At 74.8% G+C, this 56468-nt stretch carries 50 protein-coding genes and 1 pseudogene; 28 read left to right on the top strand and 23 right to left on the bottom strand.

Features of this window, described 5'->3' with window-relative positions; genetic code table 11:
• The first annotated feature begins 771 nt into the window (after positions 1-771).
• From speD to E0L36_RS06775, 3 genes are all read left to right on the top strand, one after another.
• Positions 772-1149 (top strand): adenosylmethionine decarboxylase, encoded by a 378-nt coding sequence (gene speD / locus E0L36_RS06785; RefSeq protein ID WP_180927902.1) that lies wholly within the window; start codon positions 772-774, stop codon positions 1147-1149.
• 316 nt (positions 1150-1465) lie between these two features.
• On the top strand, positions 1466-1672 hold the full coding sequence (locus E0L36_RS06780) for a DUF3073 domain-containing protein (protein ID WP_180927901.1): 207 nt from the start codon (positions 1466-1468) through the stop codon (positions 1670-1672).
• Between the two features lie 39 nt (positions 1673-1711).
• Positions 1712-2575, top strand: coding sequence for a 4'-phosphopantetheinyl transferase superfamily protein (locus tag E0L36_RS06775; protein WP_180927900.1), 864 nt, complete (start codon positions 1712-1714; stop codon positions 2573-2575).
• Positions 2576-2723: 148 nt separating this feature from the next.
• On the opposite strand, the gene E0L36_RS06770 is transcribed toward E0L36_RS06775, so the two are convergent.
• The 3 genes from E0L36_RS06770 to E0L36_RS06760 all read right to left on the bottom strand — a co-directional run bounded on the left by E0L36_RS06770 (position 2724) and on the right by E0L36_RS06760 (position 3996).
• Complete coding sequence (locus E0L36_RS06770; protein ID WP_180927899.1) at positions 2724-3251, bottom strand: hypothetical protein; 528 nt, start codon at positions 3249-3251, stop codon at positions 2724-2726.
• Between the two features lie 248 nt (positions 3252-3499).
• Positions 3500-3838, bottom strand: a complete 339-nt coding sequence (locus E0L36_RS06765; protein ID WP_180927898.1) for a DUF4190 domain-containing protein — start codon at positions 3836-3838, stop codon at positions 3500-3502.
• Positions 3835-3996: a hypothetical protein gene (locus tag E0L36_RS06760; RefSeq protein ID WP_180927897.1), complete on the bottom strand. Its 162-nt coding sequence runs from the start codon at positions 3994-3996 to the stop codon at positions 3835-3837. Before E0L36_RS06760 ends, E0L36_RS06765 begins: the two co-directional genes overlap by 4 nt.
• Before the next feature lie 96 nt (positions 3997-4092).
• On the opposite strand from E0L36_RS06760, the gene E0L36_RS06755 reads away from it, so the two are divergent.
• On the top strand, positions 4093-4722 hold the full coding sequence (locus tag E0L36_RS06755) for a TetR family transcriptional regulator (protein WP_180927896.1): 630 nt from the start codon (positions 4093-4095) through the stop codon (positions 4720-4722).
• 28 nt (positions 4723-4750) lie between these two features.
• On the opposite strand, the gene E0L36_RS28210 is transcribed toward E0L36_RS06755, so the two are convergent.
• The gene (locus tag E0L36_RS28210) at positions 4751-5719 is read right to left on the bottom strand and encodes a CopD family protein (protein ID WP_180927895.1); all 969 of its coding nucleotides are present in this window, start codon (positions 5717-5719) and stop codon (positions 4751-4753) included.
• 254 nt (positions 5720-5973) lie between these two features.
• Entirely contained in the window at positions 5974-6783 is an 810-nt protein-coding gene (locus E0L36_RS06745) for a thioesterase II family protein (protein WP_180927894.1), read from the bottom strand.
• Positions 6784-6909: 126 nt separating this feature from the next.
• Here E0L36_RS06745 and E0L36_RS06740 point away from each other — a divergent pair, with 126 nt between their 5' ends.
• Positions 6910-7530 carry a disulfide bond formation protein DsbA gene (locus E0L36_RS06740; RefSeq protein ID WP_180927893.1) on the top strand — a complete coding sequence of 207 codons (621 nt, stop codon included), beginning with the start codon at positions 6910-6912 and terminating at the stop codon, positions 7528-7530.
• 22 nt (positions 7531-7552) lie between these two features.
• A complete protein-coding gene (locus E0L36_RS06735) occupies positions 7553-8608 on the top strand; it encodes a sulfotransferase (protein WP_180927892.1) in 1056 nt (351 codons plus the stop codon).
• A 79-nt stretch (positions 8609-8687) separates the two neighbouring features.
• On the opposite strand, the gene E0L36_RS06730 is transcribed toward E0L36_RS06735, so the two are convergent.
• On the bottom strand, positions 8688-9647 hold the full coding sequence (locus tag E0L36_RS06730; RefSeq protein ID WP_180927891.1) for a carbon-nitrogen hydrolase family protein: 960 nt from the start codon (positions 9645-9647) through the stop codon (positions 8688-8690).
• A gap of 111 nt (positions 9648-9758) precedes the next feature.
• Positions 9759-11414: an FAD-binding dehydrogenase gene (locus E0L36_RS06725; RefSeq protein WP_180927890.1), complete on the bottom strand. Its 1656-nt coding sequence runs from the start codon at positions 11412-11414 to the stop codon at positions 9759-9761.
• A gap of 210 nt (positions 11415-11624) precedes the next feature.
• On the opposite strand from E0L36_RS06725, the gene E0L36_RS06720 reads away from it, so the two are divergent.
• From E0L36_RS06720 to E0L36_RS06705, 4 genes are all read left to right on the top strand, one after another.
• Positions 11625-12275, top strand: a complete 651-nt coding sequence (locus E0L36_RS06720; RefSeq protein WP_374705493.1) for an NUDIX domain-containing protein — start codon at positions 11625-11627, stop codon at positions 12273-12275.
• Positions 12276-12415: 140 nt separating this feature from the next.
• Positions 12416-12814 (top strand): YidH family protein, encoded by a 399-nt coding sequence (locus E0L36_RS06715; RefSeq protein WP_180927889.1) that lies wholly within the window; start codon positions 12416-12418, stop codon positions 12812-12814.
• Positions 12811-13149 (top strand): DUF202 domain-containing protein, encoded by a 339-nt coding sequence (locus E0L36_RS06710; RefSeq protein WP_180927888.1) that lies wholly within the window; start codon positions 12811-12813, stop codon positions 13147-13149. The genes E0L36_RS06715 and E0L36_RS06710 overlap by 4 nt, the downstream gene beginning before the upstream one ends.
• 26 nt (positions 13150-13175) lie before the next feature.
• Complete coding sequence (locus tag E0L36_RS06705; RefSeq protein ID WP_180928652.1) at positions 13176-13670, top strand: gluconokinase; 495 nt, start codon at positions 13176-13178, stop codon at positions 13668-13670.
• 139 nt (positions 13671-13809) lie between these two features.
• Here the strand turns inward: E0L36_RS06705 and E0L36_RS06700 are convergent, their stop codons facing one another.
• Positions 13810-14736 (bottom strand): hypothetical protein, encoded by a 927-nt coding sequence (locus tag E0L36_RS06700; RefSeq protein ID WP_219636116.1) that lies wholly within the window; start codon positions 14734-14736, stop codon positions 13810-13812.
• 178 nt (positions 14737-14914) lie between these two features.
• Here E0L36_RS06700 and E0L36_RS06695 point away from each other — a divergent pair, with 178 nt between their 5' ends.
• Together E0L36_RS06695 and E0L36_RS06690 are read left to right on the top strand one after the other, a co-directional pair.
• Positions 14915-15934: a phosphotransferase family protein gene (locus E0L36_RS06695; protein ID WP_180927887.1), complete on the top strand. Its 1020-nt coding sequence runs from the start codon at positions 14915-14917 to the stop codon at positions 15932-15934.
• Positions 15935-15938: 4 nt separating this feature from the next.
• Positions 15939-17165, top strand: a complete 1227-nt coding sequence (locus E0L36_RS06690; protein ID WP_180927886.1) for an acyl-CoA dehydrogenase family protein — start codon at positions 15939-15941, stop codon at positions 17163-17165.
• Positions 17166-17264: 99 nt separating this feature from the next.
• Here E0L36_RS06690 and E0L36_RS06685 read toward each other — a convergent pair whose 3' ends face one another.
• From E0L36_RS06685 to E0L36_RS06675, 3 genes are all read right to left on the bottom strand, one after another.
• On the bottom strand, positions 17265-18251 hold the full coding sequence (locus tag E0L36_RS06685) for an NADPH:quinone oxidoreductase family protein (protein WP_180927885.1): 987 nt from the start codon (positions 18249-18251) through the stop codon (positions 17265-17267).
• Between the two features lie 70 nt (positions 18252-18321).
• Positions 18322-18939, bottom strand: a complete 618-nt coding sequence (locus E0L36_RS06680; protein ID WP_180927884.1) for a TetR/AcrR family transcriptional regulator — start codon at positions 18937-18939, stop codon at positions 18322-18324.
• A gap of 275 nt (positions 18940-19214) precedes the next feature.
• Positions 19215-20093 (bottom strand): SDR family oxidoreductase, encoded by an 879-nt coding sequence (locus tag E0L36_RS06675; RefSeq protein ID WP_180927883.1) that lies wholly within the window; start codon positions 20091-20093, stop codon positions 19215-19217.
• 235 nt (positions 20094-20328) lie between these two features.
• Between E0L36_RS06675 and E0L36_RS06670 the strand changes: the two genes are divergently transcribed.
• The gene (locus E0L36_RS06670; protein ID WP_258015922.1) at positions 20329-20841 is read left to right on the top strand and encodes a hypothetical protein; all 513 of its coding nucleotides are present in this window, start codon (positions 20329-20331) and stop codon (positions 20839-20841) included.
• 431 nt (positions 20842-21272) lie between these two features.
• Complete coding sequence (locus E0L36_RS06665) at positions 21273-21734, top strand: MaoC family dehydratase (RefSeq protein WP_180927882.1); 462 nt, start codon at positions 21273-21275, stop codon at positions 21732-21734.
• A gap of 46 nt (positions 21735-21780) precedes the next feature.
• Here the strand turns inward: E0L36_RS06665 and E0L36_RS06660 are convergent, their stop codons facing one another.
• The 3 genes from E0L36_RS06660 to E0L36_RS06650 all read right to left on the bottom strand — a co-directional run bounded on the left by E0L36_RS06660 (position 21781) and on the right by E0L36_RS06650 (position 25390).
• Positions 21781-22497 carry a TetR/AcrR family transcriptional regulator gene (locus E0L36_RS06660; protein ID WP_180927881.1) on the bottom strand — a complete coding sequence of 239 codons (717 nt, stop codon included), beginning with the start codon at positions 22495-22497 and terminating at the stop codon, positions 21781-21783.
• Positions 22498-22749: 252 nt separating this feature from the next.
• Complete coding sequence (locus E0L36_RS06655) at positions 22750-23832, bottom strand: alcohol dehydrogenase catalytic domain-containing protein (protein WP_180927880.1); 1083 nt, start codon at positions 23830-23832, stop codon at positions 22750-22752.
• 139 nt (positions 23833-23971) lie between these two features.
• Complete coding sequence (locus tag E0L36_RS06650; protein WP_180927879.1) at positions 23972-25390, bottom strand: aldehyde dehydrogenase family protein; 1419 nt, start codon at positions 25388-25390, stop codon at positions 23972-23974.
• A 489-nt stretch (positions 25391-25879) separates the two neighbouring features.
• On the opposite strand from E0L36_RS06650, the gene hmgA reads away from it, so the two are divergent.
• Positions 25880-27250, top strand: coding sequence for a homogentisate 1,2-dioxygenase (gene hmgA, locus E0L36_RS06645; RefSeq protein ID WP_180927878.1), 1371 nt, complete (start codon positions 25880-25882; stop codon positions 27248-27250).
• Between the two features lie 26 nt (positions 27251-27276).
• Complete coding sequence (locus tag E0L36_RS06640; protein ID WP_180927877.1) at positions 27277-28044, top strand: GntR family transcriptional regulator; 768 nt, start codon at positions 27277-27279, stop codon at positions 28042-28044.
• 140 nt (positions 28045-28184) lie between these two features.
• On the opposite strand, the gene E0L36_RS06635 is transcribed toward E0L36_RS06640, so the two are convergent.
• A complete protein-coding gene (locus E0L36_RS06635) occupies positions 28185-28448 on the bottom strand; it encodes a hypothetical protein (protein ID WP_180927876.1) in 264 nt (87 codons plus the stop codon).
• A 300-nt stretch (positions 28449-28748) separates the two neighbouring features.
• Here E0L36_RS06635 and E0L36_RS06630 point away from each other — a divergent pair, with 300 nt between their 5' ends.
• From E0L36_RS06630 to E0L36_RS06605, 6 genes and pseudogenes are all read left to right on the top strand, one after another.
• On the top strand, positions 28749-29444 hold the full coding sequence (locus E0L36_RS06630; RefSeq protein ID WP_180927875.1) for a hypothetical protein: 696 nt from the start codon (positions 28749-28751) through the stop codon (positions 29442-29444).
• 1 nt (position 29445) lies between these two features.
• Positions 29446-30564 carry a GNAT family N-acetyltransferase gene (locus tag E0L36_RS06625; protein ID WP_180927874.1) on the top strand — a complete coding sequence of 373 codons (1119 nt, stop codon included), beginning with the start codon at positions 29446-29448 and terminating at the stop codon, positions 30562-30564.
• A 697-nt stretch (positions 30565-31261) separates the two neighbouring features.
• A complete protein-coding gene (locus E0L36_RS06620) occupies positions 31262-32185 on the top strand; it encodes a glycosyltransferase family 2 protein (RefSeq protein ID WP_180927873.1) in 924 nt (307 codons plus the stop codon).
• Positions 32182-32760: pseudogene (locus tag E0L36_RS28455) on the top strand (glycosyltransferase family 2 protein); the annotation flags it as partial. The gene E0L36_RS06620 and the pseudogene E0L36_RS28455, both read left to right, overlap by 4 nt.
• Positions 32761-33411: 651 nt before the next feature.
• Positions 33412-34224, top strand: a complete 813-nt coding sequence (locus E0L36_RS06610) for a polysaccharide deacetylase family protein (protein ID WP_180928650.1) — start codon at positions 33412-33414, stop codon at positions 34222-34224.
• Between the two features lie 149 nt (positions 34225-34373).
• Positions 34374-38492: a polysaccharide biosynthesis C-terminal domain-containing protein gene (locus tag E0L36_RS06605; RefSeq protein ID WP_180928649.1), complete on the top strand. Its 4119-nt coding sequence runs from the start codon at positions 34374-34376 to the stop codon at positions 38490-38492.
• Positions 38493-38591: 99 nt separating this feature from the next.
• Here the strand turns inward: E0L36_RS06605 and E0L36_RS06600 are convergent, their stop codons facing one another.
• Positions 38592-39938, bottom strand: coding sequence for a xylan 1,4-beta-xylosidase (locus E0L36_RS06600; RefSeq protein ID WP_180928648.1), 1347 nt, complete (start codon positions 39936-39938; stop codon positions 38592-38594).
• Positions 39939-40268: 330 nt separating this feature from the next.
• Here E0L36_RS06600 and E0L36_RS06595 point away from each other — a divergent pair, with 330 nt between their 5' ends.
• Positions 40269-41396 (top strand): DUF5925 domain-containing protein, encoded by a 1128-nt coding sequence (locus E0L36_RS06595; protein WP_180927872.1) that lies wholly within the window; start codon positions 40269-40271, stop codon positions 41394-41396.
• Positions 41397-41641: 245 nt separating this feature from the next.
• Here E0L36_RS06595 and E0L36_RS06590 read toward each other — a convergent pair whose 3' ends face one another.
• From E0L36_RS06590 to E0L36_RS06580, 3 genes are all read right to left on the bottom strand, one after another.
• Positions 41642-42016, bottom strand: coding sequence for a GntR family transcriptional regulator (locus tag E0L36_RS06590; RefSeq protein ID WP_180927871.1), 375 nt, complete (start codon positions 42014-42016; stop codon positions 41642-41644).
• A gap of 202 nt (positions 42017-42218) precedes the next feature.
• Complete coding sequence (locus E0L36_RS06585) at positions 42219-43415, bottom strand: MarP family serine protease (protein ID WP_180927870.1); 1197 nt, start codon at positions 43413-43415, stop codon at positions 42219-42221.
• A 603-nt stretch (positions 43416-44018) separates the two neighbouring features.
• Positions 44019-44498: a MarR family winged helix-turn-helix transcriptional regulator gene (locus tag E0L36_RS06580; RefSeq protein ID WP_180927869.1), complete on the bottom strand. Its 480-nt coding sequence runs from the start codon at positions 44496-44498 to the stop codon at positions 44019-44021.
• Positions 44499-44828: 330 nt separating this feature from the next.
• On the opposite strand from E0L36_RS06580, the gene E0L36_RS06575 reads away from it, so the two are divergent.
• Positions 44829-45392, top strand: a complete 564-nt coding sequence (locus E0L36_RS06575) for a DoxX family protein (RefSeq protein ID WP_180927868.1) — start codon at positions 44829-44831, stop codon at positions 45390-45392.
• Positions 45393-46071: 679 nt separating this feature from the next.
• Complete coding sequence (locus tag E0L36_RS06570) at positions 46072-46746, top strand: pyridoxamine 5'-phosphate oxidase family protein (protein WP_180927867.1); 675 nt, start codon at positions 46072-46074, stop codon at positions 46744-46746.
• A gap of 263 nt (positions 46747-47009) precedes the next feature.
• Here E0L36_RS06570 and E0L36_RS06565 read toward each other — a convergent pair whose 3' ends face one another.
• Positions 47010-47261: a hypothetical protein gene (locus tag E0L36_RS06565; RefSeq protein ID WP_180927866.1), complete on the bottom strand. Its 252-nt coding sequence runs from the start codon at positions 47259-47261 to the stop codon at positions 47010-47012.
• A 187-nt stretch (positions 47262-47448) separates the two neighbouring features.
• On the opposite strand from E0L36_RS06565, the gene E0L36_RS06560 reads away from it, so the two are divergent.
• Positions 47449-47748: a heavy-metal-associated domain-containing protein gene (locus E0L36_RS06560; RefSeq protein WP_180927865.1), complete on the top strand. Its 300-nt coding sequence runs from the start codon at positions 47449-47451 to the stop codon at positions 47746-47748.
• Positions 47749-47835: 87 nt separating this feature from the next.
• Entirely contained in the window at positions 47836-50127 is a 2292-nt protein-coding gene (locus E0L36_RS06555; protein ID WP_180927864.1) for a cation-translocating P-type ATPase, read from the top strand.
• A 151-nt stretch (positions 50128-50278) separates the two neighbouring features.
• Here E0L36_RS06555 and E0L36_RS06550 read toward each other — a convergent pair whose 3' ends face one another.
• From E0L36_RS06550 to E0L36_RS06540, 3 genes are all read right to left on the bottom strand, one after another.
• Positions 50279-50446, bottom strand: coding sequence for a hypothetical protein (locus E0L36_RS06550; protein WP_180927863.1), 168 nt, complete (start codon positions 50444-50446; stop codon positions 50279-50281).
• A gap of 70 nt (positions 50447-50516) precedes the next feature.
• Positions 50517-51611 (bottom strand): hypothetical protein, encoded by a 1095-nt coding sequence (locus E0L36_RS06545; protein WP_180927862.1) that lies wholly within the window; start codon positions 51609-51611, stop codon positions 50517-50519.
• Entirely contained in the window at positions 51608-55132 is a 3525-nt protein-coding gene (locus tag E0L36_RS06540) for a DNA polymerase III subunit alpha (protein ID WP_180927861.1), read from the bottom strand. Before E0L36_RS06540 ends, E0L36_RS06545 begins: the two co-directional genes overlap by 4 nt.
• Positions 55133-55412: 280 nt before the next feature.
• Between E0L36_RS06540 and E0L36_RS06535 the strand changes: the two genes are divergently transcribed.
• A complete protein-coding gene (locus tag E0L36_RS06535) occupies positions 55413-55976 on the top strand; it encodes a sugar O-acetyltransferase (protein WP_180927860.1) in 564 nt (187 codons plus the stop codon).
• The last annotated feature ends 492 nt before the right edge of the window (positions 55977-56468 follow it).

Below are 56468 nucleotides of genomic sequence, written 5' to 3'. Positions count from 1 at the left end.
GTGACGACACGGTGCCGGAGGAACACGTTCGGAAACTCCGGACCCGCCGCAACTCTCCGCGGTATTCCGTTGTGGCGCCCGGCCGTCCTGGATTCCACCGCCGCACTCCCTTTGACGAGTGAGGCGCCGCGCGCCTCAACGACCGGAAATACGGAGGAAATACGAGTTCCAGGTCGGCATTCCGCTATCGTACCCCAACCACACACACCCCCGGCAGCCCGCCGATCCCCGCCGGGAGACCTCTCCGGGGCGCCCCACACCCCCCGCCCTCCCCTTGCCCCGCGCCTCCCCCGCACCCCCGTCACGCTCCCGGGGCGCTCCCCCGGCAGCACCCCGAACGGGCGGAACGCGGGGGCCGCTCCCCGGGCGGACCACTCGTACGGGGGAGCGAGAGCGGGGCAGACACACGACCCGGCCCCGGCCCGCGACCCCGGCCGCGCCCCGCCCCCGTCCGGCGGTGACCCCCGGCCCGCGCCGCCGCGAGCGCCAGGACCCACACCCGGTGAGCCCTGGCATCCACGGCGCCGCCTCCCACGCCGGAACCGCGCCTCCCGGCGCGGACGGACGGGCCGTCCTCCCCTCCGGTCCGCGACCGGCTCCGTGGACCCACAAGCGACCCACAAGAAGCCAAAGAGATCGCCGATGTTAAAATTAGGACCGCCCGATACGTCGTGGTGTCACCGCCGACGGAACACCGGTCCACGTCTCGGAAATCACGTGTTGCGAGAGGAGACGGGGAACGGAGCACCAGTCCGACCCCTCCAGAAATCCATGGCGAACGAACTCGGCAGCCCCGAAGAAATAAACGTCGACGAACTGTGTTCTTACGCGGTCGACGTCTGGGTAAGCGACCACAGCATACTCACCGACGAGCAGCGGCTTATGGCCCTGCTCCGCGAGGCGGCGGAAAAGGGAAACGCCAAGGTACTGGGCGAGGCCTCGCATGTTTTCCCGAACGGCGCGGTGACGGCGATTCTCCTGCTGTCCGCCTCGCACCTGAGCATCCACACCTGGCCCGAATACAGCCTGGCCAACGTCGATCTGCTCGCCTACGGACGGCTGAACGGCGAGCGCATGATGCAGAGCGTGGAGAACGGGCTCTCGCCCACCCGCATCAACATCTCGCGACTCCTGCGAGCCGTGCACTGAAGTACCCCGCCGGGGCGTGCGCGGCGCCGCGTCGGGCCCCGTGCGGGGCGACGGCGCGGCGGGTGACGTGGGGACGGCGTGCGCGGTCCGGGGCGAGCCGACCCCGTCCGCGCCCTGACCGAAGCGGCGGCCGAACTCCGGCCGCACCGGGGCTCCGCCTCGGGTTTTTCCATCATCGAGCGGGCGTCCGGAGCCCGCGACCCGACTTGGGGTGCTAGCACACCTGTGGTAGCATCCGAGGGGTGACGTGAGAGATGAGCGGGCCCGCCATTGGACCGGTCGCACCGCTCCTATCGGAACCAGGAGGCGTGCGGCGATGGGACGTGGCCGTGCACGGGCCAAGCAGGCCAAGGTTGCCCGAGAGCTCAAGTACTCCACCCCTGCGACGGATTTCAAGGCGCTCGAACGCGAGTTGAGCGGCCAGCAATCCGATTCCCCGGGGTACGAATTCGAGTACGACCGTGAGTCGCGCGAGGCTCCCGACACCAGAGACGTGTCAGAGCGCGACTATCTCGTTGACTGAGTACGGCACTCCGGGCGGGGTGCCACCCCTTCCGCCACGATGAGTGAGCGGTTTCTCCCCCGGCACACCGTGCGGATCTGGTGGGCCGATCTTGATGACGCGGACGAGTCGCTCGTCTCCCTGCTGAACCCTGTGGAGAGCGAGCGGCTCTCCCGAACGGGAGACCCCGACAACCGGCGGCGCTTTCTGCTGGGCTGCGCCATCAGCCGCGTCGCGCTGGGCGGTTACCTCGGCATCGCACCCGCCGAGGTGCCGCTCCACCGGCGCTGCGCGCGGTGCGGCGGTCCGCACGGCAAGGTCGGCCTGGGCTCGGCGCCCACCCCACCGGGGTCGCCCGGCGGCGATCCGGGGTCGGTGGCGCCCGGGCAGATCTGTCTCTCGGTGACCCACGGCGGACGCCGCGTGGGCGTCGCCTTCCACCGGGGTGCCGCCGTCGGTCTCGACGTCGAACCGTTCAGCACCGCCTGGAGCGTTCCGCTGCTGGCCCGTCGGGTGCTCACCGCCCGCGAGCGAGCGCGGCTGGACGCGCTGCCCGCCGAGCGGCGGCACACCGGGTTCCTCCGCTACTGGACGCGCAAGGAGGCGGTGGTGAAGGCGCTGGGGGTCGGCCTGTTCCCCGGGGTGAGCGGCCTGGAGGTCAGCGGGCCGGAGGAGGGTCCGGCCGTCCTCTCCTGGGAGCGGCATCCGGAGTGGGCGCCGCGCACCCGGCTGACCGACCTCGACGTCGGGGGCGCTGGTGCGGACGGCGGCGGCCCGGCCGGGGAGGCCGGGCCCGGGGCCGGGTATCTGGCGAGCGTGGCCGTGCTGGCCCCCACTCCGCACCGGGTCTCGGCGCGGGACGCGGGGGCCGCGCTACGTGCCTGGGCCGCCGCGCGCCCGGAGGCGGGAGCGACCGGGTGCTGAGGCCGGAGACCGGCGCGGCACCCGCGTCCGCGTCCGCGTCCGGCGATGTTCTCAGCCCGGCGATGTGCCCCAACCGCCTTTTTCCGGCGGCACGTTCGGTCCGGGCCCGGTGGGTTCCGATGGGGGCGGGTTCGAGTGGGGGCGGGGCTCAGCCCAGCCACTCGCGCAGCAGCCGCTCCCGCTCGGTCTTCCGGGGCGAGCCCGTTCGCTGAGCGCGGCCCCACTCCGCCATGGTCGCGAGTGTCGTGGCCGCTGTCCCGGCGTCCTCCGTGAGGCGGGTCAGGAGGGTGTGCGAGAGGCTGGTCTCCGTACGGGAGTAGCCGTTGGCCGCGGCCACGTGGACCGCGAGCGCGTACTCGGCGTCGGCGACGCCCACTCGGACGGTCATCCGCGCCGGGGCCTGCTCCACGTGGCCCGGGCCCATGGGCAGGACGAGGTTCACGACCGTGCTCGCGACCGCGTCGCGGACCGCCCCGGCCCTGCGCGTCAGCGAGGCCACGGGGACCTCCGTCACCGTCAGCGACCGCACCTTCTCCCAGGGGTGGACGCCGGACTGGGCGTCCCCGAGGGCGATCACGCCCTCGGCGGTCAGGCGCGCCCCGGGAGCCGTACCGGCCGGCTTGGCGCCCACGAAGACCTCGCCCCCGGCGATCCAGAACAGGCCGACCATAGCCATGAGCCGCTCCCTTCTCTCGGGGCGGCCGCGCCGCCGATTCCGTGTTCACCTGATCATTTCACTGTCCGTAGCACGCGAGGGGAGCGGGGGGTTCCACTTGCCGTCCGCGCACCCATCCACACGGTGGGCGGCGGACGACGGTCCGCGCGGGGGACTCTCGCACCCAGGCCCGCGGAGCGTGACCGGCGGGACGCGGGTCCGGGTCCGGCTGTCCGGGTCCCGGCCGTCCGGGCGCGCTCCGCGGGGCCCTAAAGGGCCCAGGAGAGCGTGCCGTTGGCGACGGCGAGGGTGACCAGCACCAGCAGGTCGGCCGCCCCCAGGACCAGGCCGAGCAGGGCGCGGCCTCGGCGCCCGGTGCCGCGCGCCAGGGCGCCCAGGGCCAGCGCGCAGGGCCCCAGGACCAGGTTGCCGACGAGCAGCCCGGCCAGCCCCGAGACGAAGGACCAGACGGCCAGGTCGTCGGCGTGCGCGCGGCCCGCGCGGGCTTCCGCGCCGCGTGGGGAGGGACCGGCGCCGGACGCGCCGCTACCGGAGGGTCCGTGCCGGGACGGGCCGCTCCGGCGCCGGAGGGGGGCGAGGGCCGTCATACCGCGCTCCTCCGGCGACGCGTCCGCTCGCGTACCGCGAAGAGCAGCAGCCAGCAGGTGATCACGGTGCCCGCGAGCAGCGTGACGGTCGGCGGCAGCTGTGCCGCGGCGCCTATCAGGGCGCCCAGCAGGTACAGCGCGACGGCCAGGAAGAGCATCGCTCCCTCTCGGTAAACGACTGTAGAAACACTTGTTCACTGAACATCAGTCTAGGGAGCCTGGCCGGACCCGGCAAACGGTTGTTTACTGAAACGGTGAGCCGCACGAGCACCGGGCGCCGCGACGCCCAGAAGCAGAGAACCCGGCAGGCGCTGCTGGACGAGGGGCTGCGCCTGCTGGACGGGCAGAGCCTCAGCAGCCTCGGGCTGCGCGAGGTCACCCGCGCGGTGGGGGTGACCCCGGCCGCCTTCTACCGGCACTTCCGGGACACCGGCGACCTCGGCGTCGCGCTCGTCGACGAGGCGCTGGGCAGCCTGCACGCGCTGGTCCGCGCCGTCTTCGCCGAGCGCCGCGACCCCGGGGAGCGCATCGACCGGACCGTCGAGCTGATCAAGGAGCACGTACGCGCGTACCCGGCGCACGTCCGCTTCATCGCGTGCGAGCGGAACGGCGGGGTGCGCCCGGTACGTGCCGCCATCGCGGCCCAACTGGAGCGCTTCACCCGTGAGGTGGCCGGGCTGCTCGCGGCGGGGCCGGACGCGGACGCCTGGAGCGACGAGGAACGCCACATGCTGGCGGGCCTGTTCGTCGACCAGATGGTGCTGACCGCCTCCGCCTTCCTCAGCGCCGCCCAGGGCGAGGGGCCGGACGCGGAGGAGGTGGCCAGGACGGCGCGCAGCAGGCTCCGGCTGATCCAGCTCGGCCGGGTCCACTGGCCGGGCTGAGCCGGAGCGGGGGCGGGTGGGGCGCCGGTCAGTCCCAGACCGGGAGCGGGGCCACGGTCAGCAGCGCGGAGACCACGAGCACCGCGGCGAGGGTGACCAACTCGGCGTGGACCGCGCGCGTTCGGGCCAGCCGGTCGCGGAGCAGCGCGCGGCGGGCGGCCAGCGCGCAGCAGCTCACCAGGGCCACCAGGACGAGCTTGATCAGCAGGGTGCGCCCGTACGCGGAACTCAGCAGCTGGTCGAGCGGGAGCCGCCGCAGGGTGCTGACGGTTCCGGTGACGGCGAGGGCCGCGAGGAGCAGCGCGGCGTACCGGGCGTAGACCGCCAACAGCCCGCGGGCGGCGTCGCGGTGGCCGCCTCCGTGCCAGATACGCATGGTGCGCAGCACCTGGACGAGCCCGCCCGCCCAGAGCACGGTCGCGGACAGGTGGACGAGGGTGAGCGCGACGCCGATCGGCAGCGTCTCCTGCTCGGGGTGGGCCCGCAGCGCCTCCCCGAGGATGACCCCGGCGAGCGGGACGGCTGCCCAGCCGGGGCGGCCGAGCCAGGCGCAGAGCGCGGCGAGCAGGAAGGCGTTGGCCTCCAGCAGCGCCAGTTTGCCCTCGCGGGTGGCGGACATCTCGTGGAGCGCGGGCAGCCCAGCCGTCAGCGAGGCGTCCCCGGCGGCGAACACCACGGCGAGGCCGAGCGAGGCCAGCACCCCGGCGAGGGCCGCGGGGGCCGCCCACGCGCGGGGGGTGGTCCCGGGGGCGTCCGGGATGGTGCGGGCGAGGCGCTCTCCGGCGAACTCGCCGAGTTGCAGGCAGAGCGCCGTGAACAGCAGGGAGCGGAGCAGGGCGGTCGTGCCGCCCCAGGGTATGTGCAGCTCGTGGGTGCTCTCGGTGAGGGCGGAGGCGCCGAACAGCGCGAGCAGCCCCAGGAGTACGGCGCAGGTGGTGACGGCGAGCGCGGTGCGCGCGCGGCTCCGGCGCGGGGAGGCGGGTTCTGGTCGGGTCACATCGTGGATTCTCGCCCAGGGCGCCCGGGGGCCTCGGGGCGGGTCGTACCGGGTGGTTCGGGACGGCGGGCGACGCTCCGCGACAACCGGAGACATCCCGGCCGACCGCCACCGATACCACCACGGCGGGGTCCACCGGCCAGCCGGAGGGCGCCCACGAGACGGCTCCGGCCAGGTCCGCCACTACCTCGGCGGCGGGGGTGCCCGCTGGCGGGCCACGGGCACCGATGAGGCGGGCCCCGTCCGCTGACGGCTCACCCGGAGCGCCCCGTCCCGGGGTGGGCGAGCGCGCCCAGCTCCGTCAGGGTCTCCCGGAGGGCCCGGGGGACGGCGCCCTCCGGGTCCCCCACGGCCGTCAGGTAGAAGTGGCCGCCGGGGAAGGTCCGTTGGCGGAAGGGGCCGCGCGTGGTGTGCCGCCACTCCCCCATCCGCCCGGGCGTCACGGCGGGGTCGTCGGCGCCCGCGCAGGCCAGCACGGGGATGGTGAGCGGCTCGCCGGGCAGTTCCCGGTAGGTCTCGTGGAGTTCGAAGTCGGCGCGGAGTCCGGGCAGCAGCAGCCGCCACAGCCGGGCCTCCACCGAGGGCTCACCGCCGGGTCCGTCCGGCTCGCCCACGCCGTCCAGCCCGCCCAGGTGGCGCAGCGCCGCCACGAACTCGGCGTCGGGCAGCAGGTGGTGGGCGGTGTCGGCGGGCAGCGCGGGCGGGCGGCGTCCGGAGACGGCCAGGCAGACCGGCGGGCCGCAGTCCCGCGCGGCGAGCGCCCGCGCCACCTCGTAGCCGACGGCCGCGCCGGTGCTGTGCCCGAAGATCGCGTAGGGCCGGTCGGCGTGGGCGGCCACCGCCTCGACGAGCGGGGGCAGCAGCTCCTCGATCCGGCGGTGGGGCCGCTCCCGTACCCGGCTCTCCCGGCCGGGCGGGACCACGGCGCAGACCTGTATCCCGGGGGCGAGCGCCGCGCCCCAGGGACGGTAGGTGGCGGCCCCGGCGCCCGCGTGCGGGAAGCAGAACAGCCGGAGCCGGGCCGACGGGGCGTCGCTCAGCCGGATCCAGGACGTGTGCGGCACCGGGGGCTCCTCGTCTGCGGGGTCGGGGTCTGGTGATTCTCCCGTGCCACGCGCGTCTCCTGTGCGGTGTCGGGCGGATGTTCGGGCTGTCCCACTTTCACGGGGGTAGCCCGTTATGCTCATGCCATGCCGTCGCAGCGCAGGACCGTTGACTTCTGGTTCGATCCGGCCTGCCCCTACACCTGGCTCACCTCCCGCTGGATGCGTGAGGTCGCGGCCGTGCGCGACGTCACCGTGCGCTGGCGGGTGATGAGCCTGTCCGTGCTCAACGAGGGCCGTGCGGTCGACCCGGAGGGCGACACCGAGGGCTACCTGTGGATCCCGGTGCGGATCTGCGCCGCCGTCGAGCGGGCGCACGGCGCCGAGGCGCTCGGCCGGTTCCACACCGCGCTGGGCACGGCGCTGCACGAGCCGGAGGAGCGCGACTGGCGGCGGCTGTTCCCCGACGCGCTGCGCGCCGCGGACCTCCCGGAGGAACTGGCCGAGGCGGGCGGCTCCACCGCGTACGACGCCGAGGTGCGCGCCTCGCACGCGGAGGCGACGCGGCTCGTCGGCACCGACGTGGGCACCCCGGTGCTCGCGGTCTCGGGCGGCGGCGAGCCGCGCCGCGCGTTCTTCGGCCCCTGCCTCACGACCGTCCCGCGCGGGGAGGCCGCCGGGCGGCTGTGGGACGGCGTCCTGCTGATGGCGGGTGTTCCCGGATTCTGGGAGTTGCGGAGGGCGGCGGTGGACAGGGACGTCGGATGACGAGGATCCGAGGGGTGACACGGTGCGCAGTCTGACGTTCGTCGTTGGAACCGGACGCAGCGGTTCGACGGCGCTCTCCCGGGTGCTGTCCACCCATCCCGACGTGCTCAGCCTCAACGAGTTGTTCGCCAGCGTCAGTCACCCGCTGGCCGCCTCCGGCGAGGTGCTGACGGGAGCGGAGTTCTGGGGGCTGCTCTCCGCGCCGAACCCGGTCTTCGACGCCATGACCCGCAGCGGGGTACCGCTCCCCGAGTTCCTCTACACCCGCCGTCCCGGCCGCTACGCGGCGGACACCACCGGAATCCCCGCGCTCAGCCTGATGGTGCTGCCGCACCTCGCCGACGATCCGGACGCCCTGCTCGACGCCCTGGCCACCGAGGTCACGGGCTGGCCCGCGCGGCCGGTGCCCGCGCAGTGGCGCGCCCTCTTCGACGCGCTCGCGGCGCGCACCGGCGGCGCGCACGCGGCGGTCGAGCGCTCCGGGTACTCCACCGGTGCCATCCCCTGGCTGCGCCGCGGCTTCCCCGAGGCCCGGTTCGTGCACCTGGTACGGGACGGCCCGGACTGCGCCCTGTCCATGAGCCGCCACCCCGGCTACCGCATGATCACGCAGATGCGGGAGATCACCGAACGGTGCGGGGTGGCCACGCCCGCCGAGCTGACCCCCCAGCAGGTGGCCGGGCTGCCCCCGCATCTGGCGGGCCTGCTGGAGGACCCCTTCGACCCCGCGCTGGTCCTGCGGCGGCGGTTGCCCGTCACCCGGTTCGGGGCGCTCTGGTCCGAGCTGGTCGTCGAGGCGGAGGAACACCTCGCGGCCGTGCCGGAGGAGGACCGGACCACCCTCGGCTACGAGGGGCTGCTGGACGCGCCCCGGGAGGAACTGGCCCGGCTGGCACGGTTCGTGGGCGTCGACCCGCTGCCCGGCTGGCTGACCGTGGGCGCGGCGCTGCTCGACGGCACCGGCCGCCGGGGCTCGTCCCTCGCGCTGCCCCCGTCCGAACTGCGCGCGCTGCGCGAGAGCTGCGCCGCGGGCACCCGCGCGGTGGGCGGGGTGGACGGGGTGCGGCGGCCCGGCTGACCCCGCGCCCGGCCCGCGGGTTCGGGGTCCTGGGCCGCACGCGGGTTCCCTGGGTCCGCGTCCGGGTTCCCGGGTCCGGTCAGTGGGGAGGGTCGCCGGGTGCCGGGCCGTCGGGCGGGCCCTCGAAGGTCACCGGGGTCTTCGGGCGGCTGTCCACCGTCAGTTGGAAGACGTCCGGCCGCGCGTAGTGCCCGACCGGGTCGAAGTCCAGGTGGGAACGGGTCTTCTGGGTCAGGTCGAGGTCGGCGTAGAGGATGGTCTCCTCGTCGAAGACGGGACCGGCGAGCACCGTGCCCAGCGGGTCGACGATGACGCTGCCCCCGCGCATCAGGACGTCGCCTGGCTGCTGACCGAAGGCGGGGGCGTAGTCGTCCGGGTAGGCGGAGCGGGTGATGTACTGGCAGGCCGAGAGTACGAAGCAGCGGCCCTCCAGGGCGATGTGGGAGACGGTGTGCTGCCAGGAGTCCCGGTCGTCCGCCGTCGGGGCGCAGTACACCTCGACACCCCGCGCGTACATCGCCTGCCGCAGCAGCGGCATGTAGTTCTCCCAGCAGATGACGGTGCCGATCCGCCCGGCGGGCGAGTCGACCACCGGCAGCGTCGAGCCGTCCCCGAAACCCCAGATCAGCCGTTCGCTCCCGGTGGGCATCAACTTCCGGTGGTGGCCGACGAGCCCCCGCGCCGGGTCGATCAGGACGGCGGTGCAGTACAGGGTGCGCCCGAGCCGCTCGACGATGCCGAGCACCACGAAGACGCCGTGCTCCCGGGCGGCTTCGGCGACCCGCGCCAGCTCCGGCCCGTCGAGCGAGACCGCGCCCTCCGCGTACCGCTGGTACTCGCGGCGCCCCCGCTCGGTGCGCCTGCCGACGGGACTTGAGAAGGTCAGCCCCTTGGGGTAGGTGCCGAGGAACGCCTCGGGGAAGACGGCGACCCGCGCCCCCTCCGCCGCGCTCTCGGCGGTGAGCCGGACGACCCGGTCGGTCGTCGCCCCGGCGTCGAACGGCACGGAGCCGGACTGGATCACGGCCACTCTCGTCATGCCAGGTCCCTTCTGGTCGCCCGCTGATCACTCGCCGCCGCCGTTCCCCGCCGCCCGCCGTGGGCGGTGCGGGCGGCGCGGCGGAGGTGCTGGGAGGTGCTGGACGCGCCGTCAGCTGACCGCCTGGGCGGCGGCCCGGCCCGCCGTGCGCCCGGAGAAGACGCACCCGCCCAGGAAGGTGCCCTCCAGCGAACGGTAGCCGTGCACGCCACCACCGCCGAACCCGGCCGCCTCGCCCGCCGCGTACACGCCGGGGAGCGGATCGCCGTCCCCGGTCAGCACCCGCGCCGAGAGGTCCGTCTCCAGGCCGCCCAGCGACTTGCGGGTCAGGATGCTCAGCCGCACCGCGATCAGCGGTCCGGACCTGGGGTCGAGCAGCCGGTGCGGGGCGGCGACCCGCACCAGCCGGTCACCGAGGAAGGAGCGCGCCCCGCGCACCGCCATCACCTGGAGGTCCTTGGTGAAGGGGTTGCTGATCTCCCGGTCGCGCGCGGTGATCTCGCGGCGCAGCGCCTCCTCGTCGATCAGCGCGTCACCGGTGAGCGCGTTCATCCGGCGGACCAGCGCGCCCAGGTCGCGCTCCACCACGAAGTCGGCGCCGTGGTCGAGGAACGCCTGGACGGGGCCGGGCGCCCCGCCGCGCGCGCGGCCCAGCACCTCGCGGACGGAGCGGCCGGTGAGGTCGGGGTTCTGCTCGGAGCCGGAGAGGGTGAACTCCTTCTCCACGATCTTCTGGCTCAGGACGAACCAGGTGTGGCCGTACCCGGTGCGCATGATGTGCTCCAGGGTGCCGAGGGTGTCGAACCCGGGGAAGAGCGGCACCGGCAGCCGCTTTCCGGTGGCGTCCAGCCACAGCGAGGAGGGGCCCGGGAGGATCCGGATGCCGTGCCGGGACCAGATCGGGTCCCAGTTCGCTATCCCCTCGGTGTAGTGCCACATCCGGTCCCGGTTGATGAGCCGCGCCCCGGCCCGCGCGGCCACGTCCAGCATCAGCCCGTCCACGTGCGCGGGCACCCCGGAGAGCAGCTCGCTGGGTGGGGTGCCGAGCCGCTCCGGCCAGTGGGCGCGCACCAGGTCGTGGTTCCCGCCGATCCCGCCCGAGGTGACGATGACCGCCTGGGCCCGCAGTTCGAAGGAGCCCACCACCTCGCGTCCGCTGGCGGTGCCGCGCTCCGCGTCGCTGTCGGCCAGGACCTCCCCGCTGACGGTGTCCACCGCGCCGCCGGAGCGGGAGAGTCCGGTGACCCGGTGGCGGAAGCGCAACTCCACCCGGCCACACTCGACTCCGGCCCGGACCCGGCGCTCGAACGGCTCGACCACCCCGGGGCCGGTGCCCCAGGTGATGTGGAAGCGGGGCACCGAGTTGCCGTGGCCGGTGGCCTCGTACCCGCCGCGTTCGGCCCAGCCGACCACCGGGAAGATCCGCAGGCCCTGGGCGCGCAGCCAGGACCGCTTCTCCCCCGCCGCGAAGTCGACGTACGCCTCCGCCCACCGGCGGGGCCAGTGGTCCTCCGCCCGGTCGAAACCGGCCGTGCCCAGCCAGTCCTGCCAGGCGAGTTCCCGGCTGTCCCGGATGCGCAGCCGCCGCTGCTCCGGGGAGTCGACGAGGAAGAGCCCGCCGAACGACCAGTGCGCCTGCCCGCCCAGCGACTGTTCCGGCTCCTGGTCGAGGAGGATCACCCGGCGGCCCGCCTCGGCGAGTTCGGCGGTGGCCGCCAGTCCCGCGAGTCCGGCTCCGATCACGATCACATCGGCGTCGTACGCCATGCTCCCCACCTGCTCCCTCGCCGGTACGCCTGGTGTACCGGAGGGTAACCGCCGGCGGATCAACGCAATAGCCCCGGGACGCGCCCGCGCCGGGCCCCGGGCCCGCACCGGGCCCCGCCCGCACCGCGGCGGGGTGGCTACGCTGGGCGGGTGCGCACCCCGCCCCACGATCCGGCAGACCCCGCGGGTCCTCCGGATCCTCCGGGTCCCGTGGATCCTCCGGGGCTGGCGGAACCCTCAACTCCCCCTCGCCCCACGGCCCCCGGGAGCCCAGCGGGCCCCGGGAACCTCGACGATCCCGCCGACACCACACCCCCCGCCGATCCCGCCGATCCCGCCGATCCCGCCGAGGAGACGCTGGACGTGGTGGACGAGCGGGACCGGGTCCTCGGCCAGCGCTCCCGGGGCGCGGTGTACGCGCGGGGGCTCCGGCACCGGTGCGCCGCGATCCAGGTCCGCGACCCGGAGGGCCGGATCTTCACGCACCGGCGCACCCCCGGCAAGCTGATCTTCCCGGGGATGTACGACCCGGTGGTCGGCGGCGTGCTCGGCGCGGGCGAGACCTACGACGAGGCGGCGCTGCGGGAGGCCGAGGAGGAGCTGGGCGTTCACGGACTGCCGCGCCCCGTCCACCGGTTCACCTACCTGTTCGACGGGGCGGGCACCGCCGGGCAGGGCTGGTTCGTCGCCGTGTACGAGGTGGTGTGCGCCCTGCCCGTCCGTCCGCAGCCGGAGGAGGTCGACTGGCACGCCTTCCTCCCGGAGGCGGAGCTGGAGCGACGGCTCACGGAGTGGGACGTGGTGCCGGACGGGCTGGAGACCCACCGGCGGCTGCGCGACTGGCGCCACGCCGCCCGCTGACCCGCCCACGCCGCTCCCGGCCCTTCCGGGGGCCGGACCCACGCCCGCCGGAACCGACCGCCCCGGCCACCCCGCGTCGGCGCGGGGCGGCGGCTCCCCGCCGTGACCGGGCGGGGCGGCGCATTGCATAGGCTCCCGGCATGATCCACCGGACTCTGGCGACGATCCGGCTGTGGTTCGCCCCACAGCGCCTGCGGGACGAGGGCAGCACACCCGACTACCGCTTCTCCCTCGCTAACGAGCGCACCTTCCTGGCCTGGATCCGCACCGCGCTGGCGCTGGTCGCGGGCGGTATCGCGGTCGACCAGTTCCTGACCCAGCTGCGCTGGGGCGTGCGCACCGGCGTCGCCGTCACGCTGCTGGTGGGCGCCGCGTTCTGCGCGGTGCGGGCGATCAACCACTGGGTGCGCTGCGAGCGGGCGATGCGCCGGGGGGAGGACCTGCCGATGTCGCGGTTCCCCGCGCTGCTGGCGGTGGCGACCGGCGTCGCGGCGCTCGTGGTGATCGCGGTGCTGGCGCTGGGGTGGGCGGGGCGGTGAGCGGGGCGCAGGGTCCTCCGGCTCCCCGGTGGCCCGCGCGGGATCCGGGCGCCCAGCCGGAGCGCACCAGGCTGGCCTGGCGGCGCACCACCCTGACATTCTTCGTCTCGGTGGCGCTCGCCCTGCGCCTCGTGGTGGTGGAGGGCGGCGGCGCGGCGGCGGCGCTCGCGCTGAGCGTCGCGGTGCTGGCCTGGCTGGTGCTGCTGGTCGTCGCGCACCGCAGGATCCGGGCGATGGCGTCGGCCCGGCCGGCGGCGATGGACCAGCGGCTGGTGTGGGTCACCGCGCTGTGCGTCCTGGCACTGATCGTCGTGGGAGGAGTCGCGCTGTGGTGAGTACCGGCGTGCCGCTGGTCGTGGTGATGGGGGTCTCGGGGTCCGGCAAGAGCACGGTCGGCGCGCTGCTGGCCGGGTGGCTTCAGGTGGCGTACGCGGACGCGGACGATCTGCATCCGTCGGAGAACGTGGCGAAGATGGCGGCGGGCACCCCGCTGGACGACGCGGACCGCGGCCCCTGGCTGGACACCGTCGCGCGGTGGCTGGACGACCACGCCCCGGTGGGAGGGGTGGTCACCTGCTCGGCGCTGAAGCGGCGCTACCGGGACCGGCTGCGGCGCTCGGGGTCCGCCCCGCGCTTCCTGCACCTGCACGGCCCGGAGGAGCTGATCGCGGCCCGGCTGGCCGGGCGGAGCGGGCACTTCATGCCCGCCGCGCTGCTGCGTTCGCAGTTCGCGGCGCTGGAGCCGCTGGCGGAGGACGAGCCGGGCACGGTGCTGCCGATCACGGGCACCCCCGAGGAGATCCTGGACCTGGCCCGGGCGGCGCTGCCCCTCCCGCGCCCCGGCCGGGGCGGCTGAGCCTCCGCCGGACCGGCGCCCACGAGGGCCGGGGCCGGGCGGGCACCCACCACGCCGGGCGGGCGCCAACGACCGGGCGGGCAGGGGAAGTCGGGGGCGCTGTCGCGGAAGGGTGGTCAGCGGGGGCCGCCGGTGGCCGTCAACGGGAGCGGCGGGCGGGGCGGCGGCCACCCCGGCCGTGCCGCAGGGCGTGCGCCAGTTCGCGGACCGGGCGTTCGGCGAAGGCGGGCTCCCGGCCCAGCACCCGGACCAGCTCGTCGCGCACGGCGCGGCTCCGCCCCGCCTCGACGAGCGCCAGCGCGTCGCTGAGCGCGTCGGGAAGTTCGGGGTGCCGGACGGGGCCGTCGCACTCCTCGTCGAACCAGCGGTCCCGGGCGAACGAGGGGGCGGTCTTCGGCTGCCAGTTGCCGAGCCAGCCCCACACCTCGAACTCCAGCGACACGTTGACCACATGGCCCGCGGGCAGGGTGCGGACCCAGGGGGCCGAACCCGCGCTCTGTTGCCAACGCCGGTGGTTCGGGCTGGTCTTGCCCCGGACGGTGACGCCGACGTACCGCAGCTTCCGCCGGATCACCGGCCATGGCTCGCCGCTCTCCCCGATCCACCGGGCGAGTTCGCGGTGCAGCACGTCGAAGGTGGTGCCGCTGGACACCACGTCGGTCAGGGCCACCTGGCGGCTCCGCCGGGCCAGCGCGGACGGGCTGAGCCCCGCGGCGTCCAGATGTTCCCGCAGCCGGGAGCGCTCTCTCGGGGAGGGCTCGGCGTACAGCCCGCGCAGGGAGATCGGGAGTCGGCGCAGGCTCCGCCCGCCCTCCCGGGGTGTGCCCGCGTAGGCGCCGGTGAGCAGGTCGTGCATGCTGTCCAGCGACCGGCCGACGAAGACCAGGTCGGCCGCGTGGGAGCGGGCCAGCACCCGGGCCGCGCACTCCACCAGCCGGGACAGGTACCAGAGGTCGGCGGGTTCGCCGCCCTCGGCTCGGGCTCCGATCCGGTCGGCCGGGCGCCCGTCCGCCGGGGCGAGCGCCCAGCGGTAGGGGCGGGGTGGGCCCGGGTGTCGTGCTGTCATGGTTCCAGTGCAGCACCGGCGGCCGGCGCTGTCACCCGGTTTCGGGACGGCGGGAGCGGTCCGTTGGGCGGGACCGCGTCGTGCTCCCCGCTCGTGCGCTCACACCTCTGGACGCCATACCGACTAGTCGGCATGATCGAGCCGTTCGAACATCCCCCGCCCCGGAGGAGCGCGCACGATGAGCAGAGAGAATCCGCCCGGTCTCGACCTGGCGCGGCTCGGTGAGTACCTGGCGCGCGAGCGTCCCGGGCTGCTGGCCGGCCCGTTGGGGGCGGAGGTCGTCCAGGGCGGGCGGTCGAACCTCACGTACCGGCTGGGGGACGGCGCCTCCCGCTGGGTGCTGCGCCGTCCGCCGCTGGGCCATGTGCTGGCCACGGCACACGACATGGCGCGGGAGTACCGGGTCATCAGCGCCCTGCGGGACACGGGGGTTCCCGTGCCCGGGACGCTCCTGCTCTGCCAGGACGACGAGGTGATCGGGGCTCCGTTCTACGTCATGGAGCACATGGCGGGCACGCCGTACCGTACCTCCGCCGAGCTGGCGGCGCTGGGCCCCGAGCGGACCCGCCGGGTGGTGCTCTCGCTGGTGGACACGCTCGTGGCGCTGCACGCGGTGCGCCCGGAGGAGGTCGGGCTCGGGGACTTCGGTCGCCCGGAGGGCTTCCTGGAGCGGCAGTTGCGCCGCTGGAGCACGCAGTGGGAGGCGTCGCACGGCCGCCCGCTGCCGGGGATCGACGCGCTGCGCGACGGGCTGGCCGGGCGGCTGCCCGCCTCCCCCGCGGCGACGGTGGTGCACGGTGACTTCCGGCTGGACAACGTGCTGGTGGACGCCGAGGACCGGATCAGCGCGGTGCTCGACTGGGAGATGTCGACGCTCGGCGACCCACTGACCGACCTGGGGCTGCTGGTGATGTACAGCGAACAGGACCTTCCCGGGCTGCCGCTCGCCACCGCCAGCGGGGCGCCGGGCCACCCCGGCACGCGCGAGCTGGTCGAGCGGTACGCCGCCGCGTCGGGCCGGGACGTCTCGGGTGTCGGCTGGTACACCGCGTTCGCCTACTTCAAGCTCGCGGTGATCCTGGAGGGCATCCACTACCGCTACACGCTCGGTCAGACCGTGGGCGCGGGCTTCGACCAGATCGGGGAGATCGTCCCCGTCCTCATCGACAACGGACTCGCCACGCTGCGGAAGGGCTGAGGGCATGGAATTCGCGTACGACGGACGCACCAGGGAACTGCGGGAACAGCTCCTGCACTTCATGCGCGACCACGTCTACCCGGCGGAGGCGGTGGCCGAACAGCAGCGCGCCGAGCAGGAGTCGCCCTGGCAGACCCCGCCGATAGTGGGCGAACTCAAAGCGACAGCACGGCGGTTGGGGCTGTGGAACCTCTTCCTGCCAGACCGGATCTACGGCGCTGGGCTGACCAACCTCCAGTACGCCCCGCTGGCCGAGATCACCGGCCGTAGCCCGCAGTTGGCGCCGACGGCGCTCAACTGCGCCGCGCCGGACACCGGGAACATGGAGGTGCTGACCGAGTTCGGCAGCGCCGAACAGCGGCGGATGTGGCTGGAACCGCTGCTCAGCGGGGAGTTCAGGTCGGCGTTCGCGATGACCGAGCCGGACGTCGCCTCCTCGGACGCCACCAACATCGCGACCCGTATCCGGCGCGAGGGCGACGACTACGTCATCTCGGGCCGCAAGTGGTTCATCTCCGGCGCGATGAACCCCGACTGCAAGATCCTCATCGTGATGGGCAAGACCGATCCGGACGCCGAGGACGTGCGCCGCCAGCAGTCCATGGTGCTGGTGCCACGGGACACCCCCGGGCTCACGGTGCGCCGCGCCATGACCGTCTACGGCTACGAGGACCACTACCACGGCGGCCACGCCGAGATCGTCCTGGACGGGGTGCGGGTGCCCCGACACCACCTCATCGGCGAGGAGGGCGGCGGCTTCGCGATCGCCCAGGCCCGGCTGGGGCCGGGCCGGATCCACCACTGCATGCGGCTGATCGGGATGGCGGAGCGCGCGGTGGAGCTGATGTGCCAACGAGCCCAGGAGCGGACGGCGTTCGGGCGGCGGCTGGCGGACCAGGGGGCGGTCCACCAGTGGATCGCGGACGCGCGGGTGCGGATCGAGCAGCTGCGGCTGCTGACCCTCAAGACCGCCTGGCTGATGGACACCGTCGGCAACCAGGGCGCGCACACCGAGATCCAGGCCATCAAGATCGAGACACCCCGGGCCGTGACGGACATCCTCGACCGCGCGGTACAGCTGCACGGCGCGGCGGGCGTCAGCCAGGACACCCCGCTGGCCGCGCTGTGGGCGGCGGCGCGGACCCTGCGGCTGGCCGACGGCCCGGACGAGGTACACCAACGCTCCCTGGCCCGCCGCGAGTTGGCCCGGCACGCACCGGAAGGCGACTGACCGGCCGCGCGGGGCCCGGCTGCCGGGCCCGGCCCCGCGCGCGCCGCCCGAACGGCCGGGCCGGGCAGGCCCGTTCGCGGAGCCCTTTCCGCCCGGCCGTCAGAGCTGGACGACGACGCGGCCGGTGGTGACCCCGTCGAAGACGCGCTGCACCGCGTCCGCGGCGCCCTCCAGCGGGACCCGCTCGCTGATCAGCGGGCTGATCGCCCCCTCCTCGGCGAGCCGGGTCAGCTCCCGGTGGCAGTCGGCGACCAGCCCGGGCTCGCGGGTGTTGTACAGCCCCCAGTGCAGCCCGAGCACCGCGTAGTTCTTGATCAGGATGTGGTTGAGGCCCGGGGCCGGCACCGCGCCGCTGGCGAAGCCCACCGTGACGATCCGGCCCTCGAAGGCCACGCACTTGACGGACTTCGCGTAAGCGTCGCCGCCCACCGGGTCGAAGACCACGTCCGCGCCGCGACCGCCGGTGGCCTCCTTGACGGCGGCGATGACGTTGTCCGTTCGGCGGTCCACCACCACCTCACAGCCCAGCTCCCGGGCGGTAGCCGCCTTCGCGGCGCCGCCCACCACCCCGATGACGCGCGCCCCGGCGGCCCGGCCGAGCTGTACGGCGGCGCTGCCCACGCCCCCGGCCGCCGCGTGCACCAACAGTGTCTCGCCCGGCTGGATCCGGGCCCGGCGGTGCAGCGCGAACCACCCGGTCTGGTAGCCGATGTGCAGCGCCGCCGCCCCCGCGTCGTCCAGCGCGGGCGGCGCCGGGCGCGCCATCGCCACGGGGACGACCGCCAGCTCCCCGAACCCCCCGTGCGGAAAGGCCGGTTGGCCGATCACCCGGCTGCCGGGGGCGGGCGCTCCCTCCGTGTCCGGGCCCACCGCCACCGGTTCTCCGCACACCTCGATCCCCGGGGTGAACGGCAGCGGCGGCACGATCTGGTACTCCCCCCGGCACATCATCGCGTCCGGGAAGTTGACGTTGGCGGCGCGCACCCGCACCAGCAACTCCCCCGCGCCGGGCTTCGGTTCGGGTATCTCGTCGAGCCGCATCACCTCGCGGGGCTCGCCGTTCGCGTGGACGCGCCATGCCTGCACGGGCCTCATCCTGTCCGGTCGGTCGTCGGTGGTCGTCTCCCGGCCGTCCGGCCGGGGTCCGCGGGCGCGCTCAGGGACGCAGCGCCCGCATCAGGAGGTCGGCGAGGTGGTCGGCGACCTCCCGGGGCGTGAGTTCACCATCACGGCTGTACCAGCTGCTGAGGTGGTGGACGGAGCCGAAGTGGTAGCCGACGACGATGTCGGCCGGGGTGCGGTCGCTGAAGACGCCGTCCCGCTGGCCCTCCTCGATCAGCGCGCGGAACCGCTCGTGGTAGCGACGGCGTTCGGCGCGTACCTGGTGCTGCTTCTCGGGCGTCAGCTGGTGCATCGAGCGGAAGAAGATCATCGCGTCGTCGAGGTTCTCGATCGTGGTCACCACCACGTCGGCGGCCGCCTCGCGGACCCGCTCCCCGACCGGCCGGTCCGTGTCCGCCACCGCGTCCAGCCGCTCCTGCTGGAGGCGCAGCAGCCGCCCGTAGACCTCGTGGAGCAGGTCCTCCTTGGAGCCGAAGTAGTGGTAGAGCGCGCCCTTGGTGACCCCGGCGGCGCGCACTATCTCCTGCACCGAGGTCCGGTCGTAGCCTCGGGTGGCGAACAGCCGGGTCGCCTCGGCCATCAGCCGCCGTGGCACGGGCGTCTCCTCCGCCCGTTCCGCGCTCGCGCGCTCCGTCCCCTCGGCCTTGGCCATGGCCGCCTCCCGCCTCTCGCTCGTCCACCGTGCCGCGAGCGCCCGGTGGCTGGTCCCTCGCCCACGGTCCCCGCCCCGGCGGGGCCCGGAGCCGCGCGCCGCCGCCTCCTCCCCGCCGGGCGCCCGGTGGGGCGCGCCGCTCTCTCCGCAGGATCCTGCCACCCACGGTTCCCGGCAGCTCAGGCAGTGTCCGAACGGTGCGCGGGAACGGTGGGCGGCGCTCCGCCCGGAGGCGTGGTCCCGCCCGGTTCCGGGTGGGGCGCCGGCGGGGCGGATCACCGCTCCGTCCCGGCGGACGCGGCGGGCGGCTCCCCGGCGGACCGCGCGGACGGGGCTTCGCCCGATGTGGCGGGCGGCTCCCCGGCGGGCGGTGGGCCGATCCGCTCCTCGACCGTACGTTGCAGCCGGTTCATGGCGGTCAGCCAGCCGTCGGTGTCGGCCGCCCGGGCGGTGTAGTGGCCGGCGGTGTCGGGGTGCGGCAGGACCAGGAAGCGCTCCTCGGCCAGCGCGTCGAACAGCGCCTCGGCCACCTCGTCCGGCGTGATGGCCTCCGCCCTCAGGAGGAGTTCGCCGGTCGGCCCGGCCGCGCGCAGCATCCGGGTGCGGACCCCGGCGGGGCAGACGGCGTGCACCGCTATCCCCCGGTGCCGGTAGGTGACCGACAGCCACTCCGCGAAGGAGAGCGCGGCGTGCTTGGTGACGCTGTACGGCGCGGAGCCGACCATCGTGAGCAGTCCGGCGGCCGAGACGGTGGCGACGAACCGGCCCTCACCCCGCTCCAGCCACTCCGGCAACAGCTCCCGCGCGGCCCGGACATGGGCCATGACGTTGACGTCCCACGCCGCCTCCCAGTCGCTGTCGGGGGCCTCCGGGCCGCCCGCCGGGGCGACCCCGGCGTTCGCGCAGAAGACGTCGATGGCGCCGCCCAGCGCCGCGCGCGCCGGAGCGACGCACGCCGAGGCGTCGCCCGGAACGGCCAGGGCACCGATCCGCCGGGCCACCCGGTCCGCGCGGTCCGGGTCGAGGTCGTTGACCACGACGCGCGCCCCGGCGGCGGCGAACCGGCGGGCGTACGCGGCTCCGATGCCGCTTCCCGCCCCGGTCACCACCACCGCACGGTCCCGGAGCGACGCGTGCTCGCGTATGGATTCCATCCCGTCACCCTCCACGTCGACTGCCCGGCAGCGGCAGACTAACCAGTCGGTATGGCACGGGGAAGGGTTCCGCGTTCGGCACACCACGGGCCGCTCGCGCATATCCCGCTCGCCACCGGGTACTTCGCCCGTTCTCGGAACACACGAGAGAATCTGCTCCGGAGCGGGATCCGATGCGGCGGGCGGTACGTCACATCCCCGACGAGTCGGTACCTCTCCCTCGGAGGTGGGATGATTGGCTGGCTTCAGAGCCTTGGCACAGCAGGTCCGCGATCCGCTTCGGGCCCCGTCCCAGCGTCGGCGGGCACTGCGCAAGTGCCTCGAACGCTTCGCGCCCTACGGCCACCGGGCCACCTGGCACCATCTGTGCGCGCGTGCCGGGTTCCCTCCCGACGACCGCGAACCCGACCCCGGCCTGCTCGTCGCCGCGCTGGAGGAGCTGGAGGAGGCGCGCGACGTCTGGCTCGCCTACGAGAGCACCGTCGCGGCCCGCAGACGGCGGGAGAAACGCGACGGCATCAGACAGCCGACCGCCCTCGACGAGTGGCACCGCCTCACCTGGGGCGGCAGGTCACTTCTCCCCTGCGATGACCCCACCCGCGCGCCGACCCAGCGGCTCGCCGAGGTGCTCCGCCAGGTGATCGCCTCCTTCGAGGCGTACGGCACCGGCGACCACGAACCACCCGCGCCCCGCGGTCAGAACGCGCGCGGCCCCCGGGCCAGCCCCGGCGCCTTCGCCGCCGTCTAGACGCGTCCACCGCGCTCCGGCGCCCGGAGACGGCCCCCCGGGCGGACTCCACGCCGGTCCCGCGCCCGGCCACCCCGCCCTCACGCGGGATCCGCACCCGCCCCGGTACCGCGAGCGCCCCCGTGCCGGCTCGACGCCCCGCTCGACCCGCTCCCGCCCACCCGTTCACCTCGCGCCCGACGGCCGACCCGCGGGCGAGGGGTGAACACCGGGTGGGTGAGCGGGCGTTCGGGCCGCCGGGGGACCGCCGTCCGGGCCGCGGCCCGGCCCGGGGCGGGGCGGGTACGCGCCGGATGCGCTGTGACGTTGACAGACCGCACGGCACCCCGCATGCTGAGCGAGCGCTTAGAGTCGGTGGTGGCGGGCGCCGGCGCGACGCCCCGGCACACCCGGACCGGCGGCGCGTCCAACCTGTGCGGGAGGGATCACGGATGGCGGAGCCCCGAGTCTTCACCTCGGCGGAGGAACTGGCCGCGGCGGTCGGTGAACCGCTGGGCCACAGCGACTGGATGGAGATCGGCCAGCGCCGTATCGACCTGTTCGCCGACGCCACCGACGACCACCAGTGGATCCACGTCGACACCGAGCGGGCCGCCGGGGGACCGTTCGGCGGCACCATCGCGCACGGCTACCTCACGCTCTCCCTGCTGCCCGCCCTGGTGCCGCAGGTGATCCGGCTGGAGGGGCAGCGGATGGGCGTCAACTACGGCGTCAACAAGGTGCGTTTCCCCGCCCCGCTCCCCAGCGGCTCCCGGGTGCGGGGCGCCGTCGAGCTGGTGGACGTCCGCGAGGCGGGCGAGGGCGTGCAGGTCACCGTCAAGGTCACGGTGGAGCGGGAGGGCGGCGACAAACCGGTGTGCGTCGCGGAGACCGTCAGCCGCTACTTCTGGTGACCACCGCCGCGCCGGGCCGCCCCCGGTCCACGGCGGCACGGGCCGGTCAGCGCCCCGCGCCGCCCACCGCGCCGACCATGCGCAGCGCCAGATCCGCGTAGAGCGCGCCGATCTCCTCCGGCGACCGGTCGCCCTCCGGGCTGAACCAGCGGGCGACGTCGATGCAGAGCGACATCACCGCGAGCGCGGTCCCCCGCACGTCGGGGAGGGCGAACTCCCCGGCGGCGAGGCCGTCTTCGAGGATGCCGCGCACGATCTCCTCACAGCGGCGGCGGAGCGCCACGATCTCCGCGTAGTGCTCCTCGGCCAGCGCCGCCAGTTCGTACTGGACGACCCGGGCGGTGGTGTGGTGTCCCGCGTGCCAGCTGACGAAGGCGCGCACCGCCTCGGCCAGCCGCTCGGCGTGGCCGCCCGGATGGGTCGCCGCCTCCTCCAGCACCCGCACGGTGCGGTCGTGACCGACCCGGCTGATCTGGTAGAGCAGCTCCTCCTTGGTCTTGTAGTGGATGTACAGCGCCGCCGGGCTCATCCCCGCACGGCCCGCGATGTCCCGGGTGGTGGTGGCGTGGAAGCCGCGCTCGGCGAACGCCTCGACCGCGCCCAGCAGCAGTCGGCGCGCCGCGTCCGGAGTGACCGTGGAGAAGGAGCCGTCGTCCCGGGCCCCGGCCCCGGTGTCCTCCGGTACGCGGGCCCGCCGTGCGGCGGTCCCGCGCGCTGTGGTGGCTGAGGTCCCCGTGGCCCGTGTGCCTCCGGATGCTGCCATGGCTCACCGCCCTTACCGTCGACCGGCGAACACCATACCCCGGCCATGAGCGGCTGCTTAGGGGTCGCGGACGGCCGCGAGAGTGCGCCCACGGCCCGCGCGCCCCCGGGTTCCGGGGTCGCCGGCGGTCGGCCGGGGCCGCTCCGCGGAGCCGCCACGTCCCCCGAAAGGACGGCCGGTGGTGCGACGGCATGACGCCGGGTCCGGCTCCGGCCCGGTCGGTCTCCCGGGCACGGCCCGGGCGAGGAGGGGTCAGAAACGCACGAGGGCGCGGCCGCCGCGCCCGGCCAGCATCGCCTCGAAGGCGTCCGGTATGCCGTCCAGTTCGATGTGCTCGGTCACCAGCGCCGACAGGTCGAAGCGGCCCTCCCGGACGTGGGTGGCCAGGACCGGCAGATCGCGCGCCGGATCGGAGTTGCCGTAGACGCAGCCGGTCAGAGTGCGGGCGAAGTGGAAGATCTCCAGGCTGGAGAAGGAGACGCGCTCCTCCTTGCCGCCGATGCCCAGCACCGTGGTGCGCCCGCCCCGGCGGGTGGCGTCCCAGGCGGTGCGGACGGCCCGCGCCCGGCCCACACACTCGATGGCGACGTCCGCGCCCAGTCCGCCGGTGAGCGCCCGGACGTCCCGGGCGGTCCGCTCGGAGGCGACGAGGAAGTCGGTGGCTCCGGCGGCCCGCGCCAACCCCTCCTTGCCGGGCGTGACATCGACCGCGATGACCTGCTCGGCCCCGGCGATGCGGGCGGACCGTACGGTCGCCAGCCCCACGCCGCCGACGCCGAGGACCACCACCCGCTCCCCCGGCACGACCCGGGCGCTGTGGTGGACCGCGCCGTAGCCGGTGAGCACCGCGCAGCCGAGCACCGCGGCGTCCTCCAGCGGGATCCCGGCGGGCAGCGGCAGCACGGCGCGTTCCGGTACCACCGTCTCCTCGGCGAACGCGGCGACGCTCAGCCCCGGGTACAGCGGCTGCCCGTCGCGGGTGTGGGCGTAGGGCACCGTCGTACGCGCGTTGGCCTCGGCACAGAGCCAGGGTTCACCGAGCGCCACGCAGAAGTGGCAGGAGCCGCAGGCCGGCGCCCAGTTGAGGACGACACCGTCCCCGGGGGCGAAGCCGCGCACCCCCTCGCCCACCGCGACGACGGTCCCGGCGCCCTCGTGTCCGAGGACGGCGGGCACCGGCTGCCGGAGGGTGCCGTTGGAGAGCGACAGGTCGGAGTGGCAGACCCCGGCCGCGGCCAGGCGCACCCGCACCTCGCCGGGCCCGGGGTCGGGGAGCGCGATCTCCACGATGTCGAGCGGTGCCGAGACGGCGGGCAGGACGGCGGCGCGAACCATGGGGCGGCTCCGGGGCGAGAGGCGGGACCTGACGGGGACGGACCGGACGGAACGGAGGAGGCGCGGCGGCCGGTTGGGCACCCCACGGGGACGGGCGGCCGGTTGGGCGCCCCACGGGACGGCGGAGCGCCCAACGGACTCAGAACTGGAGGGACTTGGTCTGGAGGTACTCGCCGAGACCGTGGGTGCCCAGCTCCCGGCCCACCCCGGAGCGCTTGTAACCACCGAACGGGGCCAGCGGGTTGAAACGGCCGCCGTTGATGTCCACCTGACCGGTCTCCAGCCGCCGCGCGAAGGCCACCGCGGACTCCTCGTCCTCCGCGAACACCGCGCCGGCCAGGCCGTACACGGTGCCGTTCGCGATCCGCAGCGCCTCCTCGGTGTCCTCGTACCGCAGTACGGAGAGGACCGGCCCGAAGATCTCCTCCTGGGCGACGGCCATCTCCGGGCGGACGTCCGCGAAGACGGTGGGCCGCACGTAGCAGCCGCCCTCGAACCCGGCGGGGGCCTCGGCACCCCCGGCCACCAGGCGCGCGCCCTCCCGCTCGCCCCGCGCGATGTACCCGGTGACCCGCTCGTACTGGCGGGCGTTGACCACCGGGCCGAGCCGGGTGGCGTCGTCCTCCGGGTCGCCCGGCGGGTACCGGTTGGCGGCGGACGCGGCCAACTCGACGGCCTCCTCGTACTGTTCGGCGTGCACCAGCATCCGGGTCCACGCGCTGCACGTCTGGCCGGAGTTGGCCATCACGTTGGCGACGCCCACCTTGACGGCGCGGGTCAGGTCGGCGCCCGGCAGGATGACGTTGGCCGACTTGCCGCCCAGCTCCAGGGCGACGGGCTTGATCGCACCGCCCGCGAGCGCCCCGACCCGGCGCCCCACGGCCGTGGAGCCGGTGAAGGAGAGCAGGTCGACACCGTCGTGTTCGGCCAGCGCCTGTCCGGCGACCGGGCCGAGTCCGGTGACGAGGTTGAACACCCCCGCGGGGAAGCCCGCTTCGTGTACCGCCTCCGCGAACAGCTGGGCGACCAGCGGGGTGTCCTCGGCCGGTTTGAGCACCATGACGCACCCGGCCGCCAGCGCCGGGGCGGCCTTGGCGACGATCTGGTGCAGGGGGTAGTTCCACGGGGTGATCGCGCCGACCACACCGATCGGCTCGTGCAGCACCCGGGAGTTGCCGACGCGCTCCTCGAAGGGGTGCTCGGCGGCGAGCGTGGCGTAGCTCGCGCAGACGGCCGCCGGGACCGACGCCTGCACGGCGCGGGCGAAACCGATCGGCGCGCCGAGTTCCCGGGTCACCGTCCGGGCGATCTCCTCGTGCCGCGTCTCCAGCACCCGGTGCAGCGCGGCCAGCAGTTCGGCGCGCCGGGACGGCGGGGTGGCCGCCCAGCCGGGGAACGCGGCCCGGGCGGCGGCGACCGCGGCGTCCACGTCCGCCGGGCCTCCGGCGGGCACGGTGCCGAGCAGCGTCCCGTCGGCGGGGTTGCGGTCCTCGATGGTGTCGGTGCTCGTGGCGGGCCGCCACTCCCCGTCGATGTACATACCGTCGTGTGCCTGCATGCGCCCCAAACTAGCGGCGCCGTCGGGGGGTGTCAGCCCGCTGGTGAGGCGCGCTGACCCAGCCGCCGCGCGCGGGGGCGCGCGGGCCCGGCGCCGCACCTCCGGCGGTGTCCCCGCACCCCGGCGCGGTCCACCGGACCACCGCCCGGGCGGCCACCGCACCGCCACGGCACCGCGGTTGACGCGGGCGCCCCCGGTCCGTGGCGGCCACTCCCTCCCCGCCGGGCCTCGACTCCCCTTCCACGCCCCGGGGTTCCGAGGCCTCCGCGCCAACGCCCGTACACATCCGGGGGCGTTCGGCAGCTCCACGGTCCACCGGGGTCCGGGGCGGGTCCGGCGGCCGGGCCGGGGTGGGCGGCCCGGGAGACGCCGCCGGGCGGGAGCGCGTCCGGCGGGACGCGGCCGCACCGGGGCCGGAGCGGTCCGTTGACGTCCCGCCTCCGGTATTCCTATGGTCTTGCGAAGGAATCGACGTACTGGGAGCGTGCGATGAGTCTCGGCACTGACGGCAGATCGGAACGAACGGACGCGGCGGCACCGGCCCCGGCCCCGCTCGACTACCTCTCCGGATTCGGCAACCAGCACAGCAGCGAAGCGGTTCCCGGCGCGCTCCCCGTGGGGCGGAACTCCCCGCAGCGCGCCCCCCACGGCCTCTACGCCGAGCAGTTGAGCGGCAGCGCCTTCACCGAGCCCCGGGCGGCCAACCGCCGCTCCTGGCTGTACCGCGTCCGGCCCTCGGCCGCCCACCCCCCGTTCGAGCGGATGGCCAGCGGGACGCTGCGCGGAGCCCCCTTCGGGGAAACCGCGGACCCGAACCGGCTCCGCTGGAGCCCGCTCCCCGAGCCCCCGGCGGGCACCGACTTCCTCGACGGCCTGTGGACCCTGGGCGGCAACGGCGACGCCTCCCGCCGCTCCGGGATGGCCATCCACCTCTACTCCGCCAACTCCCCCATGCGCGACCGGGTGTTCAGCGACGCCGACGGTGAGCTGCTGATCGTCCCGGAGCGCGGAACGCTGCTGCTGCGCACCGAGTTCGGGCCGCTGCGGGCAACACCCGGTGAGATCGCGCTCCTGCCGCGCGGGGTGCGATTCCGCGTGGAGCTGCCGGACGGCCCGGCGCGGGGGTACGTCTGCGAGAACCACGGGCGGCCGTTCCAGCTCCCCGACCTCGGGCCGATCGGCGCCAACGGCCTCGCCAACCCACGGGACTTCCTCGCGCCGACCGCCGCGTACGAGGAGGTGGACCGGCCGGTCGAGGTGGTCAGCAAGTACTGCGGCGGCCTCTGGCGCGCGGTCTACGACCACTCCCCGCTGGACGTGGTCGCCTGGCACGGCAACCACCTGCCGTACGTCTACGACCTGCGCCGGTTCAACGTGCTCGGCAGCATCAGCTACGACCACCCGGACCCGTCCATCTTCACCGTGCTCACCTCGCCGACCAGCGAACCGGGGCTGGCGAACGTGGACTTCGTGGTCTTCGCGCCGCGCTGGCTGGTGGGCGAGGACACCTTCCGGCCCCCGTACTTCCACCGCAACGTGATGAGCGAGTACATGGGCCTCATCGAGGGCGCGTACGACGCCAAGTCGTCCGGCCCGGGCGGCTTCGTACCGGGAGGCGGCTCCCTGCACAACATGATGTCGGCGCACGGCCCCGACCGCGAGACCTTCGAGAAGGCGAGCGCGGCCGAACTGCGGCCGCAGAAGCTGGACGACGGCCTGGCGTTCATGTTCGAGACCCGCTGGCCGGTGATCACGACCACCCAGGCGCTGGAGGCCGGTCACCTGCAACAGGGCTACGACAGCGTGTGGCAGGGTCTGGAACGCCACTTCACCGGCGGGGACCGGCCCGGCGAACGCTGAACCCGCCCGAGCACCGCGGAGGTACGGTGAGCGTCTTCTCGCCCGACTCGCTCGAACTGAACCGCAAGCTGCCGCTCTGGTACCAGGTCTCGCAGTCGCTGCGGGCCTCCATACTCGGGCGCTCGCCGGAGGCACCCCTGCGGCTCCCGCCGGAGGACCAACTCGCCCAGCACTACGGGGTGTCGGTCCTCACCATGCGGCAGGCGCTCAAGGAACTGGAGGCGGAGGGGCTGATCAGCAGGCACCGGCGGCGGGGGACCTTCATCGAGCCGGACACCCGGCGGGACCGCCCGGTGCGTCTCCAGGGCTCACTGGACGCGATCGTCGCCCAGCAGTCCGGCGACCGCACCACCCTGCTCGGGCACGGCCCCCGGGCGGTGCCGGCCGAACTGGCGGGCTACTTCCCGGGGGTGCGGGAGACGATGACCTACCGCAGGCTCCGGTACGGCCAGGAGAGCGGCGAGGCGACGAACTGGGCGGAGAACCACATCCATCCGCTCGTCGCGGACCGGCTCGACCCGGCCGATCTGGAACGGGGCTGGCCGATGACGAAGGTGCTCAGGGACGGGCTGGGGATCCGGATCAGCCGGATCACGGACACCGTCGAGGCGCGGCTGGCCGATCCGGAGACGTCCCGTCTGCTCGACGTGCCGCTGCTGAGCCCGATCCTGCACTACACGGGGGTGACCTACGACGAGGAGGAGCGCGTGGTGGACGTCGCGCTCATCCGCTACCGGGGAGACCGGTTCTCGTTCTCGGTGACGGTGGAGCCGGAGTGGAATCCGAGGCCCTGAGGCCCGTCAACCACCGCCGGACTCCCACCGGTTGACAAGGTGAGCGCGCGCCGGGGTGCCCTTCCGGACGCGCACCCGCCGATGGTACTCGCCGGGTGCCGGGGCCGCCTGGACCGTCCCCCGGTCCGGGCGGCCCGGGGTCAGCCGCGTCCGCCGAAGAGCGTACGGCGAAGCTTGCGCAGTGGCGCGAACAGGGAGACCCGCGCACCCCGGTTTGACCGGTGCCGCACGTGATCACGCCTGGTGATTTCGCGCATCAGCGTCGTCGCTTCCTCCGTCTGCCGCTGCGGCGCCGCAGGACCCGCGAGTACCGACAAGTGCCGGTCGAGACGCGAACTCGCCGCGCCCGTCCCGCACTTGATGGCAGGCACGCGCGCCCTGCCGCCAGCTGTTATCTGTTCCATGACACTCCCCACCCGTACGAGGGCACCCGGCCCGGGCAGAGTAACCCTAACGCCCGGTTCGGTCGCGCGTGTATCCCGGTCATCGGATTCACCTTCCCCGCGGAGGGGTTGACGAACACCGCGGACGGAAACCCGTCGGCCGCGCGACGCCGCCGTGGCCGGAACCGGCGCGACGCACGGGCTCCTTTCCGCCCACCCCGCCCTGATGACTTCTTGACGGCTCTTCGGACCGAGGAGCAGATTGAATGCGCGCAACACCGGCGCATCCCCCCTTCGGGGGTATTACGGGGGTAGCTGCCAATGCAGATCATTCACGGATCGGATGACAACACGGACACCGTGCACACCGGAAACGAGAGATATCGCGAGGGCCGGGGCGCCCGGGACGTTCAGGACGTTCAGGAGGGACGGGACGCCCGGGAGGGCCGAGACGAGCGGGAGAGGCGAGCGGAGCGGAACGTCGGAGAGGCCGGGGAACGCGGGGAGACGCGAGAGGGGGCCCGGCGGCGCGACTCGGTCCCGGCGCTGGCCGGGGCGGCGGCGAGCGTCGGCCTGGTGGGCGCGGCGCTGGCCCTGGCCGACGTGGACTCGGCGCTGCGGGCGCCGTTCACCCTGTTCTTCCTGCTCGCCGCCCCCGCCTCGGGGATCGCGGTGGCACTGCCCGGCGTCGACCCGCTGACCCGCTCGGCGGTGGCGGTGGTGGGCGCCGCGGCACTGAACCTCCTGGTCGCCCAGGCGATGATCACGGCGCGGCTCTGGTCGATGCGCGGCGGCGTCGTCACCGTCGGGGCGCTCAGCGTGCTGTTACTCCTCGCGCCCGCGGTCGCCCGGACGGCGCGGCGCGTGTCCGCGCCGCCCCCGTCGCCCCGCGCGCACCGGGTGCCCCCGCCACCCGCGCCGCCTCCACCCGCCCCGCCGCCCCGCGCACGACGGCCCGCCCCCGGGGAGCGGCGCCCCACCGGGGGCGTCCGCCCGGCCGTTCAGCGGGAGGGCTGAGATGGCGATCCAGGTGTGCCGGCCGGAGGAGCTGGACCCCGGCCATCTCGCCCGCTGGACCGCCTTCCAGGCGGAGGGGCACCGGCACGGCTCCCCGGAGCTGGCGAACCCGTTCCTGGCACCGGAGTTCGCGCGGGCCGTCGCGCGGCACCGGCCGGGCGTCCGGGTCGCGGTACTGGGCGGGGCGGACGGCGAACCCGCCGGGTACCTCCCGTACCAGCGCAGCGCCTCGGGGGTGGGCCGGGCGGTGGGTCTCGGCCTCTCGGACTGCCAGGGGCTCGTGCACCGGCCGGACTTCGTCTGGGACTCCCGTGAACTGCTGTGGGCCTGCGGCCTCGCGCTGTGGGAGTTCGACCATCTCGCGGCGGGCCAGCGGGGGTTCGTGCCCGGGGTGACCGGCTCCTTCGGCTCCCCGGTGATCGACGTGGACCAGGGATTCGAGAGTTACCTGGAGGGGGTGCGGGCCCGATCGCCCTCCTTCCTGCGGGGAACCAGGTACAAGGAGCGGAAGATGGGGCGGCGGGTCGGCGAGGTGCGGTACGTGCACGACGAGCGGGATCCGGCTCCGCTGGAGACGCTGATGCGCTGGAAGTCCGCGCAGTACCGGCGCACGGGGCGCGGCGACCGCTTCGCGAGACCCTGGATCGTGCGGCTGGTACGGGAGTTGTTCGAGACCCGCACGGACTCCTTCGCGGGCCAGCTCTCGGTGCTGTACGCGGGGGACGCCCCGATCGCGGCGCACTTCGGACCGCGCTCGCCCCGGGTGCACAGCTGCTGGTTCCCGGCCTACGACCCGGAGTTCGCGCGGTACTCGCCGGGGCTGGTGCTGCATCTGCGGATGGCGGAGGGGGCGGCGGCCTCCGGGATCTCCTATCTCGACCTGGGCCGGGGCAGGAAGGAGTACAAGGACTGGCTGAAGACCCGCGAACTCCTGGTGCACGAGGGCTGGGTGACCCGGCGGCACCCGGTCGCGCTGGCGCACCGGATGCGGCACGCGCCGGTCCGCGCGCTGCGGAACGCGGTGCTCGCCAGGGAGGAACTGACCCACCACGCCGACCGGTTGCTCAAGCGGATGGGCTCGATACGGTACGGCCGCTCGCCGGGAGCCGGAGGCCGCTGAGCCCCGGTACCCCGCCCCCGGTACGGCGCGTGGGCGCTCCGCGCCAGGGGCGTCCCACCACCCGGCGCCGGAGCGCGTGGGGCGTCCGGCACGCGCGGCGGGCCGGACGGCGGGGGCGGGCGGGCGCCGGGAGGCGGGTGAACTCCCGTGGGGTGGGCGGGACTTCGGCGGTCCCGGGGGATCCCGTACGCCCCGCGCGCACCACGCGCCGCGAAGAGAGCGGAACGCGAGGGAGATCCGGGAAAGGCGAGAGCCCCGGAACGGGAGGCGGCACCGGGGAGAGGGGAACGGTCCGGAAGCACGGTTCCCATGGTGCGCCCCGCGCGTCTGGTGCGTACGGGACTCTCGCGAATAAGGGGAGAACAGAGGTGATTTCGGAATCAGGAGCCGGTATTGCCATAGATGACTGAGTATCCATAATGTCGTACGTCCACCCGCATCACGCGCCGTCGGCGCGGGGGGACCGTCCGTACCGGCTCCAGGGGAGGGGTCGCTCGGCTGGTGGATGCGGGGCGTGGTGGGGGGTACCGCGTACCGAAGCCGTCGTCGGCTGACCGCTGACGCGGGCGGTACGCGGGCCACGCGGGACGAGCCACGTGCTGCCTCCGCGCGAGCGGAGGCGGCGGCCCCCCTTTCGAACCGGCACCTGAGCGGACCGCCCCGGCGGGCGGTCCACCGGACGAGAGGGCACAACCTCATGACGACTGCCGCGCGTTCCTTAGCGGACCCGGACCCGGTACCCGGCTCGGCGCTCCCGGCCCCCGTGGCCCAGCCCGCTCCCGGCGAACGGACCGGTCCGGGCTACCGCCCGGTCTCCTCCCATCTGGCCATCACCCCGCGGGTGAGCGTGGTCATACCGGCGATGAACGAGGCGGCGAACCTGCCGTACGTCTTCGCTTCCCTGCCACCGTGGATACACGAGGTGGTGCTGGTCGACGGCGCCTCGACGGACGACACCGTCGCGGTGGCGCGGAGGCTGCGGCCGGGCCTCACCATCGTCGCCCAGCGCGGGCGCGGCAAAGGGGACGCGCTGCTGGCCGGGTTCGCCGCCTGCACCGGCGACATCGTGGTCATGGTCGACGCGGACGGCTCCGCCGACGGCGCCGAGATCGTGAGCTACGTGTCGGCGCTGGTGGGCGGGGCCGACTTCGCGAAGGGCTCCCGCTTCGCCAACGGCGGGGGCACGGACGACATGACCACCGTCCGCAGACTCGGCAACCGGCTGCTGACCTCCCTGGTCAACCAGAAGTTCGGCACCCGGTACACCGACCTGTGCTACGGCTACAACGCGTTCTGGCGGCACTGCCTGCACGACATCGCGCTGGACTGCGCGGGCTTCGAGGTGGAGACGCTGATCAACATCCGCGTCGGCAGAGCGGGCCTGCGCGTCCAGGAGATCCCGAGCCACGAGTACCGGCGCATCCACGGCGCGAGCAATCTGCGCGCCGTCCGCGACGGGCTGCGGGTGCTGCGCGTGATCCTGCGGGAGCGCGGTGCCCGGCGCGGCGGTCCCGCCACCGGCACGCCCCGGCCGGAGTCCGCGAAGGGCGCGGAGACCGCGAAGGGCGCCGGGGCCACGGAAGGCGCCGGGGCCACGGAGGGTGCGGAGGTGGGCCGGTGAGAGCCGGGCCGGAGCGGAGCGGGCCGTCCGGCGCCGCGCCCGGTGCCCCCACCGTCTCCGTCGTCATCTGCGCGCACACCGCGGAGCGGTGGGAGGACACCCTGGCCGCCGTCGACTCGGTGCGGGCCCAGTCGGCGCCCGCCCGCGAGACGTTGCTCGTGGTCGACCACAACCCGGGGCTGCTGCACCGCCTCAGATCCTGGTTCGCCGCGTCCGGGCACCCCGGCCCCACGGACGCTCCGCTCCCGAACTCCCCCGGCTCCCCGGGCACTTCAGCACCGCCCTCGGAACTCCCGGGCCCCGTCACGGTGCTGGCCAACGCGGGCCGCCGGGGGCTGTCCGAGGCGCGGAACACCGGAATCGCCGCCGCGCGAGGAGAGGTCGTCGCCTTCCTGGACGACGACGCGGTGGCCGACCGGGACTGGCTGCGCCACCTCACAGCCCCCTACGCCGACCCTCGGGTGCACGCGGTCGGCGGCCGCACCGAGCCCGCCTGGGACGCGGGCGCCCGACCTCCCTGGTTCCCCCCGGAGTTCGACTGGACGGTGGGCTGCATGTACCGGGGACACCCACGCGGGCAGGTGCGGGTGCGCAACGTGCTGGGCGGCAACGCCTCGTTCCGGCGCGGGGTGTTCACCGCGGCGGGCGGCTTCGACCGCGGCGTCGGCCGGGACGGGCGGCGACTGCCGCTCGGCGGCGAGGAGACCGAGCTGTGTATCCGGCTCGCCCGCACCATCCCCGGCGCGGTGCTGCTGGTGGACGACCGCGCGGTGATCCACCACCGGGTACCCCGCTCCCGGGCCCGCTTCGGCTACCTCCTCACCCGCTGCTACGCCGAGGGCCGTTCGAAGGCGGTCGTCACCGCGCTCGCCGGGACACGGGACGGGCTCTCCGCCGAACGCGCCTACACCGCCCGGGTGTTGCCCCGCGCCGTCGTCGAGGGCCTCCGGGACGCGCTGCGCGGGCGGCCCGACGGCGCGGGACGCGCCCTCACGGTGCTGGCCGGATGCGCCGCGGCCGCCACCGGCTACGCGGTGGGCGCCGCCCGCGAACGGCTCCCCCACGCCGGAGGGGCCCCACGCGCCGCCCGGACACCGGCGCCGCGACCGGTCGCGCGCGCGGGATCCGCGCTCCGGCTGACGGCGGCCCGGCGGCAACCGGCCGGCGCCCCCGGACGCGCCCGCCGGACCCCGCGCCCGGCGGGGCCCGCGCCGGTACCGGTGCTCATGTACCACGCCATCACCGACTCCCCCAGCCGGGCGGCCCGCGCGCTGTCCGTCACGCCGTCCGCCTTCGCCGCGCAGCTGACGGCGCTCGACGCGCTCGGGTTCACCCCGCTCACCGCCGGTGAACTCGGTACCGCCTGGCGGGAGCGGCGTCCCCTGCCCCGGCGGCCGGTGCTGATCACCTTCGACGACGGGTACGAGGGGGTGCACCGGCACGCCCTGCCGTCCCTGGCCCACCACGGGTTCCGCGCCACGCTGTTCGTCGCCACCGGCTGGCTCCCCGGACCGGAGGCCACCGGCGGCGCCCCGGACACCATGCTCGACTGGGACCAGGTCCGCGCGCTGGCGGCGGCCGGATGCGAGATCGGCGGGCACAGCCACACCCACCCGGCGCTCGACCAGCTGGCCGGGGAACCGCTGAGCGGCGAGCTGACCCGCTGCCGGGACCTGCTCACCGAACAGACCGGCCGGTGCCCGCGGTCCTTCGCCTACCCGTACGGCTACTCCAGCCGCCGGGTGCGGCGGGCGGTGCGCGAGGCCGGGTTCCGGCAGGCGCTCGCGGTGGGCAACGCGTGGGCGGCGCGCGCGCAGGGCCCGTACGCGCTGACCCGGCTGACGGTGCGCCGCTCGACCAGTCCAGAGGAGTTCCTGCGGATGGTCGAAGGGCGGGCGCTGCGGCGGACGTTCGCCGTGGACCACGCGCTGACCAAGGGGTACGCGGTGGTCCGCCGGACGCGGCGGGCGGCGCTGCTCCCGGTGACCGCGCGAGCCCAACGGCGCGGCGGGCACGGCGGGAGCGCGCCGACCACGTGACGGAGACCGCGGACCTCACCACCACGGCGGCGCCCGGCCCCGGCACGACCGGTCCGGGCGCCGCCCCCGCCCCGTCCGGCGCCCCCACCGGGCCACCGGCCGCCGAACGGCCGGGCCGGGGGCAGCTGTTCCGCAACGCCTACGCGCTGATGATCAACACCGGGGTCTCCGCGGTGCTCGGGCTCGGCTACTGGGTCGTCGCCGCGCGGCACTACAGCGAGGAGGCCGTCGGGCAGGGTTCGGCGGCCATCGCGGCGATGAAGTTCCTCGCCGGGCTCACGGCCGTCACCCTGATCGGCGCGCTCGCCCGCTTCGTCCCGGTGGCCGGGCGCACCACCCGCCGTCTCATCGTCCGTACGTATCTGGCCAGTTCGGCCGTGGTCGGGGTGGCGGCGCTCGCCTTCCTGCTGACGCTCGACCACTGGGGCCCCTCCTACGGGCTGCTCCGCGGCCTGCTGCCGGGGTTCGGGTTCCTGCTGGCCGTGCTCGGCTGGTCGCTGCTCACCCTCCAGGACGGCGTGCTCACCGGGCTGCGCAGCGCGACCTGGGTGCCGGTGGGCAACACCGTCTTCTCCACCGGCAAACTGGCGCTGCTGGTGCTGCTGGCCCCGGCGGTGCCGATGGCGGGGGTGTTCGTCTCCTGGGCGGCGGCCATCGCGCTGTCCGTACTGCCCCTGGGCTGGCTGGTGTTCCGCCGGCTGATCCCCCGGCACGTCAACGCGACGGCGCGGGACGCGCGTCCGGCCGGCCACCGCGAGATGGGCCGCTTCCTCGCCGGGGACTACACCGGTTCGCTCTTCTCGCTGGCCGTGGTCTACCTGGTGCCGGTGATCGTGGCGGCCCGGGTCGGCGCGGCGGACAACGCCTACTTCTACGTGACCATCACCATCAGCGGCACCGTCAACCTGCTGGCCCTCAACATGGGTTCGTCGCTCACCGTCGAGGGAGCGCACAACCCGGCCCGGCTCGCCGCCGACTGCCGCGCCGCGCTGCGCCGGATGGCCCGCATCATGCTGCCCGTCTGCGGCGCGCTCTTCGTCCTCGCCCCGTACGTCCTGGGCGTCTTCGGCCCCGGCTACGCGGAGGCGGCCACCCCGCTGCTGCGGTGCTACGCCGTGGGGGCGCTGCTCCGCGTCGTCATCGAGGTGTACTTCGCGGTCCTGCGGGTCCGCAGCCGCACCGCGCCGCTGGCCGCCCTCCAGGGGCTGCTCTGCCTGCTCGTCCTCGGGCTGACGGTCCTGCTGCTCCCCCGGCTGGGGCTGACCGGAGCGGGCGTCGCGGAACTGGCCAGCCTCGGTCTTGTGGCCGCCATCGCGGCGTGGAGGCTGAGGAAGGTGTTCCGAAACCCAGCGCCGGTGCCCCGCGGGGCCGTTCCGGCACCGGACGGCGATCTCGCCGATCTGGCGACGGACGGCGTCGTCCGGCGGCGGCGCCGCCTGCTGCCGCGCCGCCGCTCCCGCCCCGGGCGGCAGTCCGCGCCGGACGTCCCGGAGTCCCCGGAACCCCCCGAGCCCCCGGAACAGACGGCCTCCCACGACGGGACCGCCCCCGCCCCGACCGGGAACCCCGCACCCCCGGAGCCGCCAGCCCCGAACACGACGCCTCCAGACACGACGCCCCCGGACACGACGGTCCGGGGCCCGGCCGTCGGCGAGGGCCGCCCCGAGAGGACGGCCCCGGAACCGCCCCGGGCGGAGGCGACCGCCCAGGGAACGTCCGGTACCGGACCAACTCCCCCTGGGGTCCCGCGTGTTGGTGGACGCACCGACACCGACACCGGCACCGGCACCGGTGTCCGGGGGGACGCGCCCCCGCCCGAGCGCACCGCACCGGCTGCGCCCGGCACCGGCGCCCCCGAGACAGCCGCCCCCGGCGGCCGGGGGGAGCCGGAGGGGGGTGCGCGGAAACGGGTCAGCTGGCCACGGCTTGAGCCACCGCCGTTCCTCGGAAGGCCCCTGCCCCCACCCCACGTCACGGGCACGGCTGCGGGCACGGCTGCGGGCACGGGCCAGCGTGTGGCCCCGGCCGCGCCGGTGGACGGAGGCGGTGGCGCTCCGGGCGCCGGTTCGCCGGCCGGGCTGGGGGCTGGTGCGCCCGACGGACGCGGGGCGCCGTCCGGAGCGACGCCGTCGTGGGAGGTTCCGGCGGCCGAACCACCGCCGCGTGCCCGGGAGTTCACCGAACCGGCCGGGAGGGGCCCCGCGCGGGCCGGGGCGTTGTTCACGTGGGTGCTGCTGGCCGTCGGACTGGCGCTCTACTGGCTGCCGTTGCGGCGGACCGGCGAGGCGGACCTGGCGGACCTGGGTGGGCTCGGGCTGGTGACCGCACTGCCCGTCCCGACGCTGTGCGGCGGCGCGCTGCTGGTGTGCGCCTTCGCGGCCGGGCTGGGCGCACGGCGCCAACGACGGCTGCTGCTGGGGGCGGTGCTGCTGGCGACGGTGGTGTCGCTGCACGCCGTCCCGGCCGTGCTGGAGAACGAGCCGCGCTTCCCCACCGCCTGGCAGCACCTGGGTTTCCTGGACTACGTCGACCGCACCGGCACTTCGGCGCCGGAGCTGGACGCCCGCTGGAGCTGGCCGGGGTTTTTCGCCGGGGCCGCGTTCGTCGCGCGGGCGTGCGGTGTGGACGACCCCACGGCGATGCTGCGCTGGTGGCCGACGGTGCTCCAACTGGCCTGTCTGGCACCGATGGTGGTGCTGCTGCGCGGGATACGGGCCGGGTGGCGCGCGAAGTGGTGCGCGCTCTGGTTCTTCGCGCTGTCCGGCTGGGTGGGGCAGGACTACTTCTCACCGCAGAGCTTCACCTACCTGTGCTACCTGCTCTTCGCCGCGCTGCTGCTCGGCTGGTTCCGGGCACGCGGAACGGCGCGCGGCGGGCGGCTGCCGGGCGAGGCCGACCCGCCTGGCGAGCCGGGCCGGGACCAACGGGCCGTCCGCGCGGTGCTGTTGGCGGTGCTGCTGGTGCTGTTCGCCGCCTCGGTGGCCGGGCACCAGCTGACCCCCTTCGTGATGCTGGGCACGGCGACGGGGCTGGTTCTGGCGCGGCGGGCGACCCCGTGCGGGCTGCCGCTGCTGTGCGGGGTGGTGGTCACGACGTGGGTGTGCTTCCTCGCCGAGCCGTACTGGTCGGGCCATCTGAACGAACTGTTCGGCGGGTTCGGGGGTGTGGGCGGCAACGTCTCCTCGTCCGTGGCCGGGAGGATCGAGGGCGGCAGCGAGACCCACCAACTGGTGCTGTACGCCCGGGTGGGACTGGCCGCCGGACTGCTGGCGCTGGCCGTGCTGGGCGTGCTGCGCCGCCGCCGTGCCGGACTGTCGGACCGGGCGCTGGTGGTGCTGGCCGGGGTGCCGTTCCTGGCCTTCGCCGCACAGTCCTACGGCGGGGAGATCGCCCTGCGGGTGTTCCTCTTCGCGGCACCCGGGCTGAGCGTCCTGGCCGCGCTCGCCCTGTTCCCGTCAGTCGGACGGGAGTTGGCCGGAGGTGCGGGCGCGGGCGGGACGGACCGGCCCGGGGGGCCGGGCCAGGCCGGGCGGCGGTGGACGCGGTTCCTGGCGGCGGCGCTGGCCGGTGCGGTGCTGTTCGGCGGGTTCCTGGTGGCGCGCTGGGGCAACGAGTCCTTCGAGCGGGTGCGGCCGGGGGAGGTGGCGGCGATGGAGTTCCTCTACGCGCGCGACCAGCCGACGCTGCGGGTGCTGTGGCCGAGCCACGATCCGGTGAACAGCGTGACGCCCGCGATGCCGTGGGGGGCGCGGGACATGGAGCGCGTGGAGTACCTGCCGACCCCCGCCCCGCCCCGTCCGTCGGACGCCGGGGACCTGGTCAGGTCCCTGCGGGAGGCCGGGCCGCACGCCTATCTGCTGCTCGGGGAGGGGCAGTCGCGCTATCTCCAGCTGGACGCGGGGTATCCGCCCGGCTGGTCGCGGCGGGTTCGCGCCACCCTCGACGAACGCCCGGAGCTGCGGCGGGTGTTCGGCGGGCGCGACGCGGCGGTCTACCAGCTGCGTGCGACGGCGGACGCCGCGCGCGAGGCGCCGCCGCCGGATCCCGGCCCGCCGGGCCCGCGGGTGACCTGGACGGTGTGGTCGCTGGCCGGGGCGCTTGCCGCGGTGGTCCTGACCGTGCTGCTCGCCGCCCGGGAGGTGGTCCGGGTGGCGGGGCGGCCGGGGGCGCGCCGGGCCACCTGGCTGCGGGACACCTTCTGGTGCGCCCTGCCGTTCGCGCTGCTCTTCGCCGCCACCGTCGTCCACCGCTTCGTGACCCTCGCCTGAGCCGACGGCCGACGGCCAACGGGCGCGGGCCGTACCGGCCCGCCAGCGGCGGCCCGGTACGTCCCTCCGCCGCCGGGTGGCCCGGTGGGCGGTGGCGGGTCAGCGGCGGAGCCAGCGCACCTGGTGGCCGCGCAGGCTGAGGCGCTCCCCCGCCACCCGTACCGTGGCGCGGCGCGGCGCGGTGTTCACCACCAGGACGGCCGACCGGTCGGCGAGCGCCCGCACCTTCCCGGCGTCCGGGCCCTCCGGTTCGAGGCTCCGGTACTCCGTACCGGGCGGGAACTCCCGCTGGAACCGGGCGAGTAGCGCCATCAGGGGGGTGCCGCCACCGCCGTCCGGGAGGTGGGTGGCGCGCCAGAGGCAGCCGGGGCACCGGGCGCCGCGGCGCTGCGGGTTCCAGTAGAGGCCGGTGGTCGCGCCGCCGCGCGCCATCGCGATGAGCGCGGCGGCGTGGACGGCCCGCCGGCGCGGCTCGCTCCAGCGCTTCGCGCCGTCCGGTTCCACGTACCACTCGGCCCACCAGAGGGGCAGCCCGGTCCGCTCGCGCACCCACCGGCCGACGGTGGTGAGTTTGCCGGTGGCGCCGAACTCGTCCGGGGAGAGCCGGTCGTCCCGGGTGTAGGTGGAGGCGTCGACGACCGCGAAGTCGGCGCCCACGTGGTGGTCGCTCCAGTAGGCGACGGCGTCCAGCGCCCGCTGGTCGAGCGCGCCCCAGGGGCCGGTGATCCGGGAGGCGTGGTGGTCGTCCCGGTCGACGCTGTCCATCACGACGTACGGGCCACCCACCAGGTTGGCGCGGTTCACCTTCTTCAGCGCCCGGTAGACCGTGTTGTACAGCCGGGTGTAGGCGGCGGAGTCCCAGCGGCCACGGTCGTCGTCGTAGAAGCCCTTGAGTTCGTTCCAGACGACGAAGTGCCGGATGTCCGGGTAGCGTTCGGCGACCCTCGCGGCGAGCGCGGCGAAGTCGCCGTAGTGCTCGGGCCGTGGCGCCGTCTCCAGCTCGTCCCAGTCGGTCTCGCCCGCGGTGCCGCCCTTCATCCAGTCGGGCGCGCAGCAGAGCGTCAGGACGGGGGTACCGCTGCCACGGCGCATCAGCTCGACGCGGGAGTCGAGGGCGGCGAAGTCGTACTCGCCGGGCGACGGTTCGGGGTTCTCCGCGCCCCAGCCCATGATGTGCTGGTTCTGCGGCGCTTGGGCGTCGGCGAGCAGTCTGGCGGCGCGTTTCCGGGCGGCGGGCTCGCCCTGGTCCGCGCTGACCTGGGTGTGGGTGAGACCCCAGCCCAACTCGGGGCGCGGGCTGGCGGTGGGGGCGCGGGGGCCACCGTGGACGCGGTCGGTCTGCCGCCCTCCGCCCGGCAGGGAGTTGAGGATCAGCGCCAGTGACAGGGCCAGCATGGCGACTCCGGCGGCCAGCAGGCCGAGCGAACGCGGTCGTGCCCCGTGCATCGCGCGGCCCCCCTGTCCCTCGCGGGCCCGCTCGGTGCCCGGGGGCACGCGCGGGTCCTCGGCGCCCCAGGGTAACCGGGGCGGAGGGGCCCGGAGGAGGGCGCGCGGACGGCGTTCGGCGGGCGGGCGGTGTGCGGGCGGTGCGGGGACCCGGCGCCGTCCGGAACGCGGACACGCCCGCGTGCGGGCGCCCGGTGGGCGTCGGTCCGCTGGCGAACGCGCGGCCCTCGGCCGGTGGTTGGCGCGGGAACGGGAGAAGCGGCGGGAAACCCGGGTGCGCGCGGAGCCGCCATGCCGGACCATGACGCCATGCATGCCCACCCTCAGCCGATGGACGACAGGAGCGCGACCCTGGCCACTCCGACCCAGCCCCAGAGCGCACTGCCCACCCACGTCGCACTCGACACCGGCGACTCCCCGTCCGACGTCGTCGACGCCCTCTTCCTCGGCCGGTTCGCCCGGGGGGAACAGCCCTTCTCCCGGCGGCGCACCGTGGACCGGCTGAAGAAGGGCCACTCGATGCTGCCGCCCGAGGCCACCGTGCTGTGGGAGACCCGGGAGGGCCGGGCGGGCCGACTCCTCGCGGAGGGCGAGGGCTGGACGGCCCTGGTGGTGCGCTGGGCACACGGCGCCGAGATCACCGTCACCGCCGTCGACCCCGAACTGGCCGCCCAGCAGGCGGCGTTGGCGGTGGAGGGCGCGGAGGAGAAGCCGGAGCCGCGGGCCGAACTCGTCCCGATGGGCTTCTGGTACCAGTCCCCCACGTGCGGCCCGCGCCGTACCACCCGGTCCATCTCGGCGGGGTCCTGGCCCGAGGTACGGGGCAACTACACGGCTCAGGTGGCCAGTTCGCTGGACGGACTGATGAAGACCACCCCGGAGGACATCGCGGGCCGTCTCCTGCTGCTGCACGGCCCGCCGGGCACCGGCAAGACCTCCGCGCTGCGCACCCTGGCCCGCGCCTGGAAGGACTGGTGCCAGGTCGACTGTGTGCTCGACCCCGAGCGGCTGTTCCACGACGTCGGGTACCTGATGGACATCGCGATCGGCCCGGACACGGACGACGACGAGGAGAGCGACCGCTGGCGGCTGCTCCTCCTGGAGGACTGCGACGAACTGATCCGGGGAGAGGCCAAGCACGCCGCGGGCCAGGCGCTCTCCCGGCTGCTGAACCTGACGGACGGGCTGCTCGGGCAGGGCCGGAAGGTGCTCGTCGGCGTCACCACCAACGAGGACCTGGAGCGGCTGCACCCGGCCGTCGTGCGGCCCGGCCGGTGCCTGGCCCGCGTCGAGGTGGGCGGGCTGACCCGTGCGGAGGCCGTCGAGTGGCTCGGCACCGAGGAGGGCGTCGGCCGCGAGGGCGCCACGCTGGCCGAGCTGTTCGCGCTCCGCAAGGGGATCGCCCCCGGGGAGCTGCCGGACCGGCCGGGACAGGCGGAGTCCGGCATGTACCTGTGAACTCGCGTGTCCGGTGGGCCGGTTGGCCCGCCCGGACTCGTGGGCCGAACGGTCCCGGAGGTGAACGGCCCTGAACGGAACGGCCTCCGGGGGTGGACGGCTCCGGGCCGAACGCTCCCGGGGCCCGACGGCCTCTCGGCCCCGGGGCCCGAACGGCCTTCCGTCCTGGCCGAGTTGGGAAGTTCCGCTCCCCCGGTGCGCGCCAGCTCGGGCGGCGGGCGCCGGGGCACGCGGACGCGCCGGGCTCAGTCGGTGTAGGCGGCGCGCAGCGCCTCGCCCACCGCCGCCTGCGCCTCCTCCCGGCTGAGGCCGAGCCGCCGCGCGCGTCCGGCGAAGGTCTGCGCCGCCTCGGACACCTCGCGGGCGGCGGCGTCGCGGGCGGCGGCGACGAACGTACCGTTCCGGCCACGCGTCTCGATCACCCCGTCGCCCTCCAGCGCGCGGTACGCCTTGGCCACCGTGTTGGCCGCGAGCCCCAGGTCCTCCGCCAGCCGCCGCACGGTGGGCAGCCGGCACCCGACCGGGAGCGCGCCGTCCCGGGCGCGCGCCGCGATCTGCGCGCGGATCTGCTCGTAGGGCGCCTCGGCGGCGGTGGGGTCGATGCTGAGCTGCAAGGGCACAGGGGCTCCGGGGTACGCGTCGGGACTGCGGACGTACGGGTTCCGGGGGCGGCGCGGGCCGCGCTCCGGAAACCGGCCCGCCTACCGTACGCACCGCCCGTTCCGGGCCCCGCGCGGCGGCCACCGCCACGCGCGTCCCACGCTCCGCCACCCACCCGGCTCCTCCGTCCTGGCGACCGGGTCCCGGGCCAGCGGCCACGGGTCACCGGGTGTCGCCGCTCCCGGTGTCGACGGGGGCGCTGGCCTGGACGCCGCGCCGCGCGTGCTCGCGTACCTGCTCGGCGGTGAGCGCGTAGCCGGTCGAGGCGTCGCTGGTGGAGCGGGCGAAGATGACGCCGTACACCCGGCCGTCCGTGGTCAGCAGCGGCCCGCCGGAGTTGCCGGGGCGGACGGTGGAGCGCAGCGCGTAGATGTCGCGGGTGGTGCCGCTGCTGCCGTAGATGTCCTGGCCGTGCGCGGTGACGCGCTGGGCCACCGTGGCCGCGCGCAGATCGAGCCCGCCGTTCTCCGGGTATCCGGCGACGACGGCGGGCGAGCCCCGGCGCGCGCTCCTGTCGAACGACAGCGCGGGGGCGGAGAGTCCGGGGACGTCCAGCACGGCGACGTCCTTGTCCGGGTCGAAGAGGACGACCTTCGCCGGATGCGGACGGCCCACCCCGCCGACCCGTACCGTCGGGTCGTCGACGCCCGCGACGACGTGCGCGTTGGTCATCACGTGTCCGGCGGAGTAGACGAAACCGCTGCCCTCCTTGCCGCGCCGCCCGCCGTCCACCTCGGCCACCCCCTCGACCTTGACGGTGCTGCGCTGCGCCGCGCTCCGCACCGCGGGGGTGACGGCGTCCCCGGAGGGCTCCGCCACCTCGGCGCCGGGCTCGTTCTCGAAGGGGTTGAAGACCTGCGGGAAACCAGCTCCGGAGAGCGCCTCGCTGGCCTGGTTGAACCAGCTCGCCGCGGAGTCCGGCATCCGCTCGTCCACCGCGCTGAGCAGCGTCGAGCCCCGGATCTCCTGGTTGAGCGACGGCGAGGGGGTGGCGGCCAGCGCGCTCGCGCCCACCCAGCCGACGACCAGCACCGCCAGCGCGTTCACCACGGCGCCGCCCACCCCGTCCGCCCAGCGCACCGGGGTCCAGCTGAGCGCGGAGCGCAGCCGCCAGGCGAGCCGGGCCGCCAGCCCCTGCCCGGCGAGCGCGGGGAGCAGCACCGTCAGCACCGCGACCAGGGTGGCCGCCGGGCTACCGCGGTCGACCAGTTCCATCACGAAGGGCAGCAGCCACACACCGATGATCGCGCCGCCGACGAACCCCGCGAGGGACACCAGCCCCGCCACGAGACCACGCTGGTAGCCGGAGACGGCGAACGCGAGCACGGCCAGCAGCAGGACCAGATCCAGCAGGTTCACGGCGCTCCTCTTTCCCACGGTTTCCCACGGATTCCCACGGTTCCGTGGGCTCCCACGGTGCCCGGGATCTCCCGCTCCCGCCGCGCGAGTTCCGGTTCCGCGTTCCGGGGTGTCCCTGGGACCGCGCCGGGCGGGTGCCCGCTGGCCCCGTGACGTGACGGGCCCCGGCCGGCTGCCGCCGGTTCCTGGGAAAACGCGCGAAGTGGTGCCGCCGGTTCCAGCCTGTGACCGATGGCATAGCGCCACTGGACGGTCCGGGGACGCGCGAACCGCCGTCCGCGGGAGCGGGCCACCCGCGCTCGGCTGGCACGCCGCACGCCGAACGCCGTATCGCGGGCGGGACGGTGGCGGGACGCGGGCCCGCCCGGGCTCCGTGGTCACCGCGGGTCACCGCGGACGCCAGCCCCTGGGCGCGGGGCCGGGAGCCGCCAGCCCACGGCCCCGAAGGCGGGGGCGGAGGTCGAGGGGCGGGCGGGGCGCCGGTGTCGTGCCCGGCGGGCCGCCCGCCCCGTGGGGAGGGGTGCCGCTCAGCGCGCGGCACCCGGGGTCAGGGCCCACGAGGGCCGAGCCCACGAAGGGCTCAGCGGATCACGCGCTGTTCGCTCAGGGAGGGACGGTGTTCCGCTCCTGTTCCCGCAGGCCCCGGCCGACGCGGCTGAGTCCATCCGCGATGATGGCCAGTTCCTCCCGGTCCAGTACGTCGATCAGGGCCCGGCGGACCGCGTCGACATGGCCGGGGGCCGCCACCCGGAGGATCTCCCGGCCCTCGTCGGTGAGCGCCGCGAAGACGCCCCGGACATCCGTCGGACAGGCGCGGCGGCGTACCAGACCGCGCTTCTCCAGGGTCCCGACCTGGTACGTGAGCCCGCTCTTGGACGTGATGAGCTGCTCGGCCAGTTCGGACATACGCATCTCGCCATCTGGTGCCTCGGCAAGGCGGACAAGGATCTCGAACTGTGGATGGGACAGGCCGGCCTCCTCCTTGAGCTGCCGCTCGAGGAAGTGCCCAACCCTGTTGCTCGCTTCGAGAAACCCCTGCCAGGCCGCCATTTCCCGGTCGTCAAGCCACCTGGTGTCGCTCATATGGCTCATCGTACGCGCGCCTGGGCAGACCTCCCCGAGTCACCTGTTCAAATCCAAACCACCTCCCGGTGTTTCGCCCTCTTCGAATTTGAACTACCTTTCCCCTGGGGCGAGTTGACCCCTCGTCCGGCCGATCGAGGACGCTCGGCCACCCCTCGGACCCCGTGCCCGCACCGCGCCCCCGGCGGGGAGCGGGCCCCGTACCCCGCGCGCCCCACCCATCCCTCCACCCGCCGACGCGACCGGCCGGCGGTCCGCGCGGCGACGCGGGCGGCACTCGGCACCACGCACCGTCCGGACACTCCGCACTCACCCAGGGAGCCACGGCCCATGCCCACTCCGTACCGCACCCTCGACACCCCCACGACCCGGACCTCTGACCGGCTGGACGCACCCGTGCCCGTCCCCTCCCCCGGACAGGACTGGGGACTGCTGATCCTGCGGGTCGTACTCGGCCTGACCATCGCCGCGCACGGCACGCAGAAGCTCTTCGGCTGGTTCGACGGCGACGGACTGGCAGCCGCCGGCCAGTCCTTCGAGGCCATGGGCTACCCCTCGGGCGAGGCGATGGCCCTGCTCGCGGGCCTCAGCGAGGCGCTCGGCGGCCTCGGACTGGTCCTCGGCCTGCTCACCCCGCTCGCTGGCGCGGCCGTGGTCGGCACCATGATCAACGCCATCGCCGTCACCCACGAGGGCGGCTTCTTCTCGCCCGGGGGGTACGAGTTCGCCCTGCTGATCGGCGCCGGAGCCGCCACCCTCGCGCTCACCGGCCCGGGGAGCTACGCCCTGGACCGGAGCCTGCCCGTGCTCCGCGCCCACCGCCCCTCGTACGGGGTGGCCGCCCTCGGACTCGGCGGCGCCCTCGCCCTCCTGGTCCTGCTGATCCGCGGCTGAGGGCCACCCGCGCCCGACGGAAGGGGCGCCACCCCGCCGCGCCGGACGGGCCCGCCACCGGGGCGGACGCCGTTCTGGGCCACGGGTCTGTCGGGGTGCTTAGACGGTCCTTAACGGGACCCTAAATCTCGGTCTGATCGCCCGTCACCGGCGAATCCGGTAGCCAGAGCGGACTAGCGTGCGTAGCGCCAGGCCGGGTCGCGACCATCGGCGGGCGGATCCGGTACGTCGCCTCCGGCGACGCCCGGAACCCCCCACACCGTCCGCCGGAATCCGGCGCCGCGTCGCCCCACCTCTGCGGGGCGGCCACCGGAGGCGCGCGGCGCCACCGTCCCAGCGGGCCTGGCACCGGCGCCGTCACCCCCGGCCCTTCACCCCGGGGGTGGCGGCACCGAGCTTTCCGCCACCACGACGCGGAGAACTCCGGGGTCCGGGCCCCGAAGCCCCGGACGCGGGGAACCGCGGGTTCGGCGCTCCGCCTCCCCCGCTCCGCTCCGGGTCTCCCCCTCCGTTCCGGGCTTCGGCTCTCCGGACATCACCGGAGGTTCCGCCGGGCCCGCACCGCCTCCCTTCCACCGTCACCGCCGTGGTCCCTACCATCGAGCGGGAGCCCCCCGGGCTCCCGCGCCGGGCGGCCGAACGACCGGGCACCGGTGAACGCGGCGAGAAGGGGAGGCGCATGACCCGGGAGAACGCGACGGAACCGGCCGACTCGGCGTGGGACGCGGCGGGGACCGAGGAGGTGACCTCCGAGGCGGAGCTGCGCGAGCTGATGGGCGAGCCCCGGCGGCACGCCGCACTGAAGACGCGGACGGTCCTGCACACGCTGGACCGGGAGTGGCTGGCCCGCTCCCCGCTCTGCCTGATCGCCACCTCGGCGGCGGACGGCAGTTGCGACGTCTCCCCGAAGGGCGACCCACCGGGCTTCACCGCCGTGCTCGACGAGCACACCCTCGCGATCCCGGAACGGCCGGGGAACAAGCGGATGGACGGTTTCCGCAACATCCTCTCCAACCCCCGGGTGGGGCTGATCTACCTGGTACCGGGGCGTGGGGACACGCTGCGGATCAACGGCAGCGCGCGGATCGTGCGCGAGGCCCCGTTCCTCGACCAGCTGGTGGTGCGCGGGCACCGGCCCCGACTGGCGCTGCTGGTACGGGTGGAGGAGGTCTTCTTCCACTGCTCCAAGGCGTTCCTGCGCTCGGACACCTGGAAACCGGAGAGCTGGCACCCGGAGGAACTGCCCTCCCGGGCCGGGATCTCCAAGGCGCTGGAGCGCGTGGACGAGCCGCTGGAGGTACTGGAGGAGTACTACGGCCCCGGCTACGCCGACTCGCTCTACACCACCTCGTAGCCCCTCGTAGCCCGTGGCCCACTCCCCGTACGGCCCGTAGCCCGTCACGCCGCGTGGCGGTCCGGGGAACCCGCGGGGGGGGGAGCGAGTCCACCGAGCCGCGTCATGGGCGCCCCGGTGGGTGAGGGGCGGCGGGTGAGACAGGAGACCGCCTCACCGCGCGCCGGGTTCACCCTCTCCGCACCGGCACGACGCCCGCCGCGCGCCCCACGGGAGCCGCGGGCGCCGGGGGCGTGGGCGGACCGCCGCCCACGCGGACCGTGTCAGTGGTCCATGTCCGCGTGCTCGCCCTTGTCGGCGTCCTCCATGTTCGCGTGCTCCTCCGGGTCCATCCCCTCGTGACCACCGCCGTGCTCGCCCTTGCCGGACTTCTCGTGGGCGGGCTTCTCGTGCTGCTCGTGCGTCTTCTCCGGCTCGGCGTTGATCGGGTCGACCAGGCCGCCCACCGCCCACGCGCCGCCGAAGGTGGCCGCGAGCGCGACGGCGAAAGCAGCGATCTTCCCTGCGGTGTTCATGGTGTCTCCCTCCGAGAATGCCGCCCGGGCGGCGGCGCGACGCCAGTCAGGATACCCCCTAGGGGTACTAAATCAAGTCCACTACGAACTTGCGTCGGATACGGGGCAGGGGTATACATGGTCTCGGCACCTTACATACCCCCGATGGGTATGAACCCCGTGTCGCACCGTCTCCAGGGAGGAACCCATGCCGGACACGACGACCGAGACCGCACAGTCCACGTCCTGCTGCACGACCGACGGGAGCTGCCACGGCGAGCCCGTCGCGGAGCAGCCGGTGACCACGGTCTTCCACGTCTCCGGCATGTCCTGCGGACGTTGCAGGGCCACGCTCACCCGGGCGATCGGGGCGCTGGACGGCGTCAGTGAGGTGCGGGTCGACCTCAGCGCCCAGCAGGTCGCCGTCACGACCGCCGGAGAGCCGGACGACGCGCTGATCGCCCGAGCCGTCAGCGAGGTGGGTTATGGCGTCGTGGGTCGGGTCTGACGCCGTGCCGGGAGACGCTCACGCGTCCTCCGCCCCACCACCACCCCTTCTTTCGTCCCCTCTCACCGTGTGCGCGAGGAGCACCTGATGACCACCACGACTGCTGCCACGACCCAGGTCGAACTAGCCATCGGCGGGATGACCTGCGCGTCCTGCGCCTCACGTATCGAGAAGAAGCTCAACCGCATGGACGGGGTGAGCGCCACGGTCAACTACGCCACCGAGAAAGCGAAGGTCTCCTTCGAGCCGGGGGTGGAGGTCCCCGATCTGGTCGCGACCGTCGAGGCCACCGGCTACACCGCCGCACCCCCACCCCCACCCACCCCCACCGGCACCCCGGGCACCACCGGCACCCCGGGTACCACTGACCCGCACGGTCAGGAGAGCCGGGACGGGGAGCTGCGGGCCCTGCGGCAACGCCTGATCGTCTCGGTACTACTGGCCGTCCCGGTCATCGCGATGGCCATGGCACCCGCCCTGCAATTCACCAACTGGCAATGGCTGTCACTGACCCTGGCCGCCCCGGTGGTCGTCTGGGGCGCACTGCCCTTCCACAAGGCCGCCTGGACCAACGCCCGCCACGGCGCGGCCACCATGGACACCCTCATCTCCCTGGGCACCAGCGCCGCCCTGACCTGGTCACTATGGGCACTGTTCTTCGGGACCGCGGGCGAACCGGGAATGACCCACCCCTTCGAGCTGTCCATCGCCCGCACCGACGGCGCCGCCAACATCTACCTGGAAGCCGCGGCAGGAGTCACCGCGTTCATCCTGGCCGGCCGCTACTTCGAGGCACGCTCCAAGCGCAAGGCCGGCGCCGCGCTCAAAGCACTACTGGAACTGGGCGCCAAAGACGTCACCGTCATCCGCCAGGGCCACGAACAACTCATCCGCACCGAGGAACTGGTGGTCGGCGACCACTTCGTGGTCCGCCCCGGAGAGAAGATCGCCACCGACGGCACCGTACTGGAGGGCAGCTCGGCCATCGACGCCTCCATGCTCACCGGTGAATCGATCCCCGTAGAGGTCACCACCGGAGACAACGTCACCGGCGCCACCCTCAACGCGGGCGGACGCCTCCTGGTCGAAGCCACCCGCGTCGGCTCCGACACCCAACTAGCCCGCATGGCCAAACTCGTCGAGGACGCCCAAAACGGGAAAGCCGCCGCACAACGCCTAGCCGACCGCATCTCCGGGGTCTTCGTCCCCATCGTGATCGCCCTGGCCCTGGGCACCCTGGGCTTTTGGCTGGGCAACGGAGCCGGACTGACCGCCGCCTTCACCGCCGCCGTCGCCGTACTGATCATCGCCTGCCCCTGCGCCCTGGGCCTGGCCACCCCCACCGCCCTCATGGTCGGCACCGGCCGCGGCGCCCAACTCGGCATCCTCATCAAGGGCCCCGAAGTCCTGGAGAACACCCGCAAAGCCGACACCGTCGTCCTCGACAAGACCGGCACCGTGACCACCGGCAAAATGACCCTCCTGGAAGTCCACCTCGCCCCCGGCGAGAACGAGACCGAAACCCTCCAACTAGCCGGAGCACTGGAAAACGCCTCCGAACACCCCATCGCCCAGGCCATCGCCACCGGCGCCACCACCCGCACCGGAACCCTCCCACCCCTCGAAGACTTCGCCAACATCCCCGGCCTCGGCGTCCAGGGCATCATCGAGGGCCACGCCGTCCTGGTCGGACGCGAGAAACTCCTGACCGAATGGGCCATCACCCTGCCCGCCCCCCTCACCCAAGCCAAAACCGACGCCGAACACGCCGGACACACCGCCATCACCGTCGCCTGGGACGGACAAGCCCGCGCCATCCTCACCGTCGCCGACGCCGTCAAACCCACCAGCACCCACGCCATCACCCAACTCCGCTCCCTGGGCCTGACCCCCATCCTGCTAACCGGCGACAACCAACAAGTCGCCGAAACCGTCGCCACCGAAGTCGGCATCACCCCCCAGGACGTGATCGCCGAAGTCATGCCCGAAGACAAAGTCAACGTCGTCAAAGACCTCCAGAACAAAGGCCACTCCGTGGCCATGGTCGGCGACGGCGTCAACGACGCCGCCGCCCTCGCCCAAGCCGACCTCGGCCTGGCCATGGGCACCGGCACCGACGCCGCCATCGAAGCCGGCGACCTCACCCTGGTCCGCGGCGACCTCACCGCCGCCGCCGACGCCATCCGCCTCTCCCGCAAAACCCTCTCCACCATCAAGTCCAACCTCTTCTGGGCCTTCGCCTACAACGTCTCCGCCCTCCCCCTCGCCGCCGCCGGACTCCTCAACCCCATGATCGCCGGAGCCGCCATGGCCTTCTCCTCCGTCTTCGTCGTCGGCAACAGCCTCCGCCTCCGCCGCTTCAAACCCACCACAAACTGAGGGAGGATCCACCGAGCGCGGGCCACGGGTACACCCCGTGGCCCGCGCGTACGACCGTCCGGACGTCCCCACCCCGGCGGGACCCACACAGCACGGTGGGCGCCGGTCAGCCGACCGGCGCCCACCGCTTCGGGCGACAACCGCCCTCACCTCACCGCCCGTCACAGCCCGCGGTGAGAGTGACGCGGAGACTCATACACACCCCCCACACCTTGCGTAGCAGTTCGACCCTGGCGATATCGCCGGAGACCCGGCCGCAGGCGGCCACGCAGGACCGCACCGGGCTCCCCGACCCCAGTTGCTTGGTGAGTGACAGCATGCCCCCAATATACCCCTAGTGGGTATAGCGAATACGTCAACGGCACGTACGGCGCCGGGTGTTCGCCCCGTCAGGCCGCCTCCAACGCCCCCGCCGGATACGCCGCCGCCGGGCCGAAGCGGACCCGCGCCCGGTCCGCCGCCGCCTCGGCACGCCGCGCCTTCTCGGCCCGCGGGTCCAGCGAGAGCTGGAGGACGGCCTCCTCCACCGGGATCAGTTCCTCGGCCCGCAGACCCACCGACCGGACACGGGCCCGCTGGAGGCCCAGCGCGTCGTGCAGCGCGTAGGCGGTGGCGGCCAGCACCGGGGTGTGCGCGGTGGGTTCGGCCAGCGTCCGGCTACGGACGGTGCTGGAGCGGTCGGCGTAGCGGACGGTGAGGTGCAGCACCCGGGCCACCTGCCCCTCCGTCCGCATCCGGAAGCCCAGCCCGTCCGCGAGGGCGAGCAGCGCCCGGTGCCGCCGCTCCGGGTCCAACTCGTCGCGGTCGAAGCGGTGTTCCGAGCCGACCGAGCGGGCCGGGGCGCTCGGCACGACGGGGGTGGGGTCGACGCCCCTGGCCCGCGCGACGAGCCGGCGCCCCAGGGCGGCGCCGAGCACCCGCTGCACGGTGCCGGGCGGTGCCGCCGCCAGCCGTCCGACGCTGTCCAGGCCGTACGCGACGAGAATGCGCGCGGTGGCCGGACCCACGCCGTGCAGCGCGGCCACCGGCTTGTCCGCCAGGAACTCCGCCGCCTCCCCGGCCCGCACCACCCGCACCGCGCCGGGCCCCCCGGCGTCCGCGGCCATCCGCGCGAGCAGCGGGTTGACCGAGGCACCGATGACGCAGTCGCTGCCGTGCCGGGCGAGCGCGCGGCAGCGGATGAGGCGGCCGAGCCCGGCCGCGTCCTGGCCGAAGTAGCGCAGCGCGCCGCGTACATCGAGCAGCGCGGCGTCCGGCGGCAGCGCCTGCGTCACGGGGGTGACGTCGGCGAGCAGCCCGAGCAGCTCCGGGTACTCCCCGACGGGGGCGTCGAAGCGCACGTACAGCACGTGCGGCGGCTCCTCCCCGGCGCGGAGCGGCCGGACGCCGGGGAGGCCCCCACCCGGGGCGTCCTCACCTGGGGCGTCCTCGCCTGGGACGTCCTCACCCGGAGCGGGGGACCCCGGCCACAGCGCGCGGCTCATCCCGCGCTCCCCGGGCTGGAGTGCCACAGCTTCCGCGCGGCCCCCCGGGAGCCAGCCGGTTCACCGGCCGGCTGGAGGTCGGCCCAGGGGTGCATCGCGTAGCCGCCCGCGACCTCGACGGTGCGTCCGCCGCCGGTCTCCCGCCCGGCGGGCGGCGTCCCGCCCCGCTCCCGCGCCAGCCTGGCCGCCACCGCGTCCAGCCCGCCGGTGCGCCGGAGTTCGACCAGCTCCCCCAGGTCCCAGGCGGCGGAGCCGACGACGCTGAGGCTGCGCGGACCGCGCCGCTGCACCACCCCCCGCACCAGCAGCAGCCAGGAGTGGAAGACGGTGTACGCGCAGGCCGTGTGGGCGGACGTCTCCTCCCCGCCGTCCGCGTCCCGCCCCTCGCCGGGCCCGGGTGGCGGGTCGTCGAAGAAGGCGCAGTCGACCAGCCCGGTGCCGTCGTCCAGGGTGGTGAAGATGACCCGCCTCCCGGAGCGGATCGGCGGGGTCTGGGTGGCCGCCTTGGCCCCGGCCACCAGGACCGTCTCCCCGTGCCGCACCTCCCGCAGCTCACGCGCCGGGCGGACCCCCAGCTCGCGCAGGAACGCGTGGTGGTCGCTCATGAGGTGCCGGGAGGTGTCCATCCCCAGTACGTCCAGCTCGGCCCCCAGCCGCTCACCCGCGTCCAGGTCGGGAAGCCCGGCGGGCTCCGCCCCGGCCGGCCGCTCCCGCGCCGCGCCCTCGGCGGGCTCCCCCTCGCCCAGCGCGAGCTGCTCCTCCCGCACGCCCACGGACCGCTGGGAGCGGTGCAGTTCGGCGAGGTGCAGCAGCAGGTCCCGGCGGTTCCCGCCGGGGGCGAAGACGTCCAGCGCGCCGGTGCGCGCGAGCCCCTCGGCGACCGGCCGGGGTGGGCGGGCCCGCTGCCAGAAGTCGGGAAGGGAGGCGTAGGGCTGTTCCGCCGCGATCCGTTCCGCGGCGGCCTCACTGATCCCCCGCACCTCGCTGAGGGCCAGCCGTATCCCCCACACACCAGATTCAGACTCCAGTTCGATCCGGTAGGAGGCGCCGGAGTGGTTCACGTCCAGCGGCAGCACCGGAACCCCACGCCGCCGGGCGTCCGCCAGCAGCAGCCGCTTGGGGTACATCCCCGGGTCGTGCTCCAGCAGTCCGGCGAGGAAGGCGGCCGGATGGTGCGCCTTGAGCCACGCGGACTGGTAGGTCGGCACCGCGAAGGCGACCGCGTGCGCCTTGCAGAAACCGTAGGAACCGAACGCCTCCACGATCTCCCAGGTGCGCTCCACGGCCTCCGGCGCGTAGCCGCGGAGCGCCGCCCGCTGCTCGAACCAGGCCCGTACCCGGGGCATCCGCTCCCCGTCGGAGAGCGCCCGCCGCGCCTCGTCCGCCCGGGCCCGGCCGCAGCCCGTCATGGTCGAGAGGATCTCGATGATCTGCTCGTGGAAGACCACCACCCCGTGGGTCTCCCGCAGCGCGGGCTCCAGGTCCGGGTGGGGGTAGCGGGCGGCCCGCCGTCCGTGCCGGGTCTCGATGAAGGGGTTCACCATGTCGGCGGCCACGGGTCCGGGCCGGAAGAGCGAGATGTCGACAACCAGGTCGTGGAAGGTGGCCGGTTGCAGCCGGCCGACCAGGTCCCGCTGGCCCGGCGACTCGATCTGGAAGCAGCCGAGCGTCTCCGTCGAGCGGATCAGCTCGTAGGTGGCGGGGTCGCCGGGCGGTACGTCGGCGGGGTCGTCCAGGTCGATCCGCCGCCCGGTCGCCCGCTCGGTCTCCGCCACCGCGTACGCCATCGCCGACTGCATCCGCACCCCCAGCACGTCCAGCTTGAGCAGCCCCAGGTCCTCCACGTCCTCCTTGTCGAACTGCGCCATCGCGAAGCCCTCGCCGCTGGTGGGCACGGTGGGGGTACGGGAGAGGAGGGAGGCGTCCGAGAGCAGCACCCCGCACGGGTGCATGGCCATCCCGCGCGGGAGCGCGTCCAGCGCCTCGACCAGCCCCCAGAAGCGCTCGTCCCCGCCCCGCTCCTCCGCGACCCCGGCCAGCTCGGGCAGCTCGGCCAGCGCGGCGCGCGCGTCCCGCGCCCTGATGTGCGGGAACGCCTTGGCGAGCCGGTCGACCTCGGCCGGGTCCATGCCCAGCGCGCCCCCCACGTCCCGGATGGCGTGCCGCACCCGGTAGGTCTCCGGCATCGCGACAGTGGCGACCCGCTCCCGCCCGAACCGGTCGAAGATCGCGCGGTAGACCTCCAGCCGCCGCGCGGACTCCACGTCGATGTCGATGTCCGGGAGCACGGCCCTGGCGGGCGAGAGGAAGCGCTCCATCAGCAGCCCGTGTTCCACCGGGTCGGCCTGGGCGACACCCAGCAGATGGCAGACCAGGGAACCGGCGCCCGAGCCGCGCGCGGCCACCCGGATCCCCCGGGCCCGCACGTCCTCGGTGACCTCGGCGACGGTGAGGAAGTACGAGGAGAAGCCGAGCCCCTCGATGACCGCCAGCTCCTCCTCCAGCCGCCGCCACCGCTCCGGCTCCCGCTCGTAGCGCCGGGTGACCATCCCGGCGGCGCACCGGGAGCGCAGCACCCGCTCCGCCGTGCGCCGTCCGGCGCCCACCAGGTGCGGCTCGGGGAAGTGCACCCGGCCGATCCCGATGTCGTCCTCGGGGTCGACCCGGCACTCGTCCGCCGTCCACTCCGTCAACTCCAGCAGCCGCCACGCGGTGCGCCGCCGGTATCCGGCCGCCTCCGCGACCGTCTCGGCCACCGCCGACATGGCGTCCGCCCCCTTCAGCCACCGCTCCCCGCCGTCCCCCGCGCCGCGCGCGTCGATGGGGACCAGACGGCGCGCCGCGTCCAGCACGTCGGCGACCGCCCCGCCCCCCGGATCGGCGTAGCGCACCGCGTTCGTCAGCACCGGGGCGACCCCCTCGGTGGCGGCCAGGCCCAGTATCCGGGCGGCCTCCCGCAGCGGCGCGGTGCCGTCCACGCTCAGCCGGAGCGCGTCCCCGAACACCTCCCGCCAGCGGCCCAGCAGCCGGGCCGCGCGGTCGGGCCGCCCGGCCGCCAGCGCCCGCCCCACGTCCGAGTCGGCGCCGAGCAGCACGGTGACCCCGGGCCCGCCCAGCTCCGCCCAGGGCAGCAGCGGGCGTTCGCCGCCGTCCGCGTGGGCCGCGGTGATCAGCTGGCAGAGCCGCGCCCAGCCGTGGGCGCCGTCGCGGGCCAGGAAGACGGCCCGCTGTGCCGACTCATCGACAAACGCTCCGCCCTTGACCGGTGCGCGACGGCGGCGCACCGCGCTGGGCGCCTCCGGGCACTCCTCCACCGCCAGGTCCACCCCGTAGACCGGGCGCACTCCGACCCGGGCGCTCGCCTTGGCGAAGCGCACCGCTCCGGCGAGGGTGTCGCGGTCGGTGAGCGCGACGGCGTCCATCCCGCGCTCGGCGGCCCGTTCGGCGTACGTCTCCGGGTGGGCGGCGCCGTACCGCAGGGAGAACCCGGAGGCGACACGCAGGTGCGTGAAACCCGGCATCCGGCGTCACCTCCCACTTCCCGCTGCTGCACAGCCACTGCCCACGCGCCCCCTCGCACTCCACCGGGCACCACCATAAACCAGCCATCGAACTTTCGTTCGACACCCTTTCCTGGCAGGTCACCGCTGATCACCCGGGCCAGCCGTGGCCGAAAAAAGAAAGTTGACGGACGCGCACCGGCTCCGGAAGCGTGCGTACTCCACCACCGAGACCCCGGGCACCGCCGGCGGGGACGACCGGCCGGGCGACCCACGGGGCGACCGCGGACGAGAGGGATACATGGGCGAGCAGAAGGACCGCATGCTGGCCGGAGACTGGTACCTCCCCGACGACCCCGAGCTGGAGGCGGACACCGCGCGCCGGCTGGAACTGTGCGCCGCCTACAACACGACCAGTCCGCCGGTCCCGGAGGAGCAGCGCACGCCACTGCTGAAACGGCTGCTCGGCTCGGTCGGGGAGGACGTGCGGATCCGGGCGCCGTTCCACTGTGACTTCGGCTACCACATCAGCGTCGGCGCCGGCAGCTTCGTGAACTTCGGCGCGGTCTTCCTCGACCCGGCCCCCATCACCATCGGCGCCCACGTGCAGATCGGCCCGAACGTCCAGCTGCTGACCGCGACCCACGAGCTGGACACCGAGCGGCGGCGGGCGGGCTGGGAGAAGGCCGAGCCGGTGACCATCGGCGACAACGTCTGGCTCGGCGGCGGGGTGATCGTCTGCCCCGGGGTGACGATCGGCGAGAACACCGTGGTCGGCGCGGGCGCCGTGGTCACCAGGGACCTTCCGGCCGGGGTTCTGGCCGTCGGCAACCCTGCGCGGATCGTCCGCTCCCTCGACGGCTAGCGGCCCCGCCCACTCCAGCCTCCGCGCGCCCACACCCCCGGGCCACGGCGGATCGCCCGGACGCGCCAGGTCACCCAGGTCGCCCGCGCCACCCCGTCCCTCCGGCGGCCCGCCCGTACCTCCGGCGACCCGGGAGCAGCCCGCCGTTTCCCGTCCCCCGCGCCGGAGCCGTACGCTCCGGTACGGGATCCCCCGTGCCCAGCGCCGCGCGCGGGACGGATCCACGGCCGTCCGATGACCGGCTGTGACCGAGATCAAAGCGGTCCGGCCGCTACCCGGAACGGAACGGGGTAGGGGCCCGGCGGCGGACACCGCCCACCGAAGACGGTCGGATCCGCGCGGGACGGAGCCGTGGGCGGCGGAGTCACGGGCACAGGGCCCCGCGAACCAGGCACCCCCACAAGCCCACAGCGACAGACGAACACAGACCACGGAGAACACGCGGTCCCGCACCGCCACCGCACACACGGTGGCGGTGGTTCGGGGCCACGG

Source organism: Streptomyces sp. AJS327, from assembly GCF_013450295.1.
Taxonomy (GTDB): domain Bacteria; phylum Actinomycetota; class Actinomycetes; order Streptomycetales; family Streptomycetaceae; genus Streptomyces.
Note: the sequence above shows the minus strand (reverse complement) of the source record. Positions and strands in the feature narration are given on the sequence as shown.

Coding starts and splice junctions, on each gene's coding strand:
- speD (WP_180927902.1), top strand. CDS start 772: ATGGCGAACGAACTCGGCAGCCCCGAAGAAATAAACGTCGACGAACTG.
- E0L36_RS06780 (WP_180927901.1), top strand. CDS start 1,466: ATGGGACGTGGCCGTGCACGGGCCAAGCAGGCCAAGGTTGCCCGAGAG.
- E0L36_RS06775 (WP_180927900.1), top strand. CDS start 1,712: ATGAGTGAGCGGTTTCTCCCCCGGCACACCGTGCGGATCTGGTGGGCC.
- E0L36_RS06770 (WP_180927899.1), bottom strand. CDS start 3,251: ATGGCTATGGTCGGCCTGTTCTGGATCGCCGGGGGCGAGGTCTTCGTG.
- E0L36_RS06765 (WP_180927898.1), bottom strand. CDS start 3,838: ATGACGGCCCTCGCCCCCCTCCGGCGCCGGAGCGGCCCGTCCCGGCAC.
- E0L36_RS06760 (WP_180927897.1), bottom strand. CDS start 3,996: ATGCTCTTCCTGGCCGTCGCGCTGTACCTGCTGGGCGCCCTGATAGGC.
- E0L36_RS06740 (WP_180927893.1), top strand. CDS start 6,910: ATGCCGTCGCAGCGCAGGACCGTTGACTTCTGGTTCGATCCGGCCTGC.
- E0L36_RS06730 (WP_180927891.1), bottom strand. CDS start 9,647: ATGACGAGAGTGGCCGTGATCCAGTCCGGCTCCGTGCCGTTCGACGCC.
- E0L36_RS06725 (WP_180927890.1), bottom strand. CDS start 11,414: ATGGCGTACGACGCCGATGTGATCGTGATCGGAGCCGGACTCGCGGGA.
- E0L36_RS06715 (WP_180927889.1), top strand. CDS start 12,416: ATGATCCACCGGACTCTGGCGACGATCCGGCTGTGGTTCGCCCCACAG.
- E0L36_RS06705 (WP_180928652.1), top strand. CDS start 13,176: ATGGGGGTCTCGGGGTCCGGCAAGAGCACGGTCGGCGCGCTGCTGGCC.
- E0L36_RS06700 (WP_219636116.1), bottom strand. CDS start 14,736: ATGACAGCACGACACCCGGGCCCACCCCGCCCCTACCGCTGGGCGCTC.
- E0L36_RS06695 (WP_180927887.1), top strand. CDS start 14,915: ATGAGCAGAGAGAATCCGCCCGGTCTCGACCTGGCGCGGCTCGGTGAG.
- E0L36_RS06690 (WP_180927886.1), top strand. CDS start 15,939: ATGGAATTCGCGTACGACGGACGCACCAGGGAACTGCGGGAACAGCTC.
- E0L36_RS06680 (WP_180927884.1), bottom strand. CDS start 18,939: ATGGCCAAGGCCGAGGGGACGGAGCGCGCGAGCGCGGAACGGGCGGAG.
- E0L36_RS06675 (WP_180927883.1), bottom strand. CDS start 20,093: ATGGAATCCATACGCGAGCACGCGTCGCTCCGGGACCGTGCGGTGGTG.
- E0L36_RS06665 (WP_180927882.1), top strand. CDS start 21,273: ATGGCGGAGCCCCGAGTCTTCACCTCGGCGGAGGAACTGGCCGCGGCG.
- E0L36_RS06660 (WP_180927881.1), bottom strand. CDS start 22,497: ATGGCAGCATCCGGAGGCACACGGGCCACGGGGACCTCAGCCACCACA.
- E0L36_RS06655 (WP_180927880.1), bottom strand. CDS start 23,832: ATGGTTCGCGCCGCCGTCCTGCCCGCCGTCTCGGCACCGCTCGACATC.
- E0L36_RS06650 (WP_180927879.1), bottom strand. CDS start 25,390: ATGCAGGCACACGACGGTATGTACATCGACGGGGAGTGGCGGCCCGCC.
- hmgA (WP_180927878.1), top strand. CDS start 25,880: ATGAGTCTCGGCACTGACGGCAGATCGGAACGAACGGACGCGGCGGCA.
- E0L36_RS06635 (WP_180927876.1), bottom strand. CDS start 28,448: ATGGAACAGATAACAGCTGGCGGCAGGGCGCGCGTGCCTGCCATCAAG.
- E0L36_RS06630 (WP_180927875.1), top strand. CDS start 28,749: ATGCAGATCATTCACGGATCGGATGACAACACGGACACCGTGCACACC.
- E0L36_RS06625 (WP_180927874.1), top strand. CDS start 29,446: ATGGCGATCCAGGTGTGCCGGCCGGAGGAGCTGGACCCCGGCCATCTC.
- E0L36_RS06620 (WP_180927873.1), top strand. CDS start 31,262: ATGACGACTGCCGCGCGTTCCTTAGCGGACCCGGACCCGGTACCCGGC.
- E0L36_RS06610 (WP_180928650.1), top strand. CDS start 33,412: ATGTACCACGCCATCACCGACTCCCCCAGCCGGGCGGCCCGCGCGCTG.
- E0L36_RS06605 (WP_180928649.1), top strand. CDS start 34,374: ATGATCAACACCGGGGTCTCCGCGGTGCTCGGGCTCGGCTACTGGGTC.
- E0L36_RS06600 (WP_180928648.1), bottom strand. CDS start 39,938: ATGCACGGGGCACGACCGCGTTCGCTCGGCCTGCTGGCCGCCGGAGTC.
- E0L36_RS06595 (WP_180927872.1), top strand. CDS start 40,269: ATGGACGACAGGAGCGCGACCCTGGCCACTCCGACCCAGCCCCAGAGC.
- E0L36_RS06580 (WP_180927869.1), bottom strand. CDS start 44,498: ATGAGCGACACCAGGTGGCTTGACGACCGGGAAATGGCGGCCTGGCAG.
- E0L36_RS06575 (WP_180927868.1), top strand. CDS start 44,829: ATGCCCACTCCGTACCGCACCCTCGACACCCCCACGACCCGGACCTCT.
- E0L36_RS06570 (WP_180927867.1), top strand. CDS start 46,072: ATGACCCGGGAGAACGCGACGGAACCGGCCGACTCGGCGTGGGACGCG.
- E0L36_RS06565 (WP_180927866.1), bottom strand. CDS start 47,261: ATGAACACCGCAGGGAAGATCGCTGCTTTCGCCGTCGCGCTCGCGGCC.
- E0L36_RS06560 (WP_180927865.1), top strand. CDS start 47,449: ATGCCGGACACGACGACCGAGACCGCACAGTCCACGTCCTGCTGCACG.
- E0L36_RS06555 (WP_180927864.1), top strand. CDS start 47,836: ATGACCACCACGACTGCTGCCACGACCCAGGTCGAACTAGCCATCGGC.
- E0L36_RS06550 (WP_180927863.1), bottom strand. CDS start 50,446: ATGCTGTCACTCACCAAGCAACTGGGGTCGGGGAGCCCGGTGCGGTCC.
- E0L36_RS06545 (WP_180927862.1), bottom strand. CDS start 51,611: ATGAGCCGCGCGCTGTGGCCGGGGTCCCCCGCTCCGGGTGAGGACGTC.
- E0L36_RS06540 (WP_180927861.1), bottom strand. CDS start 55,132: ATGCCGGGTTTCACGCACCTGCGTGTCGCCTCCGGGTTCTCCCTGCGG.
- E0L36_RS06535 (WP_180927860.1), top strand. CDS start 55,413: ATGGGCGAGCAGAAGGACCGCATGCTGGCCGGAGACTGGTACCTCCCC.